Origin of the sequence: Paraglaciecola sp. MB-3u-78 (assembly GCF_002835935.1) — a bacterium.
GTDB lineage: Bacteria > Pseudomonadota > Gammaproteobacteria > Enterobacterales > Alteromonadaceae > Paraglaciecola.
In genome coordinates, this window is record NZ_PJCF01000004.1 from 115,343 (window position 1) to 173,013 (window position 57,671).

Consider the following 57,671-nt stretch of genomic DNA (forward strand, 5'->3'; position numbering starts at 1 on the left):
TTGGGGAGGGATATTGCAGCAGACCACGGCTAAAGAGCATGATGATGCTATGGTGTTTATTCAGGTGATGAGGCACTTTTGTAGTTTTGTGTTCGGCTCGCATTTAGCCAGTGAAAATCCTGACCTACAGCAATTAATATCCCTAAGTTCACCTATTTACCGTTTGGAATTGGCGATGGTTGGGCGGTTATTTGCTCAAGATCCTGCTTTATACGCCGATATTATTTTTGATAATAAGGATAGCGTCACTTTATTAACTGAATTTAGTGTGAAATTTAATCAGGCATTGACCTTGGTAGAAACGAATAACAAAGGTGAGTTCATAAAGCAGTTTTTAAAAATTGGCTCTTGGTTTGGTGATTATTCCAAGCAATGTTTAGTCGATAGTAGAAAACTTTTACTCAAAGCCGATGATGATCGTTCATTAAGTGAAGATGGCTAAATTTATTGAAGTGAAAGGTGTTTTTGTTATTTGCTATAGTTTTGTCTCACAAAATTTGGGGTGAATATCTGCTCATACTTATAAATTGCTAGAGCGATCTAAGCAGTCTATGTTGCATAAAAAAACGGGTGCAGCTTTGGCTGACCCGTTTTTTGTGTCCTACAGTAGGAACTATTCGGCTAAAGCACTCACCGCGGCGACCTTTGTTGGATTTATCTCTTCACTTGGATAACAGCCCAATACTTTAAAATATCGTGTCATGGCCTGTAACTCTTCTAATGCTTGCTGCATAGGCCCATCTTGTACATTACCTTCCACATCAAGATAAAACATTTCTTCCCAAGGGTTGCCAGTCATAGGCCTGGACTCAAGCTTGGTCATATTAATCTTGTTGTCACGCAATACCATAAGCGCCTCTACTAGTGCGCCTGGTTTTTGCACGGTTGACATCACTAAGGTGGTTTTTGCAGGTACTTGTAAGGGCACGTTGACTGGCTTAAGGGCAACCACAAAAAAGCGACTATGGTTTTCTTTTTGGTTGGCTAGGTTTGATTTAATTGCATGCAAGCCATATAAACTGCCACCCGTTTCACTGCCCATTGCCGCAATATCATCGCGATTTAATTCGGCCACTTTCAACATAGCTGCAGAAGTACTATCGCAAGTTTTAACTTCTACATTGCCTAGTTCTGCAAGGAAGTGGCTGCACTGAGCAAATACTTGCGGATGGGCGTATAAGGTCTTTATCTTACTTACATCGGTTTCTTGATTGACCAATAATGCATGTTTGATGGGGTGGGTGAGTTCACCAATGATCGAAAGATGAGTATGCTGCAGTTGGTCGTAAACCTCATTAATACTGCCTGAAGAGGTGTTCTCAATAGGTAATACTGCATAGTCAGCTTCTTTGTTCTCCACTTTTTTAATGATTTCTAAAAAACTTTGGCAGCCTATTTCATGTAGTTCACCAGGACGCCTAGAAAAATATTTTTGTGTGGCCAGATAACTGTAAGAACCTTTGTCACCCAAAAAAGCGACGCGATTCATTGGCAGGCTACTACCTGGGTTAGCTCTAGCAGCTAACAATGCTTGTTGATTTAAAACTGAGTCTTCGATGATGACATGAAATAATTGGGTGACATAGCGGGCATCTAGTCCCTGTTTTTTACCTTCTTTTATCAACCTAATCAATAATTGTTCCTCACGTTTTTGATCACGTACAGGGATCTGGTTTTTGATCTTGGTTTCAGCGACTTGATTAGTGTATTGCTGCCTTTTGGCTAAAAAAGTCAATAGCTGTGTGTCAAGTTCAGTGATTTTGACTCTAAGTTTTTCTAGTTCTGATGATGACATGATGTCCACTTATTATTTCAAATAAACCTCTCCATAGGGAGGTTTAAATCCTTGTTTTATGTATAAGAACTTATAAAGCCAGAACTGATATGTCAATGAATTGCTTAAGCACCATTTTTATGTTTCTCATAAATAATGAATAACGTCTTATTCTTTGTTCATTGTCCGAGTAATGAGGCTAACATTTTACGTACTTCATTCACTTCAAAGGGTTTGTCACATAATGCGTTAACACCCGTTTGGTGAATATTGGCCATATGCAGACTAGAGCTTGATTCACTGGTAACCATAATAATAGGTATATGTGCAGTTTCAGGATTAAAGCGAATAAATTCAGAAAGTTCCCTGCCATCCATTTCAGGCATATTATAATCTGTGACCACCAAATCAAATGTATTATCTTTTAATATGGTCAGTGCTTGTGCGCCATTTTCGGCTTCTAGAATTTTTTGTAGCCCGAGACTATTTAATACCCTTCGAATGTGATTTCGTGCCAGCTTACTATCATCAACTAAGAGTACTCTCACATCTTGCACATCAAATAATTCCAGATCCAGCTCATCAGCGTTGATCAAGTCAAGTGACGCTTTTAATGCTTTCTCTAAATTTTCTGGGGTAAAAGGTTTAGGTAAAATTGCCGCCACACCAGATTGTTTAAACTCTTCAAGCTTTTCGACCCGGTTTTCGCTGGAAACCAACATAAAAGGAGTTGAGGCAAAGGACTCGTCATTTTTAATATGTTTTATAATATCGAGGCCGGTTCCATCTTCAAAGTACATCGCACTGACAACCAAATCTGCACCATGTGTGGTAATCGCTTCAATGGCTTGTTTAACGCTACCCACAGCTTCGACGCGATGAATATCGGCTGCCTCTAACTGCTTAATTATGATTTTACGTTGTGTATCAGAAGGTTCGACTAAGATAATGCTAACTTCTGACAAAGCGAGATGGTGCATTGCTACTCCTAATTTAGATTACTGCTAGCTATTAACCACCTGCTAGTTTCACATTATGGCCTAGTTGTTCTAGTGTTGCTTTGATTTTATCGCGGTTGTCACCTTGAATTTCAATTATCCCATTTTTTATCGCGCCCCCTGTTCCGCACATTTTTTTTAATTGGCTGCACAAGTCTTTTAACTCTTTTTCAGATAAGTCCAAACCAGCTATTGTGGTCATACCTTTGCCCTTGCGGCCTTTGGTTTCACGGCGAATACGCACCACTCCATCTGTTTTTATTGATGGTTTAGTTTGATTTTTAGTTTGAATGCGCCCAGTTTGTGTACTGTATACCAGTCTATTTTCACTCATTTTTATCTCGTACCATATTGATGCTGAGCGGATAGGGGTTACATTCTAATAAAAAAATGTGATTCTTTGTAGGCAAAGCTGTAAAACTATTATTTAATAACATCAATTTAGTATCAGATACGCTGAAATTTTTATTGTTTAATAAGGGGGATATATGAGTTTGGATAGGGAATTTTCTGAAGATGGTAAAGAATTAAACATTTACCTAGAAGAAAAATTCGATTTTGGTAAAGTCCAAGACTTTTGCATAGCATATTCCGAAGGTAACTAAGGGGTAATTAGCATCGTTATTAATTTACAAAAAACTGAATATATGGATAATTCTGCATTGGGTATGTTATTAAACATGCAAAAAAGTGTAAGTGACTCAGTAAAATCATTTAAAATTACCCATTGCCGCCCACAGGTTCTAAAAATTCTGCAAATTGCTCGTTTTGGCAAAAAATTCAACATTCTATAGTCTTTCCTAACTAGTTATGCGTATTTTAGTCGTAGACAATGACACGCTTAATCGCTTTTTACTGGTACACATGCTTGAGCAACAAGGTTATATAGATACCTTTGATGCCGAGGATGGGGCAGTGGCGATTGAATTAGCGAAACGTATCAATCCTGACCTTGTGTTGCTTGATGTTGTGATGCCAGAAATGGACGTTTACGAAGTTGCAACAAGATTAAAAAAGTTAGCAGGTGATATCTATTTACCTATTATTTTTATCAATGTTGTAACCAACCAGTTGAGTCTATACGGAATTCACTCTGAACTATTTACTGTGTTGAGTGAGTTATACAATAATGCGCTAGAGCATGGTGTATTAGAACTTGATTCAGAATTAAAGCAATCTGAAGAAGGTTTTTTTGAATATTTCACTCAGCGTGAAGAGAAACTTTTGACGTTAGACGTTGCTAGAATTGTTATTTCCGCAGAGTATGTGCCTCATGAAAATTCCTTGGCAATTAGGGTGAGAGATTCAGGTAAAGGCTTTAAACAGGGGCGTATGACTAAACTTGAAAACATTGAAAAAAGTTATGGTCGAGGAAATTCCTTGGTCAAAGAGCTGTGTGAATCTGTTGAGTACACGAACAAAGGCAATACAGTCGATGTTGTTTTTAAATTTAACTAAGCCGTAAATTAAGGTATGAATAAAATTGGAAAAAATTTATATAAGGGTCGCCAAACACAGTGATGTAAAATCATTGGTGAAATTTAATCAATTAATGGCATGGGAAACCGAACAAAAACAATTAGACGAAGACATCTTGACTAAGGGGGTCTCGGCCTTAATTGTCGATGATAATAAAGGTTTTTATTTGGTTGCTGAACAAAATGACATAGTGGTTGGTAGTTTAATGGTGACCACAGAATGGAGTGATTGGCGTAATGGTGTTTTTTGGTGGGTACAAAGCGTTTATATTACGCCAGACTTTAGGCGCCAAGGTATTTATGCACAGTTATATGCGCAAGTTAAAACGTTAGCCGAGCAACAACAGAATGTATGTGGTTTTAGGTTATACGTAGAAAAAGAAAATGTTATCGCTCAAAAAACCTACGAATCTTTGGGTATGCAACCAACCCATTATTTGATGTATGAAGAATAATAAAATGGTATTGAGAATAATTCTCAATTAGATTAAGATCCCATTTCTATCTTTGCAATTGTCTTTAGAAAATAGGAATAACTCTTGAAAAATATCATTTTCTGTATGTTTGTTATAACCACAATGTTGTCTCCATTAGTTATGGCGGAGCAGGTGAATTTGTATTCAGCTCGCAAAGAAGCGTTGATAAAACCTTTACTGGATAAATTTACCCAACAAACGGGTATTTCAGTCAATTTAGTCACTGGCAAAGCGGATAACCTCATCACTCGTTTAAAGAGTGAGGGCAAATATAGCCCCGCAGATTTACTGTTAACAACAGATGTAGGTCGCTTATACCGCGCTAAACAGCAAGGTTTAACTCAGGCTATTACGGTATCAGCGGCAATTTCAACCTTGCCAAATAATTTTCGTGATGACCAGGGACATTGGTTAGGTTTATCATTGCGTGCTCGGCCTATGATGGTCTCAGTTGATAGAGTTGATGCTCAAACCATCGCCAACTTAGAAGATTTAATCAGTCCAGAATGGAAAGGACGAGTGTGTATTCGCAGTTCGAGTAATATTTATAATCAATCTATGGTGGCATCGTTGATTGTTCAGTTGGGCGGATCCGCAGCCCAGGAATGGGTTAATGGTCTTGTTAATAATTTTGCTCGTCCTCCACAAGGCGGTGACCGAGATCAAATTAAAGCCGTAGCAGCAGGCCTATGTGATGTGGCTATCGCGAACACTTATTATCTTGCAGGTATGTTGAGTTCTGAAGATGAAACAACCCAACAGCAAGCTAAAAAAGTAAAGGTTATTTGGCCAAATCAAGCTGGCCGTGGCGCGCATATTAATATATCTGGCGTGACTTTAGCGAAACATGCCCCAAATAAAGACGCCGCGCTGAAGTTAATTGATTTTTTACTCAGTAAAGAGTCACAGCTATGGTATGCCACAACCAACCATGAGTACCCTGTTTTAGCTGATATTGCTTGGAGTGAACTATTGCAGTCATTCGGCACATTCAAAGCTGAACAAGTTCCCCTAGGCCAGTTAGGTGAGTTAAATGCAGCAGCCGTTAAGATGATGGATCGTGCAGGGTGGAAGTGAGCGTTAATATTCCCAATCCTTTTTTAATAAAGTAAGCCAGTTTATGAAACACATAAACTGGCTCTATAGCTGGTTCAACGTTTGGTTTGTAAGCATCGCCTTAGGCTGTATGATTCTTGCGGCTCCAGTCGGCTTGGTTTTTGTGAGTGTTTTTTTTCCACAAACTGAAATATGGCAACATCTATATTCAACTGTTTTATCTGATTATATTGTTAACTCTCTGGTGTTGGCTTTTGGTGTTGGTTTCTTTGTTATTGTGATTGGCACTGTATTAGCTTGGTGTATTGCAAGATATGAATTTGCAGGCCGAAAACAATTACAATGGTTGATATTATTGCCAATGGCAATGCCCGCATACATTATTGCCTATACTTATACCGGTTTGTTGGACTATGCGGGCCCAATACAAACGTTGTTAAGGGAAACATTTCACTGGCAATATGGTGATTATTATTTTCCTAATATTCGCTCCTTGCCAGGGGCAATTATTATGTTGTCCTTGGTGCTCTATCCCTACGTTTATATGTTAGCTAGAACGGCTTTTAGCGAGCAACCATCTAGCCTCGAAGAAGTATCACGAAGCCTAGGCGTCCCCCCTATTAAACACTTGTTTAAAGTGGTTTTACCCTTGGCTCGTCCTGCTATTTTAATGGGCGCGGCCTTAGCAATGATGGAAGCGTTTGCAGATTATGGCACGGTGCAATATTTTGGTTTGAGTACTTTTACCACAGGTATCTTCAGGACTTGGTTCGGTTTAGGGAATGGTATTGCAGCCGCACAATTAGCTGCCATGTTAACCAGTTTTGTGGTGCTGTTACTTATTCTTGAATATCTGTCTAGGCGCAAAATTCGCTATTATTTTCAAGGACAAAGATCGCAGCAAATCAACAGACAAAAATTAACCGGTAGTAAAGCGTTTTGGGTGCCATTTGTCTGTGTGATACCGGTGTTTTTGGGTTTTATATTACCTGTTTTGCAATTGTTAAAATGGGCGACAATGACATACTCCAAACAACTTACCAGTGAGTTTTGGTTATTATTATGGAATAGTTTCTATTTGGCAGCCATCGCAGCCATAACTGCAGTGATATTGGCGCTGCTTTTTGCTTATGGAAAACGCCTTCATCCCATTAAGCCGATTCAATTGCTCGTTGGCGTGGTTAACCTAGGATATGCAGTGCCCGGAACCGTGATCGCTATAGGTGCAATGATTTCCCTCAGTTGGCTGGATATAAAAATCAATACGCTAACTGAAAATTGGTTCGATATCAGTGTTGGCTTAGTATTTTCAGGCTCATTATTTGCACTGATTTTGGTTTATAGTAGTCGCTTCTTAGCGGTAGCCATGCATAACATTGATACAGGATTGTCTAGAGTAAAACCCAGTATGGATGATGCGGCTCGTTCCTTAGGATATAAACCTTTGCAGATCCTCAAAATCATTCATGTGCCATTAATGAAAACCAGCGTACTAAGTGCCTTATTGTTAGTATTTGTGGATGTGTTAAAAGAGCTTCCCGCTACTTTGATCTTAAGGCCATTTAATTTTAATACCTTGGCAGTCAGAGCATTCGAACTTGCCTCAGATGAACGGTTAATGGACGCGGCATTACCCGCTTTAGCTATCGTAAGTGTGGGTATATTACCTGTTATTTTGTTAACTATGTTGATGGATAAACCTGACCCACAGAGTTCACAAGTCAATTAAGGAACTTATGTTAAGTCTCAATAATGTATCTGTTGCTTACCAAAAAGTGGAAGCCGTTAAAGACGTTACTTTTGAATTAGGCGTGGGGCAAATAGGTTGTTTATTAGGGCCTTCAGGATGCGGTAAAACATCGCTTTTGCGTGCAGTGGCTGGATTTGAGAATGTATCAGAAGGACAAATATGCTTACGTAGTAAGTTGGTTAGCGCTTTGCACAGTCACCTGGAGCCTGAAAAACGCCGAGTCGCTGTGGTGTTCCAAGACTATGCGTTGTTTCCTCATTTAACTGTTGCGCAAAATATTGCTTTTGGTTTGCATCAGCAAAACAGCGCACAAAAACGTCAGCGGGTCACTGAATTACTGATGCTAGTGGGATTACCCGGTTATGACAACAGATATCCACACGCTCTATCAGGAGGTCAGCAACAGCGTGTTGCTTTGGCAAGAGCAATGGCTGCGAAACCCGATTTATTGTTGTTAGACGAGCCTTTTTCTAGTTTAGATGCAGAGTTAAGAGATGAGCTAGCCAAAGAACTTCGAGCCATTTTGAAATACGAAAATACCACCGCTCTTATGGTTACCCATGATCAACACGAAGCGTTTGCTATGGCCGATGTAATAGGTGTGATGAACAAAGGGCGTTTATTGCAATGGACAGATGCTTACGCGCTTTATCATCGCCCTGTTAATCGTTTTGTGGCGTCCTTTGTTGGTGATGGGGTGTTCTTGGGTGCAAGTATAGATAACAACATGCAGTTAAATAGCGCTTTAGGCGTCTTCCCTATCAACCCTGATAGTGGCTTTAAGCAAGGTGATAAGGTCGTATTTTTAGTGCGTCCAGACGACGTTATTCATGATGATGAAAGTGCAACCTTAGCAAAAGTGGTGGATAGATCGTTTCAAGGATCTCACATTTTGTACCAACTGGAATTACAACACCTTGGCCATGCCAGGTTATTGTGTTTGGCACTGAGTCATCATGATCATCCATTGAATGAGCTTATTGGTATTCGTTTAGACTTGGAACATCTTATTGTGTTTGCAGATAACGGTGATGATTCATGAAAGTTGCCATTGTAGGGGCTGGAATTACGGGTTGTTTGTTGGCAAATTTTCTCGACTTAAAAAGTATAGATGTCAGTATTTTTGAAAAGTCACGTGGCTTTGGAGGGAGGGCCAGCACAAAACAAACCGATTGGGGACAGTGTGATTTAGGGGCCACCATAGTGCCTGCCCAACAAGCCGGCTTTATGAATTTTATGGGAACCCTGTGTGCTCAAGATAGGGTAAGTCAATGGCCTAAAAACATATTTGTTTCGCAACAAACTACTGACATTAAGCAACCATTAGAAATTTTTGTCAGTGACAAAGAATATTACGTTTTTAACAGCAAAATGAACGCCGCATGTCGATACTGGACAAAAAATGCTAAGGTGCAAAGCAACAACTTAATTAGCCAAATTCGCTACATTGTTGGTAAAGGGTGGCAACTTAAATCAAATGGGGTCTGGCAAGAAAAATTATTTGATAAAGTGGTTTTGACTGCTCCTTGGCCACAAAGCCAGGCGTTAATTGAACAATCTGAGTTATCGATGAAACTGCCTGACTTTTCGCAATCCTGGACAAGTTGTTGGTCGATTGCCTTAAAATTAGACCAATTGGTCGCCTCAGGTGTTGATTTGGTTTACCTAAAGGAACAATCTATTCGCACTCTCGTTCGGGATTCAGGTAAACCATTACGACCTCAAACATTCGATGCAGACACGGGAAGAAAAAGTGAAATATGGGTAGCCCAACTCACTAATAAGTTGTCAGATGACTTAGGTAAGGAGGGCAAAGACAAAGCGATTTCAATTGCCACTAAGGGGTTGTGCGAATTGTTCGATGTACCTATTAAGTCCGTTTTGAATACCTATGGGCATTATTGGCGTTATGCAAGACCTCGCGAGGGGCAAAAGCCGTTAGGCATATTGAATCAACAAAAATATGGGTTATATGCCGGGGGCGATTGGAGTTTTGGTGCCACTATAGAGTCGGCTCATGAAGCTGCTCTATCACTTAGTCAAGCCATAATAATGGGAGAGTAAAATACTATGATTGTCAGTATTCAAGAGTGGTTTAAAGGTTATTTAGAAGTCGAGGACAATGATCGCCAACATACAATCGAATTGGCTACAGCTGTGCTATTACATGAAGTCATGCGTGCCGACCATAAGTTTGACCAACGAGAGCAAGATAGTTATCGTATACAACTTGAGAAACATTTCTCTTTGAGTGGGACCGAGCTTGAAACCCTTTGCCAGTTGAGTCAATCCAAAGCAGACGACGCTGCAGACTATCAACAATTTACAAGAGTCATCAATGATACCTATGGCGCAGACGAAAAAAGAGCGGTGCTTGATTCGTTATGGTCAGTTGCCTACGCTGATCATGAACTCAGTCCTGATGAAGATTACACCATTAGAAAAATAGCCGATTTACTTTACATACCCCATAGCCAATTTATTCAAAGTAAGTTGTCAATCAAGCCTGATTAGGCTGGCTACTTTAGCTCCTATTTTCCAATTAAATAGAATGGTTTTTATTAGTGTCTTAAATAAAAGACATTCTAACTACTTGATTTAAAAGGTATAACTTAACCCAGTAGTATGGATGTCTCAAATTTAAGACATGTTATTTCGGTGGGGGATGGTTTTTCACGTCTATAAATCCAGTTTGTTATTTTAAGTTGTTGAAATATATATAAAATATTTTATTGGCACGAACCATGTAATGAGTTACTCCGTAATCACATTCAACCTGACTGGTTCCTCAGGTATCACATATGGAGAGTGAGTGTGGTGAAGGATATTAGTGCATTTCTGGTTTTGTTATTGGCTGCGATGGCGTTTGCATCTAATAGTACTATTATCCTTGATACGAATATAAATTTGTATCACTGATGGCATGGATGCCTTCTTTTAATTAGATTTAATGATTGGTTCAGGTTTGTTTATAAAATCTCATTTATCAGATCTTATTTAACAAAGGATGATAATGATATGAAAAAGACCGACTACATAGCTCCGTTTGTGTTTCTTGTCGCATTTATCCAGTTGTTAATATCAGTATCAGCAAGGGCTGATACTGATTTGATAGAAAAGCTTGATTTGGATAAGGACGGTCAAATCACCATTAAAGAAGCGGTTGCAAACCCTGCTGTTCTTGCCTCATTTGGGAAAATAGATACGGATGGCAACGGAAAGCTCAGTTCAATAGAGCTTGCCAAGATAAAAGTGGCACTGACTGAAGAAAAAGATATTAGTAAGTCTGAATAAAGATTCAAAAATAAAATAAAAAAATCGACCTGTTCGATCTTTTTTTATTATGCTGGCGCTATGATTAATTGAAAATACAAATGGGAGTGGCCATGCAACTAGGGTCATTACGACAATTAACACTTATTAGTTTTGTCGTTGTACTTGTGCCTTTGGCGTTGCTGGTCGGCTACAGCCAAATTAAGTTAAGTGAAATTGGTCAAATAGCCACGAATGAGGCTGAATATTCTGTTAATACAGTTAGGCGAGTCAGCAAAATGGAAGGTTTGTCGGTTGATATTGAGCGACTGGTGCGTCAATACCATATTGTGAAGAAGGACGCGCTTAAACCTTTGATAGAAAAATCAACTCAGCGGTTTATTGAATACCAAATACCTGTTTGTGAGCAGCTTTTGAAAAAAAGAAACTGTAGCAGTTTAACTGAGCGTATTGATTGGATTAACCAATATTCAGGTACCGATGACCAATTATTGTTGGACGCACAATTAGCAGAATTCAAACAAAATTTAAATGACTTTGCCGCACAAGTCGATCTCAGTCTTGACAAGAGGATCCAAGATCAACAAATTTATGTGAGTTCGGTTCAGCAAACACAATTTTGGTTAACCGCCTGTTTATTAGGTGCTTCATTTATATTAATTGCCCTCGGTTCCAAGGCAATATTAAAACCTGTCTCTAGACTTGAACGCATTATTACCGCCATGTCGAGACAGGAAGATATATTACCGGCAATTGCTACTTCAGGTCCAAAAGAGCTAATTGTATTAGAGCAGAAATTACACCGATTAGCTGGTCGCTTAATTCAATTAGAAAATTTACGTCATGCATTATTGCGTCATGCATCCCATGAGTTAAAAACGCCCTTGGCAAGTATCAAAGAAGGCTGTTCATTATTGACAGAGCAAGTTGTAGGCCCTTTGAATGCAGATCAGGAAGAGGTGTTATCATTGTTAAACAGCAGCACAGATAGGTTAAATTTACTTATTGTACAGCTGCTCGATTACAATTTGTTGCTGCAACAAGCTAAACCGGTGTTTTCGAAGTTCAATACCGAAAGATTTTTTGAGGAATTTGTGACCGAAAACAGTTTGGCTATTAAACAACATGATAACCAAATCGATATGAAAATAGAATTACCAATCATTTTTGCTGACCAGAAGTTGTTTCGGAGAATTTTGGATAATTTAGTGTCAAATGCCATTGCCCATGGAAGTAAAGGCAGCCCCATTATTATAAGTCTCTATCAGCAAGACAATATGCAGGTATTGGATTTCGCTAATCGGGGTCAAGAGATTGCTGTGGAGCAACGTCATTTCCTATTTCAGCCTTTTAGCCGTGGTGAGGGGGTGCGAAATGATAGAGTCACAGGCTCAGGTCTTGGATTATCTATAGTTGCCGATTGTGCCAGAATGATGTTTGGAAAAGCCGAATTAGTTGAAGTGGATTATGCAGACGTGTGTATGCGTGTGCAGATCCCAAGCAAAGAAGCGAGTATATGAAATCGAAACTATTAGTCGTATTCAGCAGCTTAATTTTATTTACAAGTTGCGAGTTACTGCAGTCTTTAAAAACACCCAAAACCAGCCCTGAAGTACTAGAAGTACTAAACAATCAACCTTTTTGTGTATGGGAGAATTCTTCACAAGAGAATGATTGTCAAATCGAATATTGGTTAACGTTTTGGTATGAGATAGAAGATGTCGCATGGCCCGAACGTAAAAAACAAATAGATGCATTAACTGAACAAGATACTGATGTTTTGAAAAAGGTACTCCTTAGCCAAGGTAAAAGCACACCATTTCAAGATCGTTTGCGAGCACAAGGTTGGGTTGAGTCAATTTTACCGAAATTAAGTCAACCGATGCGCCGTTTTATCTTAGTCGCACTCTATCATCCTAGTCAGGATTTGCTAGAACTGGAGTCTGCGTTAGTGACTTTAAGTAAAATTAATACCCAACAATCATTCAAGATTGAAGAACAACAAATGTTGTTAAAAAAACAACAAAATCAAATTGACCAGTTGCTTAATATTGAAGCGTCTATCATCCAAAGTATCGAAGAGGATAAAGAATGAGTCAGTCGAATATATCAGATCCTAATGTACTGTTGGTTGATGATGATGAAAGTTTATTACGCTTAATGACCATTAGATTTAAGGGAGAAGGTTACAATGTGCAAAGTGCTGGTGGCGGTAAAGAAGCATTAAGGTTAATCAATACCCAAAATTTTGACGTGGTATTGAGCGATTTACGGATGCCGGGATTAGACGGATTAAGCCTTTTTGAAGAGATTATGGGGCTTGGAAAAGATGTGCCTGTTATTTTAATGACCGCCCACGGAACTATTCAAGATGCGGTTGAAGCCACACAAAGAGGTGTATTTGGTTTCTTAACTAAACCCATAGATCATGATGAATTGCGCAGTTTGATGAAAAAAGCGGTGAGTCAAAGTCAAGGGGCACAAAAAGGACAGTGGTGCGAAAAAATCATTACCCGTTCGATGCAAATGGAACAACTGCTTGATCAAGCTTATCGTGTTGCCAAGCGCGACGTTAGTGTCTTGATAAGTGGGGCCAGTGGCACCGGTAAAGAACTGTTGGCCAGTGCCATTCATAAAGCCAGTAAAAGAGAAGACAAAGCTTTTGTGGCGATTAACTGTGGTGCTCTGCCTGAAAACTTGCTCGAATCTGAGCTTTTTGGTCATGCTAAAGGTTCTTTTACTGGCGCGGTCAACGAACATAAAGGACTTTTTAGAGAAGCAGATGGAGGCACTTTATTTTTAGATGAGATTGGCGATATGCCAATTCCACTTCAGGTTAAGTTACTTCGAGCGCTTCAAGAACAAACCATACGCCCCGTGGGTAGTAGTAAACAAATCCCAATTGATGTGAGGGTGATATCCGCGACCCATAAAAACCTCAGTAAGGAAATGGAAAAAGGCAATTTCAGAGAAGATTTGTATTATCGACTTAACGTAGTGAATATTACTTTACCTACCTTAAGAGAACGCTCTGAAGACATTCCTTTGTTGGCTCGGCACTTGTTAAAAACCAGCGCAGAACGGCATCAGGTTAAGGTCAATCGATTTTCTGATGATGCAATGCAACTACTCACAACTTGTTTGTGGCCTGGTAACGTTCGGCAACTTGTTAACGTAGTTGAACAATGTGTTGCTTTAACCCAAACACCCATTATCGCGTCGCATTTAGTTGAACAAGCTTTATCTGCTTCAGAGCAAAAATGGCCAACCTTAACTGAAGCAAGGGATGCCTTTGAGCAGACGTATTTATTGAAGTTGCTTAAAATGACCGATGGCAATGTTACAAGGGCGGCAGAATTGGCCGGTAGAAATCGTACAGATATGCATAAGTTGATGAAAAAACATGATCTTCACTCGGTCGATTTTAAGCGAGACTGAATGATCTGTTCGATTCTAAGATTGCACTTTAATCGGGTTTGACTAAAAACCACTGTTAATTACTTATAAGTTCCTTACAATACCGCGAATTTTTTGAATAACAAAAGTGGACTGATGCGATTAGCTCTAGGCATTGAATACAACGGTGCACCCTACCATGGTTGGCAGCGCCAACAAACTGTGGCTAGTGTGCAACAGCACGTTGAAGAAGCGTTAACAACTATAGCCAATGAACCCATCAAAGCAGTCTGTGCTGGACGAACTGACGCAGGGGTTCATGCTACTTGCCAAGTGGTACATTTTGATACCAATATTCAGCGGCCCGATCGTGCTTGGACTATTGGTCTTAATCGTTTTTTACCCGACTCCATTGCAATAAAATGGGTGAAAAATACCGATGAGGAGTTTCATGCTCGATTTTCTGCTACTGCACGACGTTACCGATATGTCATTTATAATCATCGTCTACGAAACAGCATATTACCTAAAGGTGTAACGCACATACATAATGAGTTAGACCATGAGTTGATGCATCAAGCAGCTCAATATTTGTTAGGTCGACATGATTATAGTGCGTTTAGAGCTGTAGACTGTCAGGCTAATACTCCAGTGCGGCAGATGAGTCATATAAATGTCAGCCGATTTGGTAATTTTATTATGATTGATGTTACAGCAAATGCATTTCTTCATCATATGGTACGTAATATTACAGGCTCTTTATTGACGATTGGCAAAAAGGAAAAACCCACAACTTGGATGAAGACATTGTTAGAAGGTAAAGATCGAACCAAAGCCGCATCAACAGCAAAGCCTAATGGTTTATACTTGGTACATGTGACTTACCCCGAAATATTTAATTTGCCGACTACACCTTTGGGGCCATTATTTTTACCTGATTGATACTTCTAAGACCAGTTTTATATTCTTGATGGGGGCTTGATGTGATTTAATAGGGTTTCTTTCAGCCGATAGGGCTTAAAACGGGCACTAAATTAACCGTTGAATATTGTCAATTTGTTAAGTTTAACGAGTTACATAACAGGATTTGATATGAGTTGGATTGAAAAAATACTACCACGCACTAAATCATCGACTAAAAGCAATGTGCCAGAAGGAATTTGGACTAAATGCGGTGAATGTGCAGCAGTACTATATAAAACAGAGTTAGAAAAGCAGTTAGGGGTTTGCCCTAAATGTGATCATCATATGCGTATTACTGCGCGCGCGCGCATTAATCACTTTTTAGACCAAGGTGACAGGGTAGAGTTGGGCGGTGATTTAGAGCCGCAAGATTTGCTTAAGTTTAAAGACTCTAAGAAATATAAAGACAGATTAACTAGCGCCCAAAAAGCCACAAAAGAGAAAGACGCAATCGTTATTATGCAGGGCAAACTGAACGGTATGCCTGTTGTTGTGGCGGCGTTTGAATTTGCCTTTATGGGCGGGTCGATGGCTTCAGTAGTCGGGGCTAGATTTGTTAAAGCAGTGAATGCGTGTTTGGAACACAATATGCCACTTATTTGTTTTTCAACGAGTGGCGGCGCACGTATGCAAGAGGCGCTTTTATCTTTGATGCAGATGGCTAAAACAAGTGCTGCATTAGCAAAAATGAGCGAAAAAGGTTTACCTTATATTTCAGTTATGACTGATCCCACTATGGGTGGCGTGTCTGCAAGTTTAGCAATGTTGGGTGATGTGAATGTAGCAGAGCCTAAAGCATTGATTGGTTTTGCAGGTCCAAGAGTGATTGAACAAACGGTGCGTGAAACATTGCCTGCAGGCTTTCAGCGAAGTGAATTTTTGTTAGAAAAAGGCGCCATTGATATTATTGTCGACCGTCGTGAAATGCGTGACAAATTATTTAGTTTATTGTCAAAACTGCACCATCAACATCACTAATTAATGACTCATCTCATACCCCCCCAAGCCTCTGAAAAAGAGGCTTGGTCATTAGACCAATGGTTGACTTATCTTGAGCAGGTTCACCCAAGCAATATCGAACTTGGGCTAGAACGTGTTGCTGAGGTTTTTTGCAATTTACAGCTCAACCTCAGCCAGCGAACAATTATCACTGTTGCCGGTACTAATGGAAAGGGCACTACCTGTGCCTTTATCGAACAAGCCCTGTTGACGTCAAAATATACAGTCGCTGTATTTAGCTCACCCCATCTCTTAGATTACCGCGAGCGTTTAAGAGTCGCGGGAGCTATGCTGCCTGAAAAAGCTCACTGTCAGGCGTTTTTAAAGGTGGATCAGGCACGAGGTGATACTTTATTAACCTACTTTGAATTTGGGACATTAGCGGCAATGCAGTTAATGGCAGACTCCCATGCAGATTATTTGTTATTAGAAGTGGGGTTAGGTGGGCGTTTAGATGCGGTTAATATTGTCGATGCCACGATAGCTGTGATAACCAGTATTGATTTAGACCATCAAGATTGGCTTGGTCATACCAAAGAATTAATTGCTATTGAAAAGGCGGGGATTTTTAGAGCCAACATTCCAGCCGTTATTGGTGAGCCGCATCCCCCAACTACACTGGTTAACGCGGCCTTAGATTATCAGGTCAAACCTTTATGGCAAGGCAGTGATTTTCAGTATCAAATAGATGCTGAAGGATTTCATTGGCAAGGTGTAAATAGTTGTTATGAGCATTTGCCTGTTCCCAATATTCCAGCCCAAAATGCCTCAACAGCACTGCAAGTCATCGAAATATTAGGATTACAATTAGATAACAGACAGATGGCGCAGGTTATTTATCAAACCCGTTTGCCTGGAAGACGCCAGGTTATTCACAATACACCCACAGTTATCTTGGATGTAGCACATAACCCCCAGGCTACTCGTTTATTAGCCATTGATATTAATAATATGAAATATAAACGGGTTATCGCAGTTGTGGGCATGTTGGCGGACAAAGATATTGAGGCAACACTTGCCCCAATGTTTTCTGTTATATCAATTTGGTATTGCGCTACTTTAGGTGTTCCTCGAGGAGCGCAGTCAAGTCGACTCGTTTCTGCTGTATTAAGCTCAAAGCAAAAAGTGTTAGAATATGGGTCAGTCGAAGCCGCATACAGATGTGCTTTAGAAAAAGCCGAAAAAGATGATCTAGTAGTCGTCTTTGGATCTTTTTTTACTGTGACAAATGTATTGAAAATGGCGGCGTTAACCCCTCACGAAAAGGTTTAGAAAAGTGTCATCCGCATTACAAAATCGCTTGGTAGGCACCGCCATAGTTGTTGCTATAGTTGTGATTTTTTTACCTGACTTATTAGATGGTAAACAAGAATCAAAGCGTAACTTATTTGTTGAATTGCCTCAAAAACCACCCATGAAGACGGTTCAATCTCCTTCTGCCTTTGACACTGATAGAGTAAAAAAAGCGGCAACACGCGAAGTTGAAATTATTTCTGAGCAGGCAGTAGATGAAAATATATCGCCGAACTTAGGGGCTGAAAAAAATGCCGAAAGCCGAACCGTAGATGTACAAGTGCCTGACATATATCAAGAAAGTGAATCTGTATCGGTGGCAAAAACCTCAAAAAAGGCTAAGCCAAAGGTGAGCAGTTTACAGCAGCAAACTGTGGTGGAACAAGATGTTGAGAGACTTTTGGCTAGTGCAGGTTGGGTGGTACAACTAGGCAGTTTTCGCCATCAGAAAAATGTAAAAGAGCTGTTGAATCGCTTAGAAAAAGCGGGCTATCGTGCTTTTAGTCGGCCTGTAAAAACTAATTCAGGTACTTTAACCAAAGTGTTTGTTGGACCAGATTTGCAAAAAAGTAATTTAGAAGATGCACTATCCCATCTAAAAGAATTAACAAAATTACAGGGCAGGGTGACACCATTTACTGTTCAATAGCTAATTAGTTTAAAGGTTCTCAGTTATTCTATGTTGTTAGAAAATTATCAGGATTTTCGCCATTCCTTTTGGTAGAATGCGCGCGAATTTAATTCTGTGATGTTAAAAGGCTAGTCCATCTTAATATCACATCATTTAAGCGGTAAAAACGAATCTTATGAATTGGATTGACTATGCCATACTAGCTGTAATTTTACTTTCCGCCGTTATCAGCATAATTCGGGGCTTTGTAAAAGAAGCCATCTCCTTGGCAATTTGGTTTAGTGCGTTTTTTATTGCCAGCCAATTTTATATCGATCTTGCCACTTACCTCACAAAATTTGATGATCTGATGATCCGCAATGGTGTGGCCATTGCCATCTTGTTTGTAGCTACTTTATTGATCGGTGGCCTAGTCAATTATTTGATTTCGCAGTTAGTTCAGTTTACTGGGCTGACAGGTACAGATCGCGCATTAGGACTAGTTTTTGGTGCCTTGCGCGGCATCTTAATTGTCAGTGCGTTGTTATTTTTCTTAGATACGTTTACTCCTTTGTCTGCATCAGCATGGTGGGGCACATCAGTCCTTATTCCAGAATTTAGTTTAATCATTGAGTGGTTTTTTGAATATTTACGAAACAACTCAAGTTTTATAAAGCCAGTTTAAAAAGGTAAATAGCATGTGTGGTATTGTCGGAATAGTGGGTAAAAGCCCAGTCAATCAAGCTTTGTATGATGCCTTGACCGTTCTCCAGCACCGGGGCCAAGACGCTGCTGGTATAGTCACTGTAGATGACGGTGTGATCCACCTCAGGAAAGACAATGGCTTGGTGAGAGATGTGTTTCACACTCGTCATATGAAAAGACTAACGGGGCAATTTGGTATTGGTCACGTTCGTTATCCCACTGCTGGCAGTTCTAGTTCGGCAGAAGCACAGCCTTTTTATGTCAACTCTCCCTATGGTATTGCTTTCGCACACAACGGTAATTTAACTAACGCACATGAGCTGAAAGATGAAGTGGCTAAAGTGGCGAAAAGGCATATCAACACCACCTCAGATTCAGAGTTATTGTTAAATATTATTGCCCATGAATTACAAAATTGTGCAGGTTTACATCTTACACCTGAAGAGGTCTTTAAGGCTGTTTCCAAAGTACATCTAAAAATCCGAGGTGCATACGCGGTTGTCGCCGCTATTATTGGCAACGGAATGTTGGCATTTAGAGACCCTTTTGGAATTCGCCCGTTGTCTTTAGGTAAACGCAAAACTGAGTTCGGTGATGAATATATGGTAGCCTCTGAAAGTGTGGCACTTAACGCGGTTGGTTTTACTTTTATTCGTGATGTAGCACCCGGCGAAGCTATTTATGTGACTGAATCAGGCGAATTGCACACTCAACAATGTGCTCAACAACCCATTAGTGCTCCCTGTATTTTTGAATTTGTTTATTTTGCTCGCCCAGATTCGTTTATTGACGGTATATCTGTCTATGCATCGAGGGTAAATATGGGCCGCAAACTTGGGCAAAAAATTGCTAAAGAATGGGCTGATTTAGATATTGATGTTGTTATTCCTATTCCAGAAACGTCTACCGATGTCGCCCTGCAAATAGCCCTTGAATTAGATAAACCCTATCGCCAAGGCTTTGTAAAAAACCGTTATATTGGTCGTACGTTTATTATGCCAGGTCAAACCATGCGCCGTAAGTCGGTGCGCCGTAAATTAAACGCTATCCCTTCAGAATTTAAAGACAAGAGTGTGCTCTTGGTTGATGATTCGATCGTGCGAGGTACTACCTCAGAGCAAATTATTGAGATGGCACGTGAGTCTGGTGCCAAGAAGGTTTATTTTGCCTCTGCGGCCCCTGAAATACGTTTTCCTAATGTGTATGGCATTGATATGCCATCAGCCAATGAGCTAATTGCATATGGCCGCGAGATAGAACAGATCAGTGACCTAATCCGTGCAGATGGTTTGATTTTCCAAGACCTCACCGATTTGGTGGATGCGGTTCGTGAATTGAACCCTGATATTAAACGTTTTGAAACGTCAGTATTTGATGGTAATTATATTACAGGTGATGTGGATAATGCGTATTTGCAGCGTATCGATAATATGCGAAATGAAGAGTCAAAAAACGAAGGTTTACAAACAGAGTTGAGTAATTTAGAAATGCACAATATGAGTCAAGACTAGGTTACGTTTTTTCATAGAAAGCCGTAGAAAGTCATAAAAAAAAAGCCACGTTTTCGACAAACGGTGGCTTTTTTTATAAGAGCTACAAAGAGTGTTAACCCACGTAAACAGGTCCCATGCCCAGACTCCACAAAATAACTGAAGCCGCCATTAATATCGCTAGCAACACCAAACCACAAGTGACCACTGAGCTTGCGTATATAAAACCTTTTCCCTCTGGAATATGCATCAAAATGGGTGTTCCTGCGTAGAGTAAATACACCGAATAAGTTAAGCCAACCAAACCAATAAGCATGACAAACCATAACACTGGAAAGAAAGCGGCAAAGCCCACCATAAATAAAGGTGTGGCAGTATAAGCCGCGAGCTCAAGTGACTGTGTATAAGTTGGAGTTGCATCGAATGCTTTGGCTAGTTCATGAATTAATATCGCTAAGGCAATCACTCCCGACATTAAACCAAAATACATACCAATGCTCATCAGCATGGCACTATCATGGGTTAATTTAATAATGTCACCTACACCTATACTCCAACCAATATGCGCAGCAGAATAATAACTCATCAAAACAGGTATTAAGGAAATGATAGCGATATGACTCAAACTGTAAAAGTAATTCTCATGACGTTTGTCAATTGCATGCCACTCTTCTTTTGGATGGGCATATAATCCCCACAGGTGATTTAAAATCATACAACTCAGTCTCTTATGTTGTTAAAGGTTAATACGTTTTGTTAATTAAAATTAAACATGCCATTAACAATTATTGTCTGTGAGTAGACCCCAAGCGTCAACCTTTTTATCTTTATCTATGTAAGCTAATTGATCTTTATCAAAGGTTAACTTGGTTTATATGTTCCTATCACTACAAAATGGCTGCACTAGGATATGTTTGGCTAGATGAACTGAACATTATTATTCATATTTCGAAACTGTGATTAATCAGTTTTTAATCGAGCAAATCGTCTTTGAATACAGAACATCCTTTATCCACGGTTCTTTTGTGCCATTAACATATAGTTTACCCAAGTGGGTTTGATTAACCGCATACTGCGGTTAATGGGGTTAACTGCTACCCCTGTGTTAGACCTTAACTCAAAGCCATCGGCATGCAACAAAGGGATTAACTCAGCTGGCTTAACCAACTTATTATAATGATGTGTGCCCTTAGGTAATAAACCCGTGACGTACTCTGCACCAACAATAGCAATGATGAAGGCTAACCAATTACGATTGATAGAGGCAATAAATTGTGTGCCATTAGGTTTCACTAGGGCGTTGCAGCCGCTAATAAAACTATTTACATCCACCACATGTTCTACCACTTCCATATTGAACACAATGTCAAATTGTTGATTGGTTTCAACCATTTGCTCAACACTGACTAACTGATAGTTAATTTGAAGTCCGTTCTGTTTTGCATGTGCTGTTGCTACACCAATATTTTTCTCGACTACGTCTATCGCCGTAACAATAGCACCTTGCTTGGCTAAGGATTCGCTCAATATGCCGCCGCCACAACCAATGTCCAGCACCTTCATACCAGCTAAAGGCTGTTGTTTGTGATTTTGTATTTTGAGCTGAGTCAATATCCACTCAATTCGTAATGCATTGAGTTTGTGTAATGGCCAGAAAGGGCCATCTAAGTTCCACCATGTATCAGCTAATTTTTCATAATAGGCTACTTCTTTAGGATCAATTTTAACCGACTTCAGGTTTGGCATTTTATGCTACTCCAAATAAATAGCTGGTTATCATAGTTAGGCTGGCAGTGATTGTTAGGACTGTGCGCAACCTGCTATAGGTACTAGGAGGTTTAGGGATTAATGAGCTAAACCGTTCAATCGCCCAAATAAGTATAAAGAAACAGGCACCTATGGCTAACCATTGAAGTGGTAACAGTAAGAATGTAAAAAACGCAGTCAAAAATAAAATATTACTCAGCACAATGCGCCAGAATTTGGCGTTCTGCATATCAGTCGTTGGCCACCAAGCGCCGCATAAAAATGTGAAAATACCAAATGAGTAGAGGGCTAGGGCATCTCTCACCAAAATATTTTCGGACAGAATAACGGATAAAATAGCCAGGCTAATGAAAGGGAGTAAACCAGCATAGCCCAATATTTTTATAGTAGGTGGCATAGTACAACTTCTAAACTTTAAACATGGATCAATACTGGTGCTTAAGGACTAAGTGGTCAAAAGGATCAAAGGTGTCGAATACAATCTGATTAACGCAAATAATCGGTTAGCACCGATTTGATAAACTTACTTCTATTAGACAAAGTAGAGTGTCGGTTAACACATAAATAGAGATCCTCACTCACTGATGTTTGTAATTTATGTATCTTTATGGAATTTTGATGTTGATAGGCTTTGACTGCAAACCATGGAAGAACAGTAAATCCAAATCCTCTACTGACAGGATCCAATATCAAACTGATTTGATTTGAAAAACCTTTACAGGGAAATTGTTCTACGTGTTCAAATTCCGCGAAATTCATACTCAGTAATTGCCTGCCGTGATGCTCAGCGTCCGGATGTGAAATAAACCCTAGCTCTATCAATGTTTGCCAATTAACCGACTTAACTTTGTTTGATGTGATTAATACTAGAGGTTCTTCGGCGACTTTCTCGCTGAGCAAACTACTGTTATTGGTCAATTCTGTGATCAAAGCTAAATCTAGTGTTCGGTCTGCTAATTCTTGTTGTATGGCTTTATTTGGCGCAAATCTATAATCAATGACTAACTCTGGATGCTGTTGCTGTAAGTCAAGTAAATGCGAGTAAAGCTTTAGGCCAACACTGCCCGGTGAGGCAATCTTGACTCGGCCAACATAAGCTTTATCTTGTCTAATCAGCGCTTCCAATTCATCACTAGAACGTAATAGCTCAAGGCCTTTTTGGTGTAACTGATGGCCAGCAGCAGTTAATGAAAATGTCTTCCCTTCTCTGATTAATAATTGGCTATCGAGCTGCTTTTCCAATTTTTTAATATGTTGGCTAACCCCTGACTGCGTCATAAATAGTTTTTCAGCCGTTTGGGTGAAATGTCCTACATTTACAAGAGTACAAAACGTTTTTAACAGAGCCTGATTTATCATTACAAAAAATACTTATATTCATGATGAATGATAATTTTAAGTGTTTTGTTGTGAAATGTATACTTTGTCAATCAATTAACAGGAGACAAATAATGAACAAACAGTACCCACGAACATTTTCCCATATCGGAATTTCTGTACCTGATTTAGACGCGGCGGTTAAATTCTATACACAAGTGCTTGGGTGGTATCTTATTCTGAAACCTACTGAAATAACCGAAGACGACTCCTCTATTGGCGTAATGTGCACGGATGTTTTTGGTGCAGGTTGGGAGCATTTTCGTATCGCACATCTGTCTACAGGAGACAGGGTAGGGGTTGAATTATTTGAATTTAAGGGACAAGAAAATCCTGAGAATAATTTCGAATATTGGAAAACAGGTATATTCCATTTTTGTGTTCAAGATCCTGATGTTGAGGGTTTAGCTGATAAAATAGTCGCTGCTGGTGGTAAAAAGAGAATGAAAGCGCCGCGCTATTACTATCCGGGTAAAAAGCCTTATCGGATGATTTACATGGAAGACCCTTTTGGTAATATCTTGGAAATATATAGTCATAGCTATGAGTTAACCTATGCCGATGGGGCATATTAGATAAGCACTTTGAAGTTCCCAATATTGAATTGGGAACAACTCATTCTCTCTATTTCTCGTGTGAGTTGCTGGCTTTAATATAAGCATTAGTCAATTTGGACTTATCATTAAGACGCTTTCGATGTATAAATTTTGAAGGGGGAATTATGTTAATGTGTGGAACTCAAATTCTATTTTCACACATTTTCCTTAGGCAGTATTATGATCCCCTGGACCTTACTTGGCAGTGCTCAAATTCCTAATAACGGCGGCGAATTAAAATTTTCGCAACGAGGGGATGAATTCTCTATTCGTCTATCGGGTATCCGCGGCGAACTTATGAACAGTCGTTTGTATAATTCAGAAAAAGAGTTGGCTGAGTTGGGCTGTGCTCATATCCAATCAGCGAATAATGCCCATGTATTGGTAGGCGGCTTAGGCATGGGATATACATTGGCTGCAGCCTTAAAAGCGGTGACTGAAAGTTCTCAAGTCACAGTGGCTGAACTTATCTCTGAAGTAGTGATCTGGAATCAAGGTCCTCTAGGTAACTGTGCTAATAACCCACTTCAAGATCCCCGCACTAAAGTCCATATTGGTGATGTAAGAGCACTTTTGAAGATTAGAAAACCCACCTTCGATGCCATTTTACTGGATGTCGATAATGGCCCCGAGGGCTTAACTCAAAAAGATAACAACAGTATTTATTCGCCAAAGGGCTTGGAAGATATTTACAAAACCCTTCGACCCAAAGGTATGTTGGCCATATGGTCTGCGGGTCCCGACAATAAGTTTACGGTACGCCTAAAAAAGGCCGGATTTAAAGCCGATACTCGCATAGTGCGTGCCCGTCCCGGAAAGGGCAGTCGGCACACTATCTTTTTGGCCCGTAAACCTTAGTTTAGCTTGTGCCGATTTAAAAGTTATCGGTTTGTATTAAATAGCCAACAATATCATTTGCTAGATGCACTTTAACTCTCCATATTCTGGATAATCAGTACCGATTTTTGAAGCGTTCTTAAATGTTTTAAATCGATCTATTAGGTAGCCTTCACAACAATTTTTTCTACTACTCACTCTCAGAATTTGCTCTTAGTGCCTGCGGTAGTTATCTGATATCAAGCCCTTTCAAATAGATATGTGGCGACCTTATTTGGCTCAATGCTATCCAATCAGTTTCTGCATAACAGACCCTTATTAGACTAAAGTTCAACATACTAAAGTTCAATTTCGGTTCTCCAATATTAGTTTTATAATCAGTATAGATTTAGGCCCAAATGTTTGTGGTAGATACTCAGATATCAAACCTTGTCGTTTTAGAAAATATTCTAAGCGGTATTGACGGCAATTTCATCAAAGCAATCTCTTGATAAGAGGCTTTGTTAATTATGCTCTAAAAATGTCAATGACTGAAAGGCAAGCCTTTCCCCATTGGCGGCACTGTTTATTATTTGAAAGCCTACATTAGGATTAGATGCTGGTAACAACATCAATGGAATTATTAATAACGTTAATATTTGAATGTAGGAAATATCATGAACAGTAAATTATCAAAACTTTTTTTAGGAAGCATATTATTATCTGTCGCAACAGGGTCTTCAGCAAGCTTATTGCTTGGTCCTGATTTGATCGGTTATTCTGGTGTGTCTGGTGCCGCATTTAATGTAGGAGCAGACGCACTGATAACAAATAATATCGCAGCATTTGCTGACATTGGTACCGGTGCTGGCTCTACTACCGCTAATCTATCTTCTAGCACCGGCGCCGTTTCTACAGGTGCTGATGGGAGCGCGGGAAACATATATGCCGGCGCTGCCGCAGTTATCGGGGCTCGAGCTGCCGCTGGAGACGTATACTCTGCAGCAGCCATCACAGTAGCCGCTAATAGTACCGCTGGAAACGTCTATGCTGCTGCAGCCGTCACTCTTGGCGCGGGTTCGACTACACAAGACGTATATGCCGGAGCAGCTATCACTGGAGTCTCGAAAGGAACCCAAACAGCTTTTGCTGTTCCTACTGCTGAACTTAGTTTATATAAAGATTCGTTTGACGTCGACGCTGCTTTAAAACAAATAGGTGATACCCAAGATGCCTTAAAAAAACTCGATACTGATTTCGCATTGGCTGTGGGTTATGGAAGTACTGTTTTTGAGGCTGGAGTATGGGAAGGAACTGCTGTGACTGTAGCCGCAAACTCAATCATTCAATTTGATGGTAAGGGTGAAGAAAACCCTATTTGGGTTTTTAATCTTATTAGCGCTCTAACCTTGGGTACCAATAATAAATTCGAAATAATTAACGCCGGCGCAGGGGCAAGTGTCATCTGGAATATAGGCGGTGGGCTAACTATGGGGGCAGGTAGTTCTTTTGTGGGTGCTGCTTTTGTAACAGGAGCTGTAGCCGCTGCTACATCAGACGTTACTTGCGGAAACTTATTTACGAATACGACGGCCGCCATTGGCATAGGTGATATGATATCTACCAATTGCCTCGGCACAGATTCATGGACGGGCTCAATAAATGGGTTAGCTGCGGGCATTGATATTACCGATGGGATTATTTCAAACAAGTCAATAGTAGTAGAAGAGGCTGATCCAGTATCAGTCTCTGAGCCATCGACTGGTTTATTGATGTCTAGTTTTGCTTTAATGTTTTTTGCCGGTAGATTAAAACGTCAATCGTAAGAAAATATTTCAATACGTGATGGACTTAGCAATTCACTGTTTTGTCCATCACCTTCTCTTTAAATGCCGCGTTTTTTAGCTAATACCTCTGTGAATAAAAGCCGATAACACCCTAGTCTAAGCCAATTATAATAAAACTAACATATGCTACTTTTGCCTTGAATTCTTTCAACCAAAAGCCAGCTTATGGACGTTTAAAGACCAATATTCAAAAATGGTTTCAAATGTCAATTACGATCGTATTAATAATAAATATGGGGGAGTAGCTGAGCTCACACGTGAGGATTTTGGTTCATACTTTGACGCAATAATCAGTAACGAAGTCATTAACGCTAGCGATGCTAGGGAACATCCGCAAACAGCTTGTTTTAAAGAACTCTATTTTAAACCTAATAATATTTATTCGTTGCTTGATTTTATTTTGCACCACGATTTTAAACCCATAGGCGTCATCTGTTGTGAAAGTGTTGGAAGCATTAACCAATGGAGCGAAAATGATGTGAAGTCATTACGGCGTATCGCCAATGCCAGCTCATTGTATTTCAATTTAGGCCAGACTACCTGATATACGTACCTCCCTTGAAAAGAGTGTTGAAAGTGACACCCAATGTTGAAAACCAACCAAAGTCTCTTGTAACACATCTATCGATGCTGTGTTTATGAAAGAAGCGAGGGCTCTAAATCTCATGCCTTAAGCGATAAGTTATTCTTAGCAATACCCTGTTTAATGAAGTTGCTAGTATCTTATTTGCTCCAGTTCAGGTTTAAAAGGAACAGTTATTGATTTCAGGGTTGCAGATCCCAGTGATTATTAACAATGAATTTAGATTAGTTAGATATCGCGTTGGTTTCTAAAAAGCAATTGAAGACTGTTTCAGGCAACGGTCTTCATCACCCCTAATCAAAACTGGGCGCGATAACCGATACTTACAAAGTAACCTGTGGTGGTTCTGTCTATTTCTGAAAATGTTTCATTTAACCATTCATAGCCCAGATCCATCTCAAATTTTAGCCACCTCTCATAACGATAATCCAGGCGGATTAAGGGTCTAAGCATCCAACGGTCATCACTGTTTAGTTTGGACTTTCTATAATCCAGTCGCAGCCTTGGATTAATTCGGAACTGATTCTTGATATTAAATCGCCAATTTGTATTTAATGTGTGTGTCGTCGAGCGGGTCGAGTCGGAATAACGCCAACTCAGTATCATGGTATCTGTATCAAAGGCGACTTTGTTGCCGACTAATTGCACTGAATACATAAATTCGTTGTCACTGGCTGGGTAGCCTTCAATGCCAGCACTGCTTAGCGTTTCACCATATTTAGAGTAAGTGACTTCGCCAACCATTTGCCAATCCTGGTTAAATTGATGGGTTAATGAGCTGGTGACAGATTGACTTTTTGCCGTTCGGTCACGGGCTAATTGTTGTAATTCATCTTCAGAATATTGCTCTAACAACTGGTCCAGGCTTGATACACCCTGGCCTTGAATGGCATTGTTAGTGGTCAAGATGGGACTGTTTCTGTAGTCAACAACCACATTTATGTTGTTGCTTTCACTAAAATTCCAATTGCCAATAAACAGAAAAATATTAAGATCATTGAATAGAATATCGTAATCAATCAGGGTGAAAAGTGACTTCTTGTTATCTCTAAAGCGAATTTCTCCACCCATGGCTTCGCGATCTTTTACCTGATGATTTTGTTGGCTGATATAAAAGGCATTGAAATCCCAACCTGTCCAAATTGAACTGATATCAACACTGAGACCCTGAAAATTCACGTTTGAATTGATAGCTGATTTATCTGAATAGTTGACTGGGTAGCCTAACACAGCATTGATTTGGTAATTGTCATTGACCTCGTAGGCCAGGCGAGCACCATCAAAACGGCCCAGTATGCCTGCTGAATTGAATGATTGCCGACCCACTCGTGCATATAAACCTTGTTCACCTAATTTTCCATCAACATAGGCTATGCTGGGGATAAACTCGCTGCCTTTGCCGTCTGTCATAAGATCGTTGCGGTAGGAGCCAACAAATTGAGTGCCTAATTCCACATTTCCTTTATTCACTTTGGCGACAAAATCGAGGTCACTATTTAGATCAGAGCGTATCAACTGACTGCTTTGATCCTCAGGAGTGGTTTCGTCTCGATAGTAGGTTTGAGCAACACTGCCATAAAATTGTGTCTGCCATTCATCATTATTGATTTGTTTGGAATTTTTGGCGGCCCTGAGTCTTTGCTTGGGTTGTTGAGCCGCTGTGATGATGGCGGCTAGTCGCTGCTTAACGCGAAGGGCGCCCTCACTGTTGGGATAGTCTTGCAGGTATTGGGTATATTCCGCTTTGGCTTGGGCTAATTGGCCATTAAATTCACGGCTGACACCAATTAATTCCTGAGCTCGTTGTTGCACTTCGCCACTGCTTTCGTCCCTTACCTTGCTTAAAAGTCGCACAGCTTTGGAATAATCCTTATCTAACATGCTTTGATTAGCTTGTTGCAGGATTTTGGCTAGTGCAACATCTTCTTCCTGCAATTTTGCGATCAACAGATCAATGCTGGTGCCCGAACTTGATTGCTGTTGATTGGCTTGCGTTTGCGCTAATTGAGGATCAATGACCGAAATGATAACCGCACGTAAATCTTTACTGGCTCGCACATTAAATGTGAGTGCACGTTTAAAGCGTGCGGTAATTCTTGGATTATCAGCGAGCTCACCGTCATAAGTTAATTCTACTAATGCCGTTGGAATACTGTTATCCCAGCTTAATTCAACACTTTCATTGAGACTGTTATAAAATGTTTGGTCGGCGATATTTTCTATTTTCAAAAAAATATCAAGGGTTTTAGTCGGCTGTGTTGGTGCATAATTTTGGTAGCGTAAGGGGGTTATAAAATGTATTTCAAGATCATACCCCTCGGTTGTAGGCACTACATCTACATTGTCTACTATTTGTGCGCTTAGTGTTTGGCTTATTAAGCCGAACACTAAGGCTGCCCATAATGGTGAGCAAAGACGCCGTATTTTGACAAGATTTACTAAAATATTCATGGCCATACCTTAATCAAAATCGCCGTCTGTGGTGCGGTGTTCACTGTTACGCCGTTTCAGAATGGTGCTCAGCGAAGAGTCGGTATAAACATGGCAGGCACCGGAGCAATCCCTGAGTTCACTAACGGTATAGCGCACCCTGGGGCTATCTATTTTAGTATGTTCATCCGACTCATAATCATTTGCATGGCAACCTGCACAATCAGGTTTGTAAGCACTGTTAGGCCAACTTAACACCTGATTATTATTAGTATGACAGTCATTGCAAGAGACGTTTGAACGATGGTCACCGGGATAAATTGCCGATGAGTGAATAAAGTCGATATTCGACCAATTGTTGTTATTGTGGCAAGTATCACACTGTTCAGTCGTTATAAAGTGATTGCTCGGTTTCCCCGTCGCTTGTGAGCCATCATGGCAACTTGAACATGAACCAATAACTGCGTCGTGATTAAAATTTGCTGGCACCCAGGCAACATTTGTATGACATTCATCACACTCAGCAACAGTTTGCACATGGGTGCTATGTTTACCCGTGGCGGTGCTGCCATTGTGACAACTACTGCATGAACCCGTCACGCCAGTATGATCAAATCTGACATCATCCCAACGGGTAGTCACATGGCAATCATCACAGGTGTCTGTGCTGCTAATATGGTTGGCCGGTTTACCTAAGGCCACAGTATTATTGTGGCAGGAGTTACACGTGCCGTTCACCGAAGCATGATCAACCCGGGCTACCGGTACCCATGCAGTGGTTAAATGGCAATCTTCACAGATATTATTTGTACTGATGTGCGTGGCATTTTTGCCCGTAGCATCTGAGCCGTTATGACAGGAACTACAGTTACCGGTGACGCCACTGTGGTCAAAGTTCACCTGATCCCAACTGTTTGTCACATGGCAATCATCACAGGTGTCGGTGCTGCTAATATGGTTGGCCGGTTTACCTAAGGCCACAGTATTATTGTGGCAGGAGTTACACGTGCCGTTCACCGAAGCATGATCAACCCGGGCTACTGGTATCCATGCAGTGGTTATATGGCAATCTTCACAGATATTATTAGTACTGATGTGCGTGGCATTTTTGCCCGTAGCATCTGAGCCGTTATGGCATGAGCTGCAGTTGTTGCTAACACCGCTGTGGTCAAAATTCACCTGATCCCAACTGTTTGTCACATGGCAATCATCACAGGTGTCGCTGCTGCTAATATGGTTGGCTTGTTTACCTAAGGCCACCACATTATTATGACAGGAATTACATGTACCATTCACCGAAGCATGGTCAACCCGGACTACCGGCACCCATGCAGTGGTTAAATGGCAATCTTCACAGATATTATTAGTACTGATGTGCGTGGCATTTTTGCCCGTAGCATCTGAGCCGTTATGGCAGGAACTACAATTACCGTTTACAGCGTTGTGATCAAAATTCACCTGATCCCAAGTATAAGTCACATGGCAATCATCACAGGTGTCGGTGCTGCTAATATGGTTGGCTGGTTTACCTAAGGCCACCACATTATTATGACAGGAATTACATGTACCGTTCACCGAAGCATGGTCAACCCGGACTACCGGCACCCAGGCATTGGTTAAATGGCAATCTTCACAGATATTATTAGTATTGATGTGCGTGGCATTTTTGCCCGTAGCATCTGAGCCGTTATGGCAGGAACTACAACTACCGTTTACAGCGTTGTGATCAAAATTCACATGATCCCAAGTACTTGTCACATGGCAATCATCACAAGTATCGGTGCTATTGATATGACTCGTATTTTTACCCAGTGCAACCACATTGTTATGGCATGAACTGCAAGTGCCGTTAACCGCAGCATGATCAACCCGAGTAGCAGGGCTCCATGTTTGTGTTGAGTGGCAGTCTTCGCAGGTATTGGTGGTATTCAAATGACTGACATTTTTACCGCTAGCTACCGAGCCATTGTGACAAGAGGAGCATTGCGCAACAAGGCCGTCATGATCAAAACGTGCACCTAGCCAGGTTGAAGTAACATGACAATTGTCACAGGTTTCGCCGCTTGAAATATGGTTAGCCGGTTTGCCTGAGGCCACCACATTGTTGTGACAGGCATTACAACTACCGTAAAGGGAATTATGATCTACACGGGTAACCTGCTCCCAACTGCGCGTGGTGTGGCAATCTTCACATTGATTAGCACTTGCAATGTGGTTAAGTGGTTTGGCGGTTTGAGCCACACCGCCTTGCATATGGCATGTGGAACATTGTTTTGGCGTTCCCTTAAATATGCCCGACACATGGCAACTATCACATTGCACTCTTTCATGTTGACCATCTAAGGGGAAACCGGTATTAAAATGATCAAATTCAGTATCAGCCGCCACTATCTGGGTCGAGAGCAACAGCAAAAACGTGCATAGCAGATATATAATCTGGGGCAATTTTCGAATGTGTGGTAAAGAAAACGCATATTGCATATTATTTTATCCTTATCTCAGCAAATCCAGTTGCAATGTGGCAGCTTTGACAGTTTTGCCCAAAGCGTCCCTGATGTTTGTCGTCTTGGGCATGACAGGCGTAACAGGCGCTATCTTGCTCAACTTTTTCATCTGCGATAGTGCTATGGCATGCGCTACAAGTGAGTCCCTGGTGAGCGCCTTCAAGGGGAAACTGGGTTTGTGTACTATGATCGAATTGCCACAGCAGCCAATCGTTAGGATTATGACAAGAGGCGCAGTCGCTACCTAAGGTACGCTCATGGAAATCGTCATTTTCATGGCAATTTATACAAGTGCTAGGAGCATCGTGAAACTGTGGGCTTGCATGGCATGATTCGCAGGTCGCAATGGAATGCATGCCCACCAGAGGAAAATTAGATAACTCATGGTCAAATCTAACTTGTTTACCCCAATCTGAATCATTGTGGCAGGTATCACATTTGTTACCTAGTTGCCCTTTGTGTGCATCATCTTTGCTGTGACAATCAATACAGCTATTTCTGCTGAGTTTATTGTTGCTACCAAGCTGGTGGCAACTGGCACAGCTTAAGTCGCTGTGCTTACCGTGAAGCTTAAATTCAGTATCTGCATTATGATCAAAATCGGTTTCCGCCCATTTTGTTTCGGAATGACAGACTTTGCAGTTAGTGCCATTTAGTCCACGATGTTGATCATCATGCTTATGGCAATCAACACAGGTGTTTGCTGGTTTTTCATCAAACACAGGGCCACTATGGCAGGCATTACAACTGACATTGATATGGCTACCTATTAAGGCAAAGTCAGTGTCGTCGTTATGGTCAAAAATAAGCTTCTGCCAATTTTTTTGCTGATGACAACTTTTACAGTCTTTGCCATTAATACCCCCATGCACGTCGTTGAGAATATGACAAGAAACACACTTTTGCGGTGTACCAATATATTTTTGATCTGGGTGACATGCGTTGCAACTCGTCTGCTGATGTTTGCCAAGTAAAGCAAAGTTTGTACTATCGTGATCAAAGGAGGACTCGTCCCATTTTTGTGTGGAGTGACAATCGGCACAGCTCTCTTCAAATACGCCATTATGTTTGTCATCTTTTAAATGGCAACCCACACACTCTTTAGGGGTATCTCTGAATTTTTTATTGTCTGCGTGGCAACTCTGGCAAACGACAACTCTGTGACTGCCGTCTAACTTGAAATCTGTCACCGCGTGATCAAAATGGTCGACATCAAAATTAACAATATCACCGTCTCGGCCAATGTGCTCAGAGTGACAGGCCTGACATTCTGCGTCTTTTACCGCCATCGAACGGCCATGAAAACCCAGCGATCCCTGCAGATCTTTTGCTACTTCTTTATGGCAATCTAAACACAGACTTTTAGAGGACGTATCAGTTGACGAGCCATGACAACTATCACATTTATGCTCAAATTTTGCATGGGTTTGATGAAGATCCCCGGGCATCAACAATTTTTTAAGTGAAAAGTCCTGTTCTTGCCCATGGGCAGCAAAACTGAGTATCAATACCTGTAGCAACAAAACATATTGGAAATTGATGAGGTATCTTTTAAACATAGGTTTACAGTCTCAGCCGGATAACTAAGTTAAAAAACAACTTAGTTAGCTTAGTATCTGTGTACAGCATAAACATGAACAAAGCCTGTAATCACTAACATGAAGAATATTGGCATATGTAATAAATGCCAAAGGGAGAATAAACGTTCGTAAAAAGCAAGATTTGCTATCTTTCTCACCGCCTGCAAATAGTCAAGAAGATGGCAGATGGTGTCAGTATTAACCGCTGCGGTTTTCATTTCTCGTTTAATGCGTCTTTGTGCAAAGCGCGTTGTTAAACTCAATGACATGCTGGTTGATAAACTACCCAACACAGTATTCACTTTTTGCAGTTTTTGTTCGCAATGTTGAATTATTTTCAACTGTTCTGGTGTCAGTGAGTGAGCAGATAGAGCCGCATCATCAATTTGTTCGCGGGCTAAAATTTTGCTGTGCAATAGCTCTTTCAACTGAATTTTATTGCCATAAAGACCATAGTGAATTTTACCGTAAATAAAACGCCCAAAAAGTCCACTGCTGACCATCAGCAACATACTGGCTAAGGTAATATTACTGTTAGTTGAACCCATACTGAAATTGCAGTGAAACAGCACTAATAAAGGGCCCAGGATACCCAACATCATATGGATGCGGAACCAATTTCTTGTAGAAAAAATTAACAGTCTTGAGTTATAGAAGCGTTTTCTAAGGGGATAAATAAGCAGCAGTAGCATCATTGAGCCACCAACAATACCGAGCGCGTATCCCAACCCAGATTGCGCAGTGATAAAATACTCGTCGCGTATTTGCCAACCAAAATAAAGTAGCAACAAGATTAAAATTGAAAATAACACTACAGGTAAATTGATCTTGGCTTTTGGCTTATCAGCATTAATTTTTTGAGCACGTTTGCTGGGTTCGATGGCCTGGTTCATGGTGTTTAACCTTGACTCTTAGCAGCGAAGACATTGGAGATAACTAAACTGACTGTCGGTTGCGTAGCAGTAGAAACAGCTTGTGATATTTCTTCAATATCGCCAGCTTGCTTAACAGGGTTGCCAGATATTGCCAGTCGAGCGCCGACTACTACTTGTTCTGTACTGCTAATATTGTGGTCAGGCAGCATTGCCATTTGATCGTTCAAGGCAATATACAGCGGTAAGTCCCGCACTTGTTTCCGAACTGCTGCTAAAGGGGGACCCGCTACTATCTGTTGATTAATGTAAGGCCTGACAAAAATGAACACAGTCGTATCGGGAGAGACAGTTTGAGTCAGTGCTTCAGAAAGCGATACGCGCAGTAAGATTGAGCCCGTGTTTTTAGCAATTGAGTGGGTCTTAGCTCTGCCTGAATTTTTGCTCTTTGTGGTATTTTTGACTAAATAATTTTGCAGCAAATCATTCATAGGCAGGGGAGTCGATAATTGATCAACTGGGTTAGGTTTGCGACTGGCATCCGTCTGTGCCACGTCAAGCGTGCCTTTGAAACCGAGGGCTTGTGCTTTTTCTAGGGCTGATTGTGCGGCGCTATCTCGTTGTAAATAACGATAGGACTTGGCCAACAATAACCAACCTTGCATGTTGTCAGGTTGGTTTTGCAACTTCTGTTCAAGATTAGCCAATAAATCTTCAACTGACGCTGCTTGTTTGTTTTGCTGAGCCGATGGCGTTTTAACATCCATTGTCTGTTTGTTTTGTTCAGCGCTAACTAATTGATTGTCTGAAGTGGTACTCAGCCAAAAAACTAGCGCGCTGATGATAACGACTAACACAACAGTAAAAATAACTGTGCGACTTTTGAATGCTTGCATCGGGTGACCGTTCCTCAAAATATTTGACAGTTTAGACCTACACGGGAAAATCCAATACCTTACAGATAAAAGCTTTAAAACAGTTTATTGCAAAGTAATACCAAACTAACTTTACTCACGTTAACTTAAGGAACACTTAAGTTAACGTGAGTAGTATTGCAGAATATCTGGATGAAAAGGGATGTGATCTTATACTTGGTTAAATATTACGGCATTGTAAATGAGCAGAATGATAGACAAAGTAATAAAGATGTCGGTCATTTTGTAGACAAAATATTTGTTAACTTAGAGTAATTATGGCGTTTTTACAGGACTATCCAATTTTCGCTTATCTTATGCCCATGGTATTTATTTGGTGCATCTTCATTGTCATAAAACGGCGAAAAAACAATCAGGCCTTACAATTGCAACAACAAGCAACCGAATCAGGTTTGACTGAGCCTGCCAGTTTGCATCCCATCATTGATCCTAATCTTTGTTTAGGCTGTGGTGCATGCACAAGAGCCTGTCCCGAAGGAAATGTGCTGGGTTTAATTAACGGTAAAGCGCAGTTAATTCAACCTTCTAATTGCATCGGTCATGGTGCTTGTAAAGCGTCCTGCCCTACTAATGCCATCACCTTAGTTTTTGGTACCGAAACGCGAGGCGTGGACATACCCACTCTTAGCCCTAATTTTGAAACCAATGTTGCTGGCATATTTATCGCGGGTGAGCTGGGCGGTATGGGATTAATCAGGAACGCGGTTGAACAGGGTTCTCAAGCGGCTAGCGAAGTTACCAAGCTTGTGCGTCAACTTAAATGGGCACCTGAAGACATGTTAGATGTCGTTGTGGTTGGTGCAGGTCCGGCAGGCATTGCGGCCTCCTTAAGTGCAAAACAAGATAATTTGAACTTTGTCACCATCGAACAAGATTCGTTGGGGGGCACAGTCTCTCATTTTCCGCGCAATAAAATTGTGATGACAGCCCCGGTCAATTTACCGCTAGTGGGTAAAGTTAAGTTTCGTGAAACTAGCAAAGAAGCCTTATTGGAATTTTGGCAAAACATCATTGAAAAAACCGCTCTTAAAATCAATTTTGATGAACGCCTAGAAGATATTGAGACCTTAAAGGTCGGTTTTAAACTCACTACTAACAAGGGGCAGTATTTTACTAAAACGGTACTGCTTGGTCTTGGACGCAGAGGCACCCCCAGAACCTTAAATGTGGAGGGCGAAGCATTACCCAAAGTAGTCTATCGACTCATTGATCCTGGGCAATATACAGGACAAAAAGTACTCGTTGTTGGCGGCGGTGACAGTGCCTTAGAAGCCGCAACCAGTATTGCTGAGCAAGCGGGAAGCCACGTGATTTTGTCTTACAGGTCTGATTCGTTTAATCGTGCGAAAAGTAAAAACAGGCAAAAAGTTGAGCAAGCCGAACGTCAAGGTCAACTGACGGTGATGCTGCGCTCGTCAGTAAAAAAAATCAGTCCTGATGACGTGGTCATTGAGCAAGACGGTAAGCAAGCCTGCTTTGCAAATGATGCGGTTATCGTCTGTGCCGGTGGTATTTTGCCAACCCCATTTTTGCAAAAAATAGGCATTTCAATCGAGACTAAACATGGCTCAGAGTAATACTTTTGTGTCTGCTTTTAACAAAGTAATTTTAATGCTTGCTGTGTGCTGTATAAGCCTATCTGGGTTCACTCAGACAGTCTCAGAGGCAAAATTTGCCATCAGGACACGAGATTTTCAGCAAGCATTAAGCTTGCTCATACCTTTAGCAAAACAGGATGATGCAGAGGCGCAATATTTATTAGGGGCTCTTTACGCCGCCGGTAAAGGCATAAGTCGTGATGACAATGCAGCTTTTCGTTGGTTTAGCGCCGCAGCAATACAAGGGCACGGTCAGGCTCAGTTTGAACTTGCTTGTTTATATGAGCAGGGCGATGGTACCGCGCAGAATATCCAACAGGCCTTAGTGTGGTATCAAAAAGCCAGTGAAAATGGCGTGTATAAGGCAAACAAGAAAATTGACGCAATTAAAGCTAATCAAAGCAAACATGAGCAAGGCCAAGCAATAGGGCAAGGTACTGTATTTGCGGCAATTCATAAACAAAATTTGACACAATTAAAATTATTGCTTACATCAAGTTCTCTGGCAAATGTCGTTGATTCCAATGGTTATTCAGCATTAATGCGGGCAATTGAAACGAACAACTTTAAGGTAGTGGCACTGTTGCTGCAAAGTGGCGCCAAGGTGGATTTTTTGGGGCCACAAAAAATTACGCCGCTTATTCAAGCCGTAGAATTAAAAAACAATGCAATGGTCAAAGTATTATTGCGTTATAAGGCCAAGCTTGATCAGCAAGATTCACTGGGTAACAGCGCACTTATTTATGCAACCCGTAAACAGGCAGTTAAATTAGTTGATATGTTGTTGTCTGCAGGTGCAAATCCAAATTTAGCCAACCTTAGTGCCAACACTGCAATAGATTTTGCCAAATCCCCCTCACTTATTGCCTCACTATTGCTTAAACACGGTGCCATCGATCCGCTTTCGTTGGCAAACAAGCAGTTAAATAAACAAGCCATGAGTAAAAATGCTGAATTGTTTGTCGCCAATGTCGCAGAAGATGCACCTTACAAGGGATGGCCGGTGTTGAATGTAGCGGCATGGCGAGGGCAAATCGATATGCTTAAAGCTTTATTGGCGACTGCTGCTGCCATTGACTCCGTTGATGTTGAGCACTATACACCTTTGCTCAGAGCAAGCAGGCAAGGTCATGGTGAGGTCGTTGAATTGTTATTAAATAAAGGTGCGGCAATTAACTGGCAGTTGGATGACGGGCGCACTGCCTTGTATTTAGCCGTTGAGCAACACCACAGTGCTGTTGTAAGCCTACTATTGCAACACGGAGCTACTATAGAACTTAGTGGCGAGAAACTCTATCCGCCCTTACTTTTAGCCGCTAAACAGGGACAAGACGCGATTGCCTTGCAACTGTTAAACGCCGGTGCCAATGCCAATCTTATATTCGATGATCACACTGTACTGCATTGGGCGGCGCAATCGGGCATGTTGGATTTAGCGGCAATAGTGATAAAAAAAATTGATAATGTTGATCACCAAAATACGCTTGGCCAGTCAGCTTTAATGCTGGCTGTCATTAACCATCAACAGCCTTTGGTTGAATTGTTGTTAAAGTTTGGGGCTGATGTCAATTTAACGGACAATAACAATAATACCGCGCTGCATCTGGCAGCTAAATCAGGAAAGCGGGCTTTGGTTGCGCTTTTACTACACCACAAGGCAAACATAAATTTACTTAACGAGCAAAACAACAGTGCCCTTATTGTTGCTGCCAGTAGTGGTTTTGATGACATAGTATTGCTATTGCTTGAACAGGGAGCAGATGGAGGCATTCGTAACAAGGCCAGTTTTACAGCCTTGATGCTGGCTGCCACTAATGGTCATTTGCAATCCGTTAAACATTTTGTTGGCCATGGAGCCGATCTTGGTCGCCGCAATAAAGACGGCAAAAATGCCCAAAAATTAGCTAAGGAAGCAGGTCAAAAAGAGATTGCCAACTACCTTGCTAAGCAAAATAAATCATCGAATTTTCTCGACCTGTTCAATTAGTCACCGCGCTTACGTATTACCTCTGCTTTGCATTAATTGCGCCGGCAATCGCATCTGCACACACAAACGCTGGGGGTGAGTTTGCATTCAGTGTTGTTGCAACGGGCGCTTCATTTCATAGGCAAGATTGCCTAAAGGCATCGCGACAGCCCGCTGAATGTCTATGTATGCAGACCAAAAACCATTTTTTGAATAACACAGGGCCTGTGGCTAATTAGTTTGCAATCGGTCAATTAATACATAATCTCGCACAAAAACTCCCACGACACCCCGTTCCAGGAGCCTTGATTGGCAGGTTAGCTTTAGATCAAGCGGCTCAAGGTCATGGGGTAGGGAAGATGTTACTGATTGATGCCATCAAGCGAACGCTCGCATTAGTGATGATATCGCCATTTACTGCTTGGTAGTCGATGCTATTGATGAGCGAGCCCAACACTTCTATGAACAATTCGGTTTCTCACTTCTCAGCTCAAAAAACCAACGTTTGTTCCTTTCACTCAAATCAATCTAAATTGGGCGAATAATCATGACTAACGCTTTCGAAAGTATAGTTAACCTGAGCTCGGTATAAGCCATACCGTCCAGTACCACTATTAAATGTTGTAGCCAAAGAAACTCAAGCGGTAATGTGAGCTCTGGGTTAATAATGAGCATCAAACAACTATTACTGCCTATCATCACTTTCCTTCAATGCCCAACCCCACAAAGCTGAATTAATGAGGCAATAAAATCTGAGAACTTACCAAATTTACAGCGGGACCAGGCAAATTGTGAGTTAAAAGTCTATATGTGCAGGTCAAGTTTTAATAAGTAAAACATTTTTTATGCCTAAACCTGACCTAAGGTATAGGCGCTTCTATGACGTATGCTTAATAATAAAGGTACACATTGTTGGTAAAGCTTGGCAGTGTATGTTTTTTTGCTGTCCACTCAGTGTGCGGAGAAAAAATAAAACTTCCCCTAATATTAGGTTCAACCTTTCGATCCTGCAGCTGACATCAATTCCATATTTATAAGGCACAATGAGGCACAAAGTGAATTAAGTTTTATGACAAGTTAGTAACCCGCTTTCAGCGGATGTAAAGTATCACCATGGATAGCCGTTTTTGACACTTTGCAGTCCTCAGTGTAAGTAATTAATATCAAAATAAACGTCGCTTTGCGTTGTGATTATTCTTGAGTTATAGTTTAGCTAAGTTTAGCTAAGCTAGGGTTTGGTAATGCAAACAAATATGCATGAAGCAAAAAGTAAACTATCGCAGCTCGTTGAGGCGGCTGTTCTTGGTGAAGAAGTAATTATTGCCAAGTCAGGCAAGCCTCTTGTCAGGTTAGTGCCTTTTCAACCACATACAAAAAGAGAATTTGGTCTATTGAAAGGTAAGATTAAAATGTCTTCTGATTTTGATTCAAAAGAAGTCAATGATGAAATTTCTGAAATGTTTGGTATGTAATGAAAAGAATATTATTAGATACCCACACATTAATTTGGTGGATGAATGGTGATCAAGCTTTAGGTGAATTTGCTCTTGAGTTTATAGCAAACGAAAATAACCAAGTTTATGTTAGTGCCGCCTCTGTCTGGGAGATGTCGATAAAACGACAACTTGGCAAATTAGAGTGCCCTGTAGATTTAGACTCTGTGATTGAAAGTCTGGGATTTAGTAAGTTGCCAATATCTATTTTTCATAGCGAACAAGCTGGCCAATTGCCAATACATCATAAGGACCCTTTTGACAGAATGCTAATCGCACAAGCGCAGGCAGAGGGTTTGCAAATTATAACAAAAGATGAACACTTTCCTTCTTACGGAATAAGTTTAATCGACGCCACAAAATGAAACGTTCACTAAACTGCGTGCGGTATAAAACATCTACGGCTTCAGGTTGTTTTGTCAGTTTTCATGAAATAAAGTGGGAATAGTGATCGGGTCATATTCATGGTCGAATGACTTATGTGTCACTGAACCGCCCATAGTGCTTAGGCTAGCAGTGATCTAAATAACCTTTCAGGTCGAATGGCAAAAATGTAGTATTCCCCTAATTTTGCAGACACTTTGAAAATGGTATAAACAATCGACCTGTTGTTATGTTACAGCCAATTGGTTGCTTGATAACATTATCTTAATATTTGTATCAGCGTTCCCTAAGAAGCTTTATGTCAGTTGAATTATTACTTAAACCTATAAATAGTTTCCTAAAATGCGCAACTCCACAAGCCTAGATTGACGAAGCCGTCAAACCCGAAAACTTGCTACGGGACCATGCTAATTGTGAGCTAAATGTAAATATGTGCAAGTAAGGTTTTTAGCAAAAAAATCACAGTAAAAGCTTATACATAATGATTACTTTGTGCGCTAAGGGGAAGTCTCAGAGTTGCTCTAGCTAAGGTTTGACGCAAGCTCATTAATGCCGTTGATAATTTAATTTTGCTTGGGTCGACAAGTGGCTAAGTTAAATTAGCCACTACAGATTTTTACTGAAAAATTAACGACCAACATAAACTATGATAATTTCTTCCGCTGATTTATTCACACTTGTACGAGCTACAACATCCTTAATCGTAACCGTTGGTAATTTATCTAGGTTATGTTTACGAGTATACTTTTTCAGATAATCAAAGGTCTCATTTGCATTATATTTTTTGGCAAAATTTGCTATGTGTAAATTATTGCAATAGACACGATTAACGAGACTTTTTTCACTTTCTTTATAGCTACTCCACGTTTTATTGTACTTCACTGCTTTTTTTAGTGGCTCAATCTCATTATTACCTGCTAGCACACACATTTTAGTGTCTTTCGAGTTGTCCTTGGCAATAAACTTATATTGAGCAGCATAAGCACTGTTTATAAAAAAAATAGCCACAGTAACTAGTAGTATTTTAACTGGTTTCATAACTTCGTTCTCCTTTCGTTATTTTTGATAGCAAATCGATTGCTACCGCAGAGCATAGTTAGCTAAAACAACTTCTTAGTTCGCAACACAAAAACACCTTACTGGTTACGTTAGTTAAGAAATCTAGACTACACTTTACCTTCAAAAGCTAACTACACTTTCACTATAGGAAAACGGTACTAAGTTAATCTATTCTTTATCTATTGTTAGCTAGGGATTAGCTATGGTTTACCTAATTATTTGATATCTGATTGTTATCATTAGTAAAAATAAGGTATTAGTAATGCTAGAAATGCGCCTTAAGATTAGACAAGCAAAGTGATATATAGGTTTGATAGCTGCGAGTTAAACACGGAAAACTTCACTTTGCGGGTTAATACTGAGGTGCAATTGGTCGAGCCTCATGTTTTTGACTTAATTTTATACTTGATTGAACATAGAGGTAGACTAGTATCGCGAGATGAACTATTCAAAAACCTTTGGTCTGGCCGTGAAGTGTGTGATGCCACCTTAAGCAATACTATAAAATGTGCTCGCGCGGCAATTGGGGATGATGGTGAACAACAGGCTATTATTAGAACAACGCGAGGGAGAGGTTATCAATTTATTGCCGAAATAAAAGGAACATCGATAGGAGCTAACAACTCAACCATATCAAAACCTAGTGCATCCCCTACTAGCTCACCAATTTTTACTGCCCTAAGCACGAAACGTCATTTAATATCATTACTGGCAGTGACTTTACTGCTTATTTTTATTATGAGTGAAATATGGAGCCCTGCTAGCGAAATAACCGTGAGTAATGCTGCTAACGATAACAAGCAAAAATCCATTGCTGTTCTGCCATTTAGAAACCTGAGTGAATTAGAAAAAGATGTGTTTTTTACCGAAGGGGTACATGATGACTTACTGGTGCACATTTCGAAAATCAGCGCCATTAAATCAATATCTCGCTCCTCCGTGATGACCTATCATAATTCTAGCAAAAATATGCAAACAATTGGCAAAGAGCTGAACGTGTCAACAATATTGCAAGGCAGTGTGCAACGGGCAGCGGATCAAATTCGTATTAACGTGCATTTAGTCAATACCTTAACCAATGAAAATATTTGGGCTGAAAGCTATACCAGAATACTTACGGCTAAAAATATTTTTGATATTCAAGAAGAAATAGCAAAAAACATTGCCATCGAGCTTGAAACGGCACTTTCACCTAAAGAATTAGCTTACATTGAAAAGCTTCCAACCCAAAATCTGTCGGCATTAGAAGCATACTTTCGAGCAAAAGAAAGCAGTAGAAAAAATAACAGTGATGGTTATCAGCAAGCCATCATTCATTTAGAACATGCGGTAAAACTAGATCCTAATTTTTCCACGGCTTATGCACTGTTAGCGAATTTTCAAGTAGGGCAAATTTACTGGTTAGGACTATCACCAAAAGAGCAAATAGCGAAAGCTAAAGCGCTAATCGCAATAACTATGAAGCTTGATAGTAATAGCAGTGAACTATATCTCGCCATTGGTTGGCTTAAAAGATATGAACAAGACTTTAGCGCTGCTGATGCGGCTTTTAAAACAGCAATTAAGTTAAGCCCTAATAATGCCGAGGCTTATGCTGCATATGCTGGTTTGTATATGTCAACTTTAAAGAATAGTCCTCAAGCAATTTCCTTATTATTAAAAGCTGCTAGCTTAAGCCCAAAAGATGACAACTTACCCATAGAGCTGGCTCAAGCATTTATCTATGTGGGTCGATTTGATGAAGCAAAAAGCATAATTGAAGATATTATTGCGCGTAAACCAAATTTCTCCATTGCTCATAGAAAACTATCCTTTATTAAGTATTTTGCGGAGCATAATATTACAGGATCTCTGCGCTCACTTTATAAATCTGTCGAGCTAGACCCTGTGCCTTTTTATTTTATGGTATTAGGCTTTAACCATGCTTCTATAGGGGATAAAAAACAGGCAATAGCTTGGTTTAATTATACATTGCAACTTGCACCTGAATTTGAAGGCGCAAATTATTGTCAAGGACTGATCCATACACTGAACGGCGATTATAATGCCGCTGTTGATTCGTACCTTAAGATACCAAAAATTTTCGAGATGGGTCATGTGCCTATGTACTACTTAATGAAAGCTAGTATACAAACGCAGCGCTTGGCTGAAGTGATGGAACATTTTCAAATTAATTTCCCTGAACTTTTCCAAGCAGAGTTCAAAGTCGATACAACAAATTTTATCGCAGCTTTAGCGCTTGGGCGATTATTAAAGCAAAAAGGGGAGACTGTACAGGCAAATAGATTATTTAAAGCGAGCCTTCAAGTGGCTAAAAAAAGAATACACGGCTCGTGGACAGATAACCAGTATAACTGGGTGGTTAAAATTCACTTAGCCATGGGCAACAAAGAGGCGGCATTGAAAGCTTTTGCTGATGTTGTAGAAGAGGGCTGGTTCTCAGAGGAGCTTATCAATGATGATGAGTATCACGTTTTACGTGATGAACCTTTATTTCAACAACTACAGCAGACAATGAAACATCGACTTAAATTAGAACAAGAAAAGCTCAGCAAAATGCGAATAAATGGAGAGCTGTATTCAATTCCGACAATACTATAACCAATAAACTCTATCATAATTGCATAACTTAAGTGCTAGTGATTGAACTGTCTGAATTTACTGTTTTTTTGTTTTAATGAGCTTGTAGCCTTTAATGACATGATTTATATATATAAACTCTGGTTATGAACTACGCCTCTAAGAAAAAGTTAAATGTAATTGAGTTGAAAAAACATACTAGATAGTTGAGTTGAATTGAATGATGAAACCTTATAAATTTCAAGGCTTAACCATTGCAATAAGTCTAACGTTAGTTTCAAGTTCAGCCTATGCAATAGGCGAGCAAACAGCTCCTGTGACACCTGACGAGAAAATAGAACAAATTGTTGTTGTTGGCTCTCGGGGGGATCCACGTTCACTAGCCGATTCGCCTGTTCCTATTGATGTCATCGATGGAGAAGAGTTAAGTAAATCTGGCAATACTGATATGCTAGAACTCCTTAAAGGAGCTATTCCTTCGCTAAATGTTCACGTCAATCCTATCAGTGATGCGGCAACCCTGATCCGTCCGGCTAACCTACGTGGCTTACCATCAGATAGTACGTTAATTTTACTTAATGGCAAACGTCGTCACCGCGCCTCAGTTATCACCTTCTTAGGTGGTGGTATCAACGATGGATCACAAGGTCCTGATATTTCGGTTATTCCAAGCATAGCCTTAAAACAGGTTGAAGTATTACGCGACGGTGCTGCGGCGCAGTATGGTTCGGATGCTATTGCCGGTGTTATAAACTTTGTGCTAAAAGACTATAGTGAAGGTGGCACACTTGAAGCGCGCATCGGCCAGTACTATGAGGGCGACGGTACACTCGCCCAAATCGCAGGTAACATAGGTTTACCTCTTTCTTATGATGGTTTTGTCAACTTGAGTTTCCAATTGAAAAATGCTGCTGCGACTAGTCGCAGCTCGCAAATCCCAGATGCACAAGCTTTGATTGATGCAGGTAATAGCGCTGTTCCTTCCATAACCCAATTTTGGGGCTCACCTGAAATTAAAGATGACATTACAGTATTTGGTAACCTTGGCTTAGACATAAATAAAGATAAAAAATTCTACATGTTTGGTAACTATTCAAAGCGAGATGTAAGAGGTGGTTTCTACTTTCGTCATCCTCATACACGTGGCCAAGTCTACAGTGATGGAGATACTGATGGTGATGGTGTTAGAAACTTGCTGATAGGTGACCTAGATGGCTTAAACTCTGGTCAATCATGTGATCCGGTTAACATTACTACGGGTAACGTCCTAACACAGCAAGATTACCTTAATAATGTAGCAAATAATGATAATTGTTTTGCCTTTAACGAAATATTACCGGGCGGTTTTACGCCAAACTTTGGTGGCGAAATCACTGATACTTCGCTAGTTATAGGCACCCGTGGTGAATACGAAAGTATCTTGTATGATTTCAGCGGCTCTGTCGGGCGTAATGCCTCAACCTATTTTATATACAATACTATTAACCCCTCAATGGGACCTGAATCCCCTCGTGATTTTAATCCGGGCAAATATATTCAGTTAGAGAAATACGTTAACTTGAATTTGGTTAAGAACATTGATGTTGGCTTATACGAGAACTTAAACCTGGCTGGTGGCATTGAGTGGCACGAAGAAACCTTCTCAGTAGAGAGTGACGATCCTACTTCATATGAAGTAGGTCCGTTAACCGAACAGGGCTTTGGCATTGGCTCGAACGGTTTCCCAGGCTTTCAACCTTCACAATTGGGTGACTTTACTGATAGGAACTATGCTGCTTATATTGATGTGGAAGCTTACTACACCGAAAACTTTATGATGAGTTACGCCCTTCGCTATGAAGACTATGACACCTTTGGTTCAACCACCAACTATAAAGTCTCAGCGCTATACGAGGTAAATGATGAACTTTCTATACGAGCCTCTACCAGTACCGGTTTTCGTGCACCGACGGTTGGCCAAGCCAACGTGAGTAACGTTTCTAGCAACTTTGTTGCCGGGAAAATAGTTGATACTGTATTACTATCACCAACTACCCTGATTTCAGAACAGTTAGGTGGTATTGAGCTGACGCCGGAAGAGTCGAAAAACTATACTTTCGGCTTAGTATACAACTATGGTGAATTCTTCTTCACTGCTGACTATTACAGCATTAAAGTTACTGACCGTATTACTCAGTCAAATAATATTACCTTGTCAGAGAGTGATAAGAGCATTTTAAAAGCTGCTGGTGTGCCCAATGTAGAGCAATTGGCACAAGTTCGTTTCTTTACCAACGATTTTGACACCATGACACAAGGTGTTGACTTGGTTGCTAATTATGCAACCGTCTTGTTTGGTGGCTATACTAAGTTGAGTGCAGGGTATAACTGGAATGACACTAGGGTTGATAATTTCTCTGAAATAACAGGCGATTTCAAAGTGAAACGTTTAGAGAAGGATCTTCCGCAACAACGGGCTATTTTTACTGTGACTCAGGATTGGGAAGATTTAAGCGCCATGGTGCGTGTAAACTATTATGGTGAATACCACGCAGTCCACATAGACTGGCATGCAACGGCTAAAACAGCTTCGGCTTCAGTCACTTTAGATGCACAAGTTACTTACTTTGTTAGCGACGGCGTAAATATCACTTTAGGCGCACAAAATCTCCTTGACCAACAAGCGGAAGAAATTGATTTTGACGCCTTTGATTTACCGAACAACAATTGGGGTGGTAAGTACTATGAAACGTCACCTTATGGTTTTAACGGTGGTTTTTATTACATTAGTGTCAAGTATAGCTTTTAAAGCCCCTTCAATTAACCTAACTTCCCATGTACATTCACATTAGCTCTCTGAATTGTCCTGACTAACCTAGATATATAAGAATCAACCTAAAACATGATTAACGCGAATAAGCGTAATTTAATCAAGGTTGATGTAACCGTGCTCTGCTGTCCCAAGAATTAGCTAAACAGGGCGTTTGGGTGAGTTTACATTATGTGGTCAGTTGAATTATTACTTAAACCTATAAACTGTTTCCTTCACTGCCAAACCTCACAAAGCTGGGTTGATGAGGCTGTTAAACCCGAAACCAGCCATGTCAGCTGATTGATCACGCTAACTGTGAGATTAGGTGTGCAACAGTTAATATGATTTACTGTGTGAGAAAACCGAACATTGGTGTTGGACCGTCCAATCTTTTTTTTGATTTAAGTAATCCATTGGATTATAATTTTTGTATGCTTACGACGATAACTGAACTGCCAGAGTACATCAAACGTGCAGATTCATTGCTAAGTGAATCAGAACGTAAAGATGTAATCGACTATCTTTCTGAACATCCTAAAGCAGGAGACATTATGGAAGGTACTGGAGGTATTCGTAAGATACGGTGGAGTAGAGCGAACAAAGGCAAAAGTGGCGGTGTTAGAGTCATCTATTACTATCACGATGAACGTATTCCTTTGTATCTTCTTACCATGTTTGGAAAGAACGAACGCGCAAATTTGTCAAAAGCTGACAGAAATGCGCTTGGACGACTGGTTGGAATTCTTATTACAAACGCTTTGGAGAATAATCATGGCTAACGCATTTGATAGTATAGCTCAGGGACTTCAAGAGGCTATAGATTTCAATGATGGAAAAGAAGTTGCGGCGAAGACTCACAGACCGCCTCATGTTGACGTTGCTGAGATACGCCACGGACTGGGCTTAACCCAGATGGAGTTTGCTTCAAAATTCTGTATCAGTGTATCTACGCTCCGGCATTGGGAAAGAGGTGACCGCAATCCACATGGTCCAGCTTTAGCACTATTAAATGTTGTAGCCAAAGAACCTCAAGCGGTAATGCGAGCTCTGGGTTAATAGACAAATAGTAGCGAACGCGACAAAGTATGAGGCATTGCTTCGGATGCAATTGTCCGTCTTTGTTGTATTTTTCCTTTCAGGGTCAAGTGCTAGCTTTCTAGTAGTAGACAATTACTACGTAAATTTTCAAAAGAAACGAATTTATTAAATAATGAGCATCAAACAACTATTACTTCCTATCAACAGTTTCCTTCTATGTTCAACCCCACAAGCCTGGATTGACGAAGCAGTCAAACCCGAAAATTTGCCAAATTTGCTGCGGGACCACGCTAATTGTGAGCTCAAAGCCGCGCAAACCGCTATGTTGTTATTGCGCCGTTATGCGGTTGATCAGCAAAGTGGTGATGCTTTATTAGAGTGGCTAAAACCTTATGAGGACTTTGTATACCGCAAAATAGGTATAGGTGATTTTAGTGACCACATCAACTTATCAAAAAGGCTGATCAGTAAATCTGAGTTTGAACATGGCGATGAACTAATCAGTAAAATGGTGTTGTTAATTAAAGAAGAGTTACATCATTTTGAACAAGTTTGGGAAATTATGCAGAGTAGGGGAGTGGCTTACGACAATCTTACCGCGTCTCGTTATGCCAGAGGTATGATGAAAGGTGTACGCACCCATGAACCCGCTAAACTCAGTGATACGTTAATTTGTGGTGCTTATATTGAAGCCCGCTCTTGTGAACGTTTTGCTAAGTTAGCGCCGCACTTAGATGCGGAGTTAGAGACCTTTTATACGTCTTTGTTACGCAGCGAAGCGAGGCATTTCCAAGACTATTTAACCTTAGCCACTAAAGTCAGTGGGACTAACATTAATGAAAGAGTCATTTTTTTTGGTGAAAAAGAAGCTAAGCTTATTCAAATGCCAGATCAAGAATTTCGCTTTCATAGTGGCTTGCCTCAGCCATAATTGAGGCTTGGCATCTTAGGGAATGGGGCGTATGCGTATTTTTGTCCCTATTGAAATATCATCGATGACTAAGTTGGGATTCCAAGACATTAACTCTGGTGTCGTCACTCCGTAACGTTTCGACAGTTGATAAAGGTTTTCACCTATTTGATTGGCTATCTCTGATTGTTCCAGTGCCCGGTATACCTCAAAAGCGGTCCATAACATTTTTGCATCGATTTTATTTTTTGTTACTTCATACTGGTTAATTAACTGTTGGGCGGTTGGATATTGTTTTTGCTCAATAGCCATTCTGGCAAGTGCAAGGTAAGCTTGGTGCGCTAACTGTTGCGTGACATCAAGTTGCTGCAACCATTTTTGTGCTTCATCAAAGTGTTGTTCATTGAAAAAGCACAAACCTATTTGGGTTAATGCGCTATTTTTCAAAATATTCACTGTAGGGCTGGCATTTAGAGTCTTATCTTGTGGAGTATTTGCAACCAATGCTGCAGCATAACCTTGCAATGCGGGCCATTTTTTTTGAGTGCAAAAATAGTCGATAAGCGTCACCGATACGGATTGTTTGTCGAGTTGTTCATTAGCAATTGCCTGTAAAAAAGCTTGCTGTGCTCCCTCTGCATTGCCCGACGCGGCTCGCAACTCCGCTAGTGTTAACAGCGTATTAGGCATCGCTTGAGAATTGTCGATAGTGTCGAAGGTCTTTTGTGCCTGTTTGATGTTGCCTATTAATAAGTAGGCTTTAACATAGGAGAGTGTAATAAGGGTTGAGTCAGCAACATTGATGCTTGAATAGTCTTTTTTTTGCATTTGTTAGGCCGGTTGAGCAACCGAAAAGGAATAATATCCCGCTAGCAATGATTAAATATCTAACCAACGATTTGTACCCTTTTGTTAAAGATACACTAGCTTAACGACTTTAGTATTGTTAGGTCAAATCAGGTCTTTGATTTATGATGATTAACTATCCCGCTTACCGTTTAATAATGCAGTGTAAAATAATCGCCTAACTGTTTTAAGGTATACCCACCACTTTGATAGGCCTTGCAGATAGCCGTATTGCGATCCTCACTGTTAGCCAGGTAATAATCGAGTGTGTCTGGTGTAGGTTTTCTTTGGGCTGATGGTATCTCGCTTAGCTTCTGGTCTTCATCAATTAAACGTTGCATGTTGTCGATGAATTGCTGGTCCCCCCAAATAAATTTGTTTACGCAGTGAAGACCAAAGTGATGGCTGGCCTTTTCTCTGGGCAATAAACTGTTTATAACGCTCAATCGCCTCGGCCTTATTTTGGGCAAAGTTTGCCAATAGCCAATCAGTAAACAAGCGGGCCAGTTGCTTTGTCCTGCAGTCGACAAATAGCTACTCCATGGCCAATCAGCCGCCAAAGACACCATGTTGGCGCGCACGGGATTTAAAACATTATAGCGCACCAGCTCAAGCAGGTAGCTGTTTTTTTCTATGAGAATGGATTTATACCGGCCCTGAAATACATGTCCGACTCGATTCTGGGCACGGTTAAACGATTGTGTGTAAACGCCATTTAGTTGTCGCATACCTTTTGACAGATTAGCATTGGGGGTTTCAATAAGAAGGTGATAGTGGTTGTCCATGAGGCAATAAGCGTGACATGCCCAATTACAAATATCACTGGTCTTGTCTAAAATAGATAAAAATGATGCGCGATCGGTATCGTCCTCATAGATATCCTCCCGGCGGTCTCCCCTTGAGGTAATGTGATACAGAGCCCCCGCAAATTCCAAACGTAATGGTCTAGACATGGAAAGTATCTCCAAAAATCCTTTTAATAGAGGTTAGGCGAGAATTAATCCAAAATCAAAGACCCCAATATTTCCTTGACATAGACATCATCAATCCTACACGACATATACAAAGGTATTTTAAGATGGCAGGGTTGCGTTTTGAGAAAAACGTACATGCTCGATACGAATATTTGTTATTTTATCATGCGTCAACGCCCATTACCCTTAATAAAGGTGCTGCAGGCAAATGTAGAAAACAAAGATCGGATTGTGATATCTGCCATTACTTGCGCTGAAATGCGCTTTGGGGCAATTGGCAAGAAAGCAGCACCGAAGCACAACACCATAGTTGATGAATTTATGTCACGTATTGATAGTGTTTTATCATGGGATAAAGAGGCTGTTGACGCTACCACTGCCATTAAAAAAGCATTAAGTGACACAGGCACACCCATTGGTGCAAATGATACCGCAATAGCAGGTCATGCTATTGCTAGTGACTGCGTGTTGGTTACTAACAACACCAAAGAATTTGAACGCGTACCCGCTCTTCATCTTGAAGATTGGACGAGGTAACAAAACTGGGGTGTAGAGGTTAAGTTGACCTTGATCCTGCTCCCAGTTTTATATTAACCAGAACCTCCGGGTCTTTGATTTAGGTTTTTATCACTAATTTTCTTTTGTTAGTGCTTAGAAGAGTATCGATCATAAATCAAAGACCCCAACCCTCTTGACTCCGACCCTTCTATAGGTTCGTTAAAAACTAAAAATTAAAAAAAGCAGCAAAAGATCATGTTGTCACTGCTTCCAAAAATAAATGCTTGTTTAGTATTTTATGTTGGTTTTTATCTTATCTGTTGCGATATCAAGCTCAGGGAAACGTATCGACTTCCCTCTCTAGAGTCGTTGAAAAATAGTCAATAGATGTTCAATAATTAATGAGACATCATATTATTCGACGTTAAGAATAGTTGAAATCCTCACAAAAAATTGTTGATGACTATGTTAGGTAAAAACTTTGAGGAAGAGGCTACAACTGCATTGGTTTTAAAGTTAATTATACGGGCATTAACAACCAAACCTCTGCTATTTCTCAGCATAGTACCGGTTAACACATACCCAATATTCACATTGTTATAAAATTGACCCATGTCCCGTGAAAATGCAAAATCACCTTTGTCGTTAACATCAAGTACACCCATTAACTTATGATCTGCGACGGGCAGTCCTATTTGTTGCAGGTCGTTGATAAAAGACTCGGCTAATTGGATGCCTAGTGAATCGGTGTTTTGTAATGACGAGTCTAAATGCACAAAAGAAGCGACTACTATAAGTTCATCAACTTGCATGCCTCGAACATCTCTTTGCAAGTCTGCTGCCATTTGTTCGGTATATTCGCTCAGTCTATTAAAGTGCAAATCGGTGCTAAATAAACTCGGGTGAGATTTAATCATTATATTCTGTAGCACCATATCTTGACATGTATAAAACGTACCATCATCGTTAGCGCATAGCCTTTCAGTGCTCTGTGATAGCTCTAACATTGAGCAAGCACTCAGGGCCGTACTTAAAAATGCAATACCCATTAATTTTGTTATCTTTAACATTATATTACTTCCAAATAAATGCAGTAAGTTTGTCGGCTCTTCATCTTTAAACCCTATTCTTGAATTAAAGAAACGTTGTTTGAAGAAGAGTGCTTGGCAATATTATCCATTGGCTGGCTTCGATTCATTAAGTCTTCATTTTTCTGCGTAACGAGAGAAGAATCGAAATCTAGAGGAAATGCCACTCTACCCAGTTGAACATTTTCGTTTCTATTGGATGACTTTGGCGAGGTTGACATCATTAAAATGGGATCGGATACACTATTGGGTATAAAACTTTGTGCAGATGCGACTACTGCTTGTGATTTTACCCCCACAATGCGGGCATTAATTAAATATCCATCTGTGTGTTTGAGCATAGTGCCACCCACTATATAACGTGCTGGCATATCGCCAGTAAAGTCTTCGTAATCTTTACTGAAGGCAAAATCCCCTTGTTCGGTGACCCTGATAAAACCTGTTGTTTTAAAATCAATCACCGGAATACCAAATTTATGCACTTCATGGATCAAGCTCTCGGCTATTTGTATGCCTAATAAGTTTGAGTCATTGTAGTCACTGTCTAGCATAACAAAACTGACTATAGCGACGGGTGTGGTGGAGTTTACATATTGCAGATTAGCTACTAAGTCTTGCATCAAACTTCGCACATAATAATTGATATCGTGCTCTTGTGAATTTTGATTGTTTTGTTTTAGCTTAGTACCAATTGCAAGTTCATCTTTTTTGAACTCCTTCTGAAAACTGACGCTTGAAGCTAAGGTCGAGCCGTCGTCAACGTTTTGTGAAAGCTCAGTATCTTGCGTTTGTTCGTCAAGCGTAACCATATCCTCAATAGGAGCAAAAACAGCACAACCACTTAAGGCTATGGCTGCCAATAGACTCAGATTTTTTACTGCCATGTTACTGTTCCTCAAATGCGATGCATTTAGCCACTTAAGGCTGTGTATTTGTAACCCTGTTCTTAGCAAATCAGATAAAAGTATATGAGATGCCAGACAAAGGTTTCTGTAAATCATTGCTTAAGTAAAGTAGGGCGATGATGGTTTGGGTTTATTCCATGCCTAATCTAATAGGCGTTGCGGTATATCTGATTGTGTTTGACGCTGATTTTTGATGCACTCCACATCGCATCATTTGGCACATAATCTGTTGCCGCTGCCAGTACAATGTTTTCTGGCACTTGTATTAATCTAATATTCACTATGGTGTTGGTTTCTTGCAGCGTGTAGGTGCCGGTCAAAAAATAGTCTGCTGCGATTCTGGGATTTAATTCATTCACTTGCCTACTCAACATTTTATCGGCTTGGTCACTGATTTTTATGTTTGGCATAGTTTTATATTCTATGACTTTTAAACCGGCCTGGGTGGCGAAGGTCATTAAGCTTTCTTGAATTTGCAGACCTAATGCCAAGTGAGAAGGCAATGATTCGCCGTTAGCATGCATAGTCGGTAATATTGTGCCGACGGCCACTGTTTGCGTTTTGTCAATCAGTTGAGAGGTGCTTAACAGCTGTCTAGCGAGATTTTCTACATGCTTATGCAGTGTGTTAGATGGATGTGGGTTTACGGTTGTCACATCAGCTAAATCATTGCTTTCATCCATCTGATCCGTTAAGGCACAGCCTGAGTTTAAGGTGCCAATTAGGATCATTAAACATATAGTTCGCATTGAGTTTATATCTTTAGTTAAAGCTTTGAATTGAAATTAGCAATATAAGTGCCAATACCCTTTGTGGGTAAAATTATTTTTCTTCACACAGATAGGATTATGTCTATTCACCCAGATAGGCTTAAAAAGCACAATGTGGAATTGTTGCAACGAAGGTTAACTAGGCCTTCAAATTTAATCTAAGTCTAACGAAATATTTTGATTACCTAACCTCTCTTATAGGTGACTACATTATTAGGAAAATTTATGAAACTGATGGATCTGTATATGCCTTTGCACAAGATGCTGAATAAAAGTTTAGCTTTTGAAGGGATCGCGCCTTTGTTACTCAGGCTGTATTTGGCACCTGTGATGATCCAAGGAGGGTGGACTAAATATCAAAATTTTGCAGGGATTGTGGATTGGTTTGGTAATGCTGATTATGGTTTGGGTTTACCTTTTCCTGTTGTGCTGGCATTTCTTGCTACTGCCGCTGAATTGGTGGGGGGCATATTTTTGGTAATAGGGTTCGCAACGCGCTGGGTAAGCATTCCTCTGATGGTGACTATGTTAGTGGCAATGTTTTCAGTGCACTGGCCAAACGGTTGGACTGCCATTGCTGATGCCAGCAGTTGGATGTCAGACGGCACTATTATGCTTAACGAAGCCGTTATGAATGCTCCCGATAAATTGGCCGCTGCTAAAGGTATTTTGCAAGAGCATGGCAATTATGAATGGCTTACATCTAGTGGCAAATTTGTGGTACTCAATAACGGTATTGAGTTTGCTATGACGTATTTTATCATGTTGCTTTCATTGTTTTTCACTGGTGGTGGTAAATACACTAGTGTTGATTATTTTTTAGCGAAAAAATTAATCGTTCAAACATAAAATAAAACGGCGCGAAAGCGCCTTTTTTATTAGGATAGTCTCACAAGCCGTTTACTTAATGTGCATATGTAAACGGCCTCTACTAAAGGTACTCAGTTATTATCATATAAATAGCTGTGGTGAAACGTGAAAACGCTCTGACAGTTTGCGAATATGACTTAGGTTTAGAGAGCGCTTTTCATTCAAAATCATCGACACTAAGCTCTTACCACCAATCTCATTCTCAAAATCAGTGGTATTAAGATTGTGCTGCTCCATTAGTATGGCTAACGTTGAAATACCTGAATTGATTTGTGACAAACCTTGGTTGAATATAAGAAATTCGTGCGCACTATTTTCGTATTTTTCTATGCTAATGCACAGCAGGTCTATCAATGGCTCATGTTTTGCGTAGTCTTCAATAAGCTGGTCCATTAAATCTAACGCTTTTTCATGATCCGTTGTGTTTTCTATTCTAAAGATAAAGCTAGCCTCAGCAACAATGCTGCTTAAACCTTGCTCAATACGTTGCAAATTCATCATTCCCCCTTTGCATATCTTTCACACAGCTTGTTGTAATCAGAATGATTAATGATATGTTTAACAAACATCTTTCCTGTTCTGAACTCAATAAATGCCATTAATCTGATATTGTTACCTGCTACATCAATCACATACCATTTGTCTTTGTATTTGAAATTATCTAGGCTGCTAAAAACATTCTTTAACTCTTCAGGAGTATTACATTCTACCTTTTTGAGTACGCTGTAAGTTTTCAAAATTGCTGCGGCATATTTTGGGTGTTTTCTGGTCGCTTCTTCAAAAGGCTTTTTCGAATTAATGTGCATCTAATATTCATTTAGTTCACAATGTGTGAACTATAGCATCCTCAGTTATTACTAACAATATTTTCCCACTCCGCGTTGCGGCCGGTTCGTTAAAAATAGCTCATTTGCATAGCCAAACTTTACTGATTTTGCCTTGATTGTTAGCATATTGAGATAATATCAAGGATATATGAAAAACCAACAAAGCCACCTAAAATTTAAGGATACTTAATGCAGGCGTTAGATTTATTACTTACCCGCAGCTCCCAACATCGACTTCAAGCTCCGGCTCCTGAAGGCCAAGCGTTAGAAAATATTAAACAAGCCGCTTTAAGGGCGCCTGATCATGCTTGTCTAACACCATGGAAGTTTGTCGTTTGCCAAAAACAAGGGCTAAAACGTTTAGGTGATGTATTTGAGCAGGCCGCCATTTCTGCAGATAAAAGCGAAAAAGAAATAGAGCGTGCTTCACAATTACCATTACGCGCACCGATGGTCATGGTGGCGATAGCTAAATACACTGAACATGACAAAGTGCCATGGGTAGAACAAGTTGCCTCAGCAGCTTGTGCTTTACACGCTATGCAAATGGCCGCAGTTGCTCAAGGTTTTGCAGGCGTGTGGCGGACTGGCAGTTATGCCCAAGACCCAATAGTCAAACAAGCCTTTGATTTAGCTGAGCAAGACGAAATAGTGGGGTTTCTTTACTTAGGATCTTCGCCTATTAAGCCTCTACCAAAGCCAAAAAGAGACAGTGGCGCATTTTTTGAAGAGTGGGATTAATGGCGCTAAAAGGCTGATGGCAGTAGATAGTGAATAGTAGATAGCCCACGAAAAGATAAAAAAATTACCACAGAGAATCACTTCAACTACTAAAAAAAACAGTACATTTAAAGCAAAATGATTTTTTACCACAGAGTTCACAGAGCGTCGGGCGCCGACCGCTGCGCTTCACAGAGGACAAAAAGTCAAACGATTAAAACAACATACTATTTTTGATTTTTCTCTGTGATCTGACCTTCCTCTGTGGTGCAAAAAATCTTTAATCTTTAGCTTTTCAGCATTAAATGTTATTTATCACATAGAACTGAGCTTCACAGGCAAAACAATAATGGAGTGGAAGCTTTGGTATTAAAGCAAAAAATTAATTTGCAGCTAGTTTTACTTGGTTTCTACCTGCATTTTTGGCGGCATAAAGGGCCTGATCAGCTCTTTCAATGATATTGGTTAAACCATCATTGGGCCTTTTTTGTGCTACACCAAAAGAAGCGGTAACAGGTGGGATCTTTTCTCCAGTGCGTTTACTACTAAAGGGCACTAAAGCTAATTTCACTCTAATCCTTTCGGCAACAAGTTGTGCTTGTTTAAGTTTCAAACGCGGACATAAAAGAGCAAACTCTTCGCCACCTAATCGCACTGGCAAAATGGGGTCTTTGCATTCTTCTTTTAACATTTGCCCAATAAATTTTAGAATTTGATCGCCTACTAAGTGGCCATGAGTATCATTAAAAATCTTGAATTTATCCACATCCATCATGATCAGAGTAA

General features: G+C 40.4%; 56 protein-coding genes and 1 pseudogene (2 of these 57 running past the window's edge). 35 read left to right on the plus strand and 22 right to left on the minus strand.

All coding sequences use genetic code 11. The annotated features are described in order from the left end of the window. Positions 1 to 442, plus strand: partial view of a bifunctional chorismate mutase/prephenate dehydrogenase gene (gene tyrA / locus CXF95_RS07310; protein ID WP_101198082.1) — the 3' end only. It extends 701 nt beyond the left edge of the window; 442 of the gene's 1,143 nt are visible here — the last part of the coding sequence; the start codon falls outside the window, past its left edge; it ends in the stop codon at positions 440 to 442. A 171-nt stretch (positions 443 to 613) separates the two neighbouring features. Here the strand turns inward: tyrA and pheA are convergent, their stop codons facing one another. The 3 genes from pheA to yciH form a co-directional block, all read right to left on the minus strand. Next, entirely contained in the window at positions 614 to 1,795 is a 1,182-nt protein-coding gene (pheA, locus tag CXF95_RS07315) for a prephenate dehydratase (protein ID WP_101198083.1), read from the minus strand. A gap of 158 nt (positions 1,796 to 1,953) precedes the next feature. After that, positions 1,954 to 2,754, minus strand: coding sequence for a response regulator (locus CXF95_RS07320; RefSeq protein WP_101198084.1), 801 nt, complete (start codon positions 2,752 to 2,754; stop codon positions 1,954 to 1,956). 31 nt (positions 2,755 to 2,785) lie between these two features. Beyond that, positions 2,786 to 3,106 carry a stress response translation initiation inhibitor YciH gene (gene yciH / locus CXF95_RS07325; RefSeq protein WP_101198085.1) on the minus strand — a complete coding sequence of 107 codons (321 nt, stop codon included), beginning with the start codon at positions 3,104 to 3,106 and terminating at the stop codon, positions 2,786 to 2,788. A gap of 154 nt (positions 3,107 to 3,260) precedes the next feature. Between yciH and CXF95_RS07330 the strand changes: the two are divergent. From CXF95_RS07330 to purF, 18 genes and pseudogenes are all read left to right on the plus strand, one after another. Further along, positions 3,261 to 3,566, plus strand: a pseudogene (locus CXF95_RS07330) (STAS domain-containing protein). Between the two features lie 16 nt (positions 3,567 to 3,582). Beyond that, on the plus strand, positions 3,583 to 4,230 hold the full coding sequence (locus tag CXF95_RS07335) for a response regulator (protein ID WP_101198086.1): 648 nt from the start codon (positions 3,583 to 3,585) through the stop codon (positions 4,228 to 4,230). Positions 4,231 to 4,255: 25 nt separating this feature from the next. Next, positions 4,256 to 4,705, plus strand: a complete 450-nt coding sequence (locus tag CXF95_RS07340; RefSeq protein WP_101198087.1) for a GNAT family N-acetyltransferase — start codon at positions 4,256 to 4,258, stop codon at positions 4,703 to 4,705. An 84-nt stretch (positions 4,706 to 4,789) separates the two neighbouring features. Beyond that, positions 4,790 to 5,803, plus strand: a complete 1,014-nt coding sequence (locus CXF95_RS07345) for a Fe(3+) ABC transporter substrate-binding protein (RefSeq protein WP_101198088.1) — start codon at positions 4,790 to 4,792, stop codon at positions 5,801 to 5,803. Positions 5,804 to 5,846: 43 nt separating this feature from the next. Further along, positions 5,847 to 7,511 (plus strand): iron ABC transporter permease, encoded by a 1,665-nt coding sequence (locus CXF95_RS07350; RefSeq protein WP_101198089.1) that lies wholly within the window; start codon positions 5,847 to 5,849, stop codon positions 7,509 to 7,511. Positions 7,512 to 7,518: 7 nt separating this feature from the next. Continuing rightward, the gene (locus tag CXF95_RS07355) at positions 7,519 to 8,574 is read left to right on the plus strand and encodes an ABC transporter ATP-binding protein (RefSeq protein WP_101198090.1); all 1,056 of its coding nucleotides are present in this window, start codon (positions 7,519 to 7,521) and stop codon (positions 8,572 to 8,574) included. Continuing rightward, positions 8,571 to 9,596 (plus strand): NAD(P)/FAD-dependent oxidoreductase, encoded by a 1,026-nt coding sequence (locus CXF95_RS07360; RefSeq protein WP_101198091.1) that lies wholly within the window; start codon positions 8,571 to 8,573, stop codon positions 9,594 to 9,596. The genes CXF95_RS07355 and CXF95_RS07360 overlap by 4 nt, the downstream gene beginning before the upstream one ends. Positions 9,597 to 9,602: 6 nt before the next feature. Then, positions 9,603 to 10,046, plus strand: a complete 444-nt coding sequence (locus tag CXF95_RS07365; protein ID WP_101198092.1) for a TerB family tellurite resistance protein — start codon at positions 9,603 to 9,605, stop codon at positions 10,044 to 10,046. Between the two features lie 504 nt (positions 10,047 to 10,550). Continuing rightward, the gene (locus CXF95_RS07370; RefSeq protein WP_101198093.1) at positions 10,551 to 10,826 is read left to right on the plus strand and encodes a hypothetical protein; all 276 of its coding nucleotides are present in this window, start codon (positions 10,551 to 10,553) and stop codon (positions 10,824 to 10,826) included. Positions 10,827 to 10,918: 92 nt separating this feature from the next. Continuing rightward, positions 10,919 to 12,325 (plus strand): sensor histidine kinase KdpD, encoded by a 1,407-nt coding sequence (locus CXF95_RS07375; protein ID WP_101198094.1) that lies wholly within the window; start codon positions 10,919 to 10,921, stop codon positions 12,323 to 12,325. After that, positions 12,322 to 12,900 carry a hypothetical protein gene (locus CXF95_RS07380; RefSeq protein WP_101198095.1) on the plus strand — a complete coding sequence of 193 codons (579 nt, stop codon included), beginning with the start codon at positions 12,322 to 12,324 and terminating at the stop codon, positions 12,898 to 12,900. Before CXF95_RS07375 ends, CXF95_RS07380 begins: the two co-directional genes overlap by 4 nt. Next, positions 12,897 to 14,243, plus strand: coding sequence for a sigma 54-interacting transcriptional regulator (locus tag CXF95_RS07385; RefSeq protein WP_101198096.1), 1,347 nt, complete (start codon positions 12,897 to 12,899; stop codon positions 14,241 to 14,243). Before CXF95_RS07380 ends, CXF95_RS07385 begins: the two co-directional genes overlap by 4 nt. Positions 14,244 to 14,357: 114 nt before the next feature. Next, positions 14,358 to 15,143: a tRNA pseudouridine(38-40) synthase TruA gene (gene truA, locus CXF95_RS07390; RefSeq protein WP_101198097.1), complete on the plus strand. Its 786-nt coding sequence runs from the start codon at positions 14,358 to 14,360 to the stop codon at positions 15,141 to 15,143. Positions 15,144 to 15,293: 150 nt separating this feature from the next. Beyond that, positions 15,294 to 16,142: an acetyl-CoA carboxylase, carboxyltransferase subunit beta gene (accD, locus tag CXF95_RS07395; RefSeq protein ID WP_101198098.1), complete on the plus strand. Its 849-nt coding sequence runs from the start codon at positions 15,294 to 15,296 to the stop codon at positions 16,140 to 16,142. A 3-nt stretch (positions 16,143 to 16,145) separates the two neighbouring features. Further along, positions 16,146 to 17,435 carry a bifunctional tetrahydrofolate synthase/dihydrofolate synthase gene (gene folC, locus CXF95_RS07400; RefSeq protein ID WP_101198099.1) on the plus strand — a complete coding sequence of 430 codons (1,290 nt, stop codon included), beginning with the start codon at positions 16,146 to 16,148 and terminating at the stop codon, positions 17,433 to 17,435. Between the two features lie 4 nt (positions 17,436 to 17,439). Beyond that, a complete protein-coding gene (locus tag CXF95_RS07405; RefSeq protein WP_101198100.1) occupies positions 17,440 to 18,105 on the plus strand; it encodes an SPOR domain-containing protein in 666 nt (221 codons plus the stop codon). A 157-nt stretch (positions 18,106 to 18,262) separates the two neighbouring features. Next, a complete protein-coding gene (locus CXF95_RS07410) occupies positions 18,263 to 18,751 on the plus strand; it encodes a CvpA family protein (RefSeq protein ID WP_101198101.1) in 489 nt (162 codons plus the stop codon). 13 nt (positions 18,752 to 18,764) lie between these two features. Further along, positions 18,765 to 20,282, plus strand: a complete 1,518-nt coding sequence (gene purF, locus CXF95_RS07415) for an amidophosphoribosyltransferase (RefSeq protein ID WP_101198102.1) — start codon at positions 18,765 to 18,767, stop codon at positions 20,280 to 20,282. A 94-nt stretch (positions 20,283 to 20,376) separates the two neighbouring features. Here the strand turns inward: purF and CXF95_RS07420 are convergent, their stop codons facing one another. The 4 genes from CXF95_RS07420 to CXF95_RS07435 form a co-directional block, all read right to left on the minus strand. Further along, complete coding sequence (locus tag CXF95_RS07420) at positions 20,377 to 20,976, minus strand: Yip1 family protein (RefSeq protein WP_101198103.1); 600 nt, start codon at positions 20,974 to 20,976, stop codon at positions 20,377 to 20,379. Positions 20,977 to 21,269: 293 nt separating this feature from the next. Next, the gene (gene ubiG, locus CXF95_RS07425; RefSeq protein ID WP_101198104.1) at positions 21,270 to 22,007 is read right to left on the minus strand and encodes a bifunctional 2-polyprenyl-6-hydroxyphenol methylase/3-demethylubiquinol 3-O-methyltransferase UbiG; all 738 of its coding nucleotides are present in this window, start codon (positions 22,005 to 22,007) and stop codon (positions 21,270 to 21,272) included. Position 22,008: 1 nt separating this feature from the next. Further along, positions 22,009 to 22,425 (minus strand): DUF3429 domain-containing protein, encoded by a 417-nt coding sequence (locus tag CXF95_RS07430; RefSeq protein WP_101198105.1) that lies wholly within the window; start codon positions 22,423 to 22,425, stop codon positions 22,009 to 22,011. A gap of 89 nt (positions 22,426 to 22,514) precedes the next feature. Next, positions 22,515 to 23,387: a LysR family transcriptional regulator gene (locus tag CXF95_RS07435; RefSeq protein ID WP_101198106.1), complete on the minus strand. Its 873-nt coding sequence runs from the start codon at positions 23,385 to 23,387 to the stop codon at positions 22,515 to 22,517. A gap of 92 nt (positions 23,388 to 23,479) precedes the next feature. On the opposite strand from CXF95_RS07435, the gene CXF95_RS07440 reads away from it, so the two are divergent. From CXF95_RS07440 to CXF95_RS07455, 4 genes are all read left to right on the plus strand, one after another. Continuing rightward, positions 23,480 to 23,980 carry a lactoylglutathione lyase family protein gene (locus CXF95_RS07440; protein WP_101198107.1) on the plus strand — a complete coding sequence of 167 codons (501 nt, stop codon included), beginning with the start codon at positions 23,480 to 23,482 and terminating at the stop codon, positions 23,978 to 23,980. 201 nt (positions 23,981 to 24,181) lie between these two features. Continuing rightward, on the plus strand, positions 24,182 to 24,859 hold the full coding sequence (locus CXF95_RS07445) for a spermidine synthase (protein WP_101198108.1): 678 nt from the start codon (positions 24,182 to 24,184) through the stop codon (positions 24,857 to 24,859). Between the two features lie 635 nt (positions 24,860 to 25,494). Continuing rightward, positions 25,495 to 26,643: an ice-binding family protein gene (locus CXF95_RS07450; RefSeq protein ID WP_101198109.1), complete on the plus strand. Its 1,149-nt coding sequence runs from the start codon at positions 25,495 to 25,497 to the stop codon at positions 26,641 to 26,643. Between the two features lie 214 nt (positions 26,644 to 26,857). Continuing rightward, positions 26,858 to 27,208 carry a GAF domain-containing protein gene (locus CXF95_RS07455; RefSeq protein WP_232787705.1) on the plus strand — a complete coding sequence of 117 codons (351 nt, stop codon included), beginning with the start codon at positions 26,858 to 26,860 and terminating at the stop codon, positions 27,206 to 27,208. Positions 27,209 to 27,544: 336 nt separating this feature from the next. On the opposite strand, the gene CXF95_RS07460 is transcribed toward CXF95_RS07455, so the two are convergent. Genes CXF95_RS07460 through CXF95_RS07480 form a run of 5 tightly spaced genes read right to left on the minus strand, consistent with a single transcriptional unit; the run spans position 27,545 to position 35,529 of the window. Continuing rightward, positions 27,545 to 29,698 carry a tol-pal system YbgF family protein gene (locus CXF95_RS07460; RefSeq protein WP_101198110.1) on the minus strand — a complete coding sequence of 718 codons (2,154 nt, stop codon included), beginning with the start codon at positions 29,696 to 29,698 and terminating at the stop codon, positions 27,545 to 27,547. A 9-nt stretch (positions 29,699 to 29,707) separates the two neighbouring features. Continuing rightward, positions 29,708 to 32,158 (minus strand): cytochrome C, encoded by a 2,451-nt coding sequence (locus CXF95_RS29530; protein ID WP_157828100.1) that lies wholly within the window; start codon positions 32,156 to 32,158, stop codon positions 29,708 to 29,710. Position 32,159: 1 nt separating this feature from the next. Then, positions 32,160 to 33,740 carry a cytochrome c3 family protein gene (locus tag CXF95_RS07470; protein WP_101198112.1) on the minus strand — a complete coding sequence of 527 codons (1,581 nt, stop codon included), beginning with the start codon at positions 33,738 to 33,740 and terminating at the stop codon, positions 32,160 to 32,162. Between the two features lie 50 nt (positions 33,741 to 33,790). Further along, the gene (locus CXF95_RS07475; RefSeq protein WP_101198113.1) at positions 33,791 to 34,654 is read right to left on the minus strand and encodes a pyridine nucleotide-disulfide oxidoreductase; all 864 of its coding nucleotides are present in this window, start codon (positions 34,652 to 34,654) and stop codon (positions 33,791 to 33,793) included. A 5-nt stretch (positions 34,655 to 34,659) separates the two neighbouring features. Next, positions 34,660 to 35,529, minus strand: coding sequence for a hypothetical protein (locus CXF95_RS07480; protein ID WP_101198114.1), 870 nt, complete (start codon positions 35,527 to 35,529; stop codon positions 34,660 to 34,662). A 296-nt stretch (positions 35,530 to 35,825) separates the two neighbouring features. Between CXF95_RS07480 and CXF95_RS07485 the strand changes: the two genes are divergently transcribed. Next, a complete protein-coding gene (locus CXF95_RS07485; RefSeq protein ID WP_101198115.1) occupies positions 35,826 to 37,145 on the plus strand; it encodes an NAD(P)-binding domain-containing protein in 1,320 nt (439 codons plus the stop codon). Beyond that, complete coding sequence (locus tag CXF95_RS07490; RefSeq protein ID WP_101198116.1) at positions 37,132 to 39,153, plus strand: ankyrin repeat domain-containing protein; 2,022 nt, start codon at positions 37,132 to 37,134, stop codon at positions 39,151 to 39,153. Before CXF95_RS07485 ends, CXF95_RS07490 begins: the two co-directional genes overlap by 14 nt. A 507-nt stretch (positions 39,154 to 39,660) precedes the next feature. Here the strand turns inward: CXF95_RS07490 and CXF95_RS29535 are convergent. Next, complete coding sequence (locus tag CXF95_RS29535) at positions 39,661 to 39,831, minus strand: hypothetical protein (protein ID WP_157828101.1); 171 nt, start codon at positions 39,829 to 39,831, stop codon at positions 39,661 to 39,663. 542 nt (positions 39,832 to 40,373) lie between these two features. Between CXF95_RS29535 and CXF95_RS07495 the strand changes: the two genes are divergently transcribed. After that, complete coding sequence (locus CXF95_RS07495; RefSeq protein ID WP_101198117.1) at positions 40,374 to 40,604, plus strand: type II toxin-antitoxin system Phd/YefM family antitoxin; 231 nt, start codon at positions 40,374 to 40,376, stop codon at positions 40,602 to 40,604. Further along, a complete protein-coding gene (locus CXF95_RS07500) occupies positions 40,604 to 40,990 on the plus strand; it encodes a type II toxin-antitoxin system VapC family toxin (protein ID WP_101198118.1) in 387 nt (128 codons plus the stop codon). The genes CXF95_RS07495 and CXF95_RS07500 overlap by 1 nt, the downstream gene beginning before the upstream one ends. 646 nt (positions 40,991 to 41,636) lie before the next feature. Here CXF95_RS07500 and CXF95_RS07510 read toward each other — a convergent pair. Then, positions 41,637 to 42,047, minus strand: a complete 411-nt coding sequence (locus CXF95_RS07510; RefSeq protein ID WP_101198119.1) for a DUF3718 domain-containing protein — start codon at positions 42,045 to 42,047, stop codon at positions 41,637 to 41,639. Between the two features lie 366 nt (positions 42,048 to 42,413). Between CXF95_RS07510 and CXF95_RS07515 the strand changes: the two genes are divergently transcribed. The 5 genes from CXF95_RS07515 (at position 42,414) to CXF95_RS07535 (ending at position 49,408) form a co-directional block, all read left to right on the plus strand. Then, complete coding sequence (locus CXF95_RS07515) at positions 42,414 to 44,669, plus strand: tetratricopeptide repeat protein (RefSeq protein ID WP_198556523.1); 2,256 nt, start codon at positions 42,414 to 42,416, stop codon at positions 44,667 to 44,669. 199 nt (positions 44,670 to 44,868) lie between these two features. Beyond that, a complete protein-coding gene (locus tag CXF95_RS07520; RefSeq protein WP_101198121.1) occupies positions 44,869 to 47,436 on the plus strand; it encodes a TonB-dependent siderophore receptor in 2,568 nt (855 codons plus the stop codon). A 434-nt stretch (positions 47,437 to 47,870) separates the two neighbouring features. After that, positions 47,871 to 48,218, plus strand: coding sequence for a type II toxin-antitoxin system RelE/ParE family toxin (locus CXF95_RS07525; protein ID WP_101198732.1), 348 nt, complete (start codon positions 47,871 to 47,873; stop codon positions 48,216 to 48,218). Beyond that, on the plus strand, positions 48,211 to 48,495 hold the full coding sequence (locus CXF95_RS07530; RefSeq protein ID WP_157828102.1) for a DNA-binding transcriptional regulator: 285 nt from the start codon (positions 48,211 to 48,213) through the stop codon (positions 48,493 to 48,495). Before CXF95_RS07525 ends, CXF95_RS07530 begins: the two co-directional genes overlap by 8 nt. Before the next feature lie 154 nt (positions 48,496 to 48,649). Next, positions 48,650 to 49,408: a tRNA-(ms[2]io[6]A)-hydroxylase gene (locus tag CXF95_RS07535; RefSeq protein WP_101198123.1), complete on the plus strand. Its 759-nt coding sequence runs from the start codon at positions 48,650 to 48,652 to the stop codon at positions 49,406 to 49,408. A gap of 15 nt (positions 49,409 to 49,423) precedes the next feature. On the opposite strand, the gene CXF95_RS30460 is transcribed toward CXF95_RS07535, so the two are convergent. Together CXF95_RS30460 and CXF95_RS07550 are read right to left on the minus strand one after the other, a co-directional pair. Then, positions 49,424 to 50,215: a LysM peptidoglycan-binding domain-containing protein gene (locus tag CXF95_RS30460; RefSeq protein WP_232787706.1), complete on the minus strand. Its 792-nt coding sequence runs from the start codon at positions 50,213 to 50,215 to the stop codon at positions 49,424 to 49,426. A 170-nt stretch (positions 50,216 to 50,385) separates the two neighbouring features. Continuing rightward, positions 50,386 to 51,186: a transposase gene (locus CXF95_RS07550; RefSeq protein WP_232787707.1), complete on the minus strand. Its 801-nt coding sequence runs from the start codon at positions 51,184 to 51,186 to the stop codon at positions 50,386 to 50,388. A 156-nt stretch (positions 51,187 to 51,342) separates the two neighbouring features. On the opposite strand from CXF95_RS07550, the gene CXF95_RS07555 reads away from it, so the two are divergent. Then, entirely contained in the window at positions 51,343 to 51,744 is a 402-nt protein-coding gene (locus CXF95_RS07555) for a type II toxin-antitoxin system VapC family toxin (RefSeq protein WP_101198124.1), read from the plus strand. A gap of 404 nt (positions 51,745 to 52,148) precedes the next feature. Here CXF95_RS07555 and CXF95_RS07560 read toward each other — a convergent pair whose 3' ends face one another. From CXF95_RS07560 to CXF95_RS07570, 3 genes are all read right to left on the minus strand, one after another. Beyond that, positions 52,149 to 52,775 (minus strand): FlgO family outer membrane protein, encoded by a 627-nt coding sequence (locus CXF95_RS07560; protein WP_101198125.1) that lies wholly within the window; start codon positions 52,773 to 52,775, stop codon positions 52,149 to 52,151. A gap of 53 nt (positions 52,776 to 52,828) precedes the next feature. Then, positions 52,829 to 53,677 carry a FlgO family outer membrane protein gene (locus CXF95_RS07565; RefSeq protein ID WP_101198126.1) on the minus strand — a complete coding sequence of 283 codons (849 nt, stop codon included), beginning with the start codon at positions 53,675 to 53,677 and terminating at the stop codon, positions 52,829 to 52,831. Between the two features lie 167 nt (positions 53,678 to 53,844). After that, positions 53,845 to 54,447, minus strand: a complete 603-nt coding sequence (locus CXF95_RS07570) for a FlgO family outer membrane protein (protein ID WP_232787709.1) — start codon at positions 54,445 to 54,447, stop codon at positions 53,845 to 53,847. A gap of 246 nt (positions 54,448 to 54,693) precedes the next feature. Between CXF95_RS07570 and CXF95_RS07575 the strand changes: the two genes are divergently transcribed. Further along, positions 54,694 to 55,317 carry a DoxX family protein gene (locus tag CXF95_RS07575; RefSeq protein WP_101198127.1) on the plus strand — a complete coding sequence of 208 codons (624 nt, stop codon included), beginning with the start codon at positions 54,694 to 54,696 and terminating at the stop codon, positions 55,315 to 55,317. Positions 55,318 to 55,419: 102 nt separating this feature from the next. Here the strand turns inward: CXF95_RS07575 and CXF95_RS07580 are convergent, their stop codons facing one another. Beyond that, on the minus strand, positions 55,420 to 55,836 hold the full coding sequence (locus CXF95_RS07580) for a type II toxin-antitoxin system HigA family antitoxin (RefSeq protein WP_101198128.1): 417 nt from the start codon (positions 55,834 to 55,836) through the stop codon (positions 55,420 to 55,422). Then, positions 55,836 to 56,144, minus strand: a complete 309-nt coding sequence (locus CXF95_RS07585; RefSeq protein ID WP_101198129.1) for a type II toxin-antitoxin system HigB family toxin — start codon at positions 56,142 to 56,144, stop codon at positions 55,836 to 55,838. Before CXF95_RS07585 ends, CXF95_RS07580 begins: the two co-directional genes overlap by 1 nt. Before the next feature lie 210 nt (positions 56,145 to 56,354). Here CXF95_RS07585 and CXF95_RS07590 point away from each other — a divergent pair, with 210 nt between their 5' ends. Beyond that, positions 56,355 to 56,906 carry an NAD(P)H nitroreductase gene (locus CXF95_RS07590; protein WP_101198130.1) on the plus strand — a complete coding sequence of 184 codons (552 nt, stop codon included), beginning with the start codon at positions 56,355 to 56,357 and terminating at the stop codon, positions 56,904 to 56,906. 361 nt (positions 56,907 to 57,267) lie between these two features. Here CXF95_RS07590 and CXF95_RS07595 read toward each other — a convergent pair whose 3' ends face one another. Continuing rightward, positions 57,268 to 57,671: the final stretch of a GGDEF domain-containing protein gene (locus tag CXF95_RS07595; RefSeq protein WP_101198131.1), read on the minus strand. It continues 628 nt past the right edge of the window; 404 of the gene's 1,032 nt are visible here — the last part of the coding sequence; the start codon falls outside the window, past its right edge — the gene reads right to left on this strand; it ends in the stop codon at positions 57,268 to 57,270.

Excerpts from the sequence above, each read along its gene's own strand:
- CXF95_RS07410 (WP_101198101.1), top strand. The coding sequence starts at position 18,263 with ATGAATTGGATTGACTATGCCATACTAGCTGTAATTTTACTTTCCGCC.
- CXF95_RS07430 (WP_101198105.1), bottom strand. The coding sequence starts at position 22,425 with ATGCCACCTACTATAAAAATATTGGGCTATGCTGGTTTACTCCCTTTC.
- CXF95_RS07360 (WP_101198091.1), top strand. The coding sequence starts at position 8,571 with ATGAAAGTTGCCATTGTAGGGGCTGGAATTACGGGTTGTTTGTTGGCA.
- CXF95_RS07355 (WP_101198090.1), top strand. The coding sequence starts at position 7,519 with ATGTTAAGTCTCAATAATGTATCTGTTGCTTACCAAAAAGTGGAAGCC.
- purF (WP_101198102.1), top strand. The coding sequence starts at position 18,765 with ATGTGTGGTATTGTCGGAATAGTGGGTAAAAGCCCAGTCAATCAAGCT.
- folC (WP_101198099.1), top strand. The coding sequence starts at position 16,146 with ATGACTCATCTCATACCCCCCCAAGCCTCTGAAAAAGAGGCTTGGTCA.
- CXF95_RS07570 (WP_232787709.1), bottom strand. The coding sequence starts at position 54,447 with ATGCGAACTATATGTTTAATGATCCTAATTGGCACCTTAAACTCAGGC.
- yciH (WP_101198085.1), bottom strand. The coding sequence starts at position 3,106 with ATGAGTGAAAATAGACTGGTATACAGTACACAAACTGGGCGCATTCAA.
- CXF95_RS07580 (WP_101198128.1), bottom strand. The coding sequence starts at position 55,836 with ATGAATTTGCAACGTATTGAGCAAGGTTTAAGCAGCATTGTTGCTGAG.
- CXF95_RS07455 (WP_232787705.1), top strand. The coding sequence starts at position 26,858 with ATGGTTTCAAATGTCAATTACGATCGTATTAATAATAAATATGGGGGA.
- CXF95_RS07375 (WP_101198094.1), top strand. The coding sequence starts at position 10,919 with ATGCAACTAGGGTCATTACGACAATTAACACTTATTAGTTTTGTCGTT.
- CXF95_RS07480 (WP_101198114.1), bottom strand. The coding sequence starts at position 35,529 with ATGCAAGCATTCAAAAGTCGCACAGTTATTTTTACTGTTGTGTTAGTC.
- CXF95_RS07585 (WP_101198129.1), bottom strand. The coding sequence starts at position 56,144 with ATGCACATTAATTCGAAAAAGCCTTTTGAAGAAGCGACCAGAAAACAC.
- CXF95_RS07525 (WP_101198732.1), top strand. The coding sequence starts at position 47,871 with ATGCTTACGACGATAACTGAACTGCCAGAGTACATCAAACGTGCAGAT.
- CXF95_RS07445 (WP_101198108.1), top strand. The coding sequence starts at position 24,182 with ATGATCCCCTGGACCTTACTTGGCAGTGCTCAAATTCCTAATAACGGC.
- CXF95_RS07350 (WP_101198089.1), top strand. The coding sequence starts at position 5,847 with ATGAAACACATAAACTGGCTCTATAGCTGGTTCAACGTTTGGTTTGTA.
- CXF95_RS07520 (WP_101198121.1), top strand. The coding sequence starts at position 44,869 with ATGATGAAACCTTATAAATTTCAAGGCTTAACCATTGCAATAAGTCTA.
- CXF95_RS07555 (WP_101198124.1), top strand. The coding sequence starts at position 51,343 with ATGCTCGATACGAATATTTGTTATTTTATCATGCGTCAACGCCCATTA.
- CXF95_RS07490 (WP_101198116.1), top strand. The coding sequence starts at position 37,132 with ATGGCTCAGAGTAATACTTTTGTGTCTGCTTTTAACAAAGTAATTTTA.
- CXF95_RS07470 (WP_101198112.1), bottom strand. The coding sequence starts at position 33,740 with ATGTTTAAAAGATACCTCATCAATTTCCAATATGTTTTGTTGCTACAG.
- CXF95_RS07420 (WP_101198103.1), bottom strand. The coding sequence starts at position 20,976 with ATGATTTTAAATCACCTGTGGGGATTATATGCCCATCCAAAAGAAGAG.
- CXF95_RS07385 (WP_101198096.1), top strand. The coding sequence starts at position 12,897 with ATGAGTCAGTCGAATATATCAGATCCTAATGTACTGTTGGTTGATGAT.
- CXF95_RS07370 (WP_101198093.1), top strand. The coding sequence starts at position 10,551 with ATGAAAAAGACCGACTACATAGCTCCGTTTGTGTTTCTTGTCGCATTT.
- CXF95_RS07460 (WP_101198110.1), bottom strand. The coding sequence starts at position 29,698 with ATGAATATTTTAGTAAATCTTGTCAAAATACGGCGTCTTTGCTCACCA.
- CXF95_RS07475 (WP_101198113.1), bottom strand. The coding sequence starts at position 34,654 with ATGAACCAGGCCATCGAACCCAGCAAACGTGCTCAAAAAATTAATGCT.
- CXF95_RS07365 (WP_101198092.1), top strand. The coding sequence starts at position 9,603 with ATGATTGTCAGTATTCAAGAGTGGTTTAAAGGTTATTTAGAAGTCGAG.
- CXF95_RS07485 (WP_101198115.1), top strand. The coding sequence starts at position 35,826 with ATGGCGTTTTTACAGGACTATCCAATTTTCGCTTATCTTATGCCCATG.
- CXF95_RS07320 (WP_101198084.1), bottom strand. The coding sequence starts at position 2,754 with ATGCACCATCTCGCTTTGTCAGAAGTTAGCATTATCTTAGTCGAACCT.
- accD (WP_101198098.1), top strand. The coding sequence starts at position 15,294 with ATGAGTTGGATTGAAAAAATACTACCACGCACTAAATCATCGACTAAA.
- ubiG (WP_101198104.1), bottom strand. The coding sequence starts at position 22,007 with ATGCCAAACCTGAAGTCGGTTAAAATTGATCCTAAAGAAGTAGCCTAT.
- CXF95_RS29535 (WP_157828101.1), bottom strand. The coding sequence starts at position 39,831 with ATGATAGGCAGTAATAGTTGTTTGATGCTCATTATTAACCCAGAGCTC.
- CXF95_RS07380 (WP_101198095.1), top strand. The coding sequence starts at position 12,322 with ATGAAATCGAAACTATTAGTCGTATTCAGCAGCTTAATTTTATTTACA.
- CXF95_RS07535 (WP_101198123.1), top strand. The coding sequence starts at position 48,650 with ATGAGCATCAAACAACTATTACTTCCTATCAACAGTTTCCTTCTATGT.
- CXF95_RS07435 (WP_101198106.1), bottom strand. The coding sequence starts at position 23,387 with ATGATAAATCAGGCTCTGTTAAAAACGTTTTGTACTCTTGTAAATGTA.
- CXF95_RS07530 (WP_157828102.1), top strand. The coding sequence starts at position 48,211 with ATGGCTAACGCATTTGATAGTATAGCTCAGGGACTTCAAGAGGCTATA.
- CXF95_RS29530 (WP_157828100.1), bottom strand. The coding sequence starts at position 32,158 with ATGCAATATGCGTTTTCTTTACCACACATTCGAAAATTGCCCCAGATT.
- truA (WP_101198097.1), top strand. The coding sequence starts at position 14,358 with ATGCGATTAGCTCTAGGCATTGAATACAACGGTGCACCCTACCATGGT.
- CXF95_RS07575 (WP_101198127.1), top strand. The coding sequence starts at position 54,694 with ATGAAACTGATGGATCTGTATATGCCTTTGCACAAGATGCTGAATAAA.
- CXF95_RS07560 (WP_101198125.1), bottom strand. The coding sequence starts at position 52,775 with ATGTTAAAGATAACAAAATTAATGGGTATTGCATTTTTAAGTACGGCC.
- pheA (WP_101198083.1), bottom strand. The coding sequence starts at position 1,795 with ATGTCATCATCAGAACTAGAAAAACTTAGAGTCAAAATCACTGAACTT.
- CXF95_RS07590 (WP_101198130.1), top strand. The coding sequence starts at position 56,355 with ATGCAGGCGTTAGATTTATTACTTACCCGCAGCTCCCAACATCGACTT.
- CXF95_RS07565 (WP_101198126.1), bottom strand. The coding sequence starts at position 53,677 with ATGGCAGTAAAAAATCTGAGTCTATTGGCAGCCATAGCCTTAAGTGGT.
- CXF95_RS07500 (WP_101198118.1), top strand. The coding sequence starts at position 40,604 with ATGAAAAGAATATTATTAGATACCCACACATTAATTTGGTGGATGAAT.
- CXF95_RS07335 (WP_101198086.1), top strand. The coding sequence starts at position 3,583 with ATGCGTATTTTAGTCGTAGACAATGACACGCTTAATCGCTTTTTACTG.
- CXF95_RS07550 (WP_232787707.1), bottom strand. The coding sequence starts at position 51,186 with ATGTCTAGACCATTACGTTTGGAATTTGCGGGGGCTCTGTATCACATT.
- CXF95_RS07510 (WP_101198119.1), bottom strand. The coding sequence starts at position 42,047 with ATGAAACCAGTTAAAATACTACTAGTTACTGTGGCTATTTTTTTTATA.
- CXF95_RS07450 (WP_101198109.1), top strand. The coding sequence starts at position 25,495 with ATGAACAGTAAATTATCAAAACTTTTTTTAGGAAGCATATTATTATCT.
- CXF95_RS30460 (WP_232787706.1), bottom strand. The coding sequence starts at position 50,215 with ATGCAAAAAAAAGACTATTCAAGCATCAATGTTGCTGACTCAACCCTT.
- CXF95_RS07495 (WP_101198117.1), top strand. The coding sequence starts at position 40,374 with ATGCAAACAAATATGCATGAAGCAAAAAGTAAACTATCGCAGCTCGTT.
- CXF95_RS07440 (WP_101198107.1), top strand. The coding sequence starts at position 23,480 with ATGAACAAACAGTACCCACGAACATTTTCCCATATCGGAATTTCTGTA.